Raw genomic sequence first — 46,780 nt, 5'->3', positions numbered from 1 at the left:
GCGGTGTGGGTGGGCAGGACCGTTGGCGCCATGGATGGCGCCATCGAGCCCCCAAGGACGGGTTTACGGCGTGTCCTGACCACCCACACCGCCCCGCCCAACCAACGGAAATCCAGAGCCGCTTTGGCTGTTGCTGTTGCTCTGGCTTGTAGCAGGTGCAGGGCGCAGCCCTGCCGAAAAACCTACTTCACCCGACGGCCAGAGCGGTCGATGCGGAACCGCTCTCCGCCTTCCATCGGCGTGTGGCCATCGGCATCCGGCGTGCCGCGCCGGCAGCCGTTGCAGACCTCGGCCACGCCATCCTGGAACGGCCACCCGAAATCGAAGGTGCCGGGTACCACCTGGCGGAACTTCAGGTTGAAGTAGCCGACGCGGTTGCCGACGCGGGCGCGCAGCAGGCCTTCCTGCGGCGTTTCCGGACCGTTGTCCCAGGTCAGCACCGGCAGGCTGCGGCCCTTGCGGTCGACGTAGTGGAAGCCCTGGTCGGCATACACCACGGCCAGGCCGTGGTCGTCGTAGTTCAGGTCCTTCAGCGTATCGGCGCTGATCTTCGGCCGGTGATCGACCACCTCGCAGTTGGGCAGCGGCCACAACCCGTGTTCGTCGGTCAGCAGCTTGCACGCCGGTGCCTGTGCCGCTGCATTGGCACTGACCAGCACGCCAAGCAGGGCCAGCGACCGCGCGAAGCGGCCGCTGGCGGGGGCAGGGCGGGCCTGCCGTGCGATCACTTGGCTTCGGCCTTGCGTTCGAAGGCCGTCGGTGCCGGCAGCTGCACCGGCACGCCCTTGTCATCGCAGGTGCCGGCCTGGCACAGGCGCTCGCGCAGGGCCGGGGTGGCCTGCACGATCATGTGGTAGATCGCGTTCTGTTCCAGCGTGCCGCGGATCGCCTTGCTGCCCGGGCCGCGTGCCCAGATACCGACGTCTTCGCCGCCATGCGACTCGGACTTCATCGGCACCAGTGCTTCCTGCATGTAGTCCGGATGCTCGGTGTCGACCTCGCGCAGGTTCGGGCGACCGTTGGCCGGTTCGAAGCTGCTCGGGTTGTGCGGATAGCGCTTGGCGCCGGCCGGCTGCTGGTTGGTGCTGCCGGTATGGCCCGGGCCATTGGCGTAGCTCAGCGTGGTGTACGGCTGGCCGCTGCCGTCCAGTGCATAGTCCAGCTTGCCGGCGCCGTCTTCGCCGCCCTTGTCCTTCACCTTGCCCAGGATCGGGTTGCCGCGTGCCGGGTAGCCGACGAAGTTCAGCGTGTGCGAGTGGTCGGCGGTGACGATGATCAGGGTGTCGTCGGCCGAGGTCAGTTCATTGGCCACGCGCACCGCGTCGGACAGGGCCACGGTCTCGGTCAGGGCACGGTAGGCGTTGCCGCTGTGGTTGGCGTGGTCGATGCGCGCGCCTTCGATCATCAGCACGTAGCCTTCCTGGTGCTTGGCCAGATTCTTGATGGCTGCCGCCGTCAGTTCGGCCAGGCTCGGCTCACCGCCCGGATCCTGCGGGCGCTCGTATTCGTAGCGCATGTGGTCCGGCTCGAACAGGCCGAGGATGGCCGGTGCATTCGCGGCCGCCGCCAGCTGCTTGCTGTTCCACACGTAGGCACCCTGCGGGTGCGCCTGCTGCCATTCCTGCACCAGGCTGCGGCCATCCAGGCGCTGGCCGACCTTGTCGTCGTATTCCGGATCGCGCTCTTCCACCGTGGTGAATTCGCCGCGGCCGCCACCGAGGGCGACCAGCGGGCCGCGGCCATAGCGCGAGGTCGACAGCAGCTGCTGGGCGATGTCCTTGCAGCCGGCCGCCTTGGCGGCTTCAGTCAGGTCGGTGTCGTTTTCCCAGTTGCGCTCGGGCGAGTGCGCGTAGGTGGCGGCCGGGGTGGCATGGGTCAGGCGTGCGGTGGACACCACACCGGTGGCCAGGCCGGCGCTGTCGGCCAGTTGCAGCCAGGTCAGCAGGCCCTTGGACAGGCTGTCGGCGCAGTCGGTGCGGCTGCCGGCGCTGACGCCGATCGCGCCCATGTGGGTCTTCACGCCGGTGGTGATGGCGGTCATGGTGCCGGCCGAATCCGGGGTCTGCGAATCGGTGTTGTAGGTCTTGCTGAACGCCGTGGCCGGGAAGCGCTCCCAGGACAGCAGGTTCTCTTCACCTGAGCCGCCCTTCTGCTGGCCTTCGTAGATGCGCGAGGCCGCCACGGTGGTCAGGCTCATGCCGTCGCCGAGGAACAGGATGACGTTCTTGGCCTTGCCGGACATCGCACCGTTGGCGGCGGCCTGGGCGGCGCCACTGCGGTACCACCACTGCGGGGTCTCGCCGGCCGGATGGGCGACGGGATCGACGGCGACCTTCAGGCCGGCCGGGGCGGATGCGGGGGCGGTGCTGGCGCAGGCGCCCAGCAGCAGAGTGGTGGCGCAGGCGGCCAACAGGGAGACGGAACGGCGCATGGACGCTGGGATCTCACAAACTGTAACGGGACGTTCATTATGCCCGGCCCCGCAAGGCACGCCGATGACACACTGATTTGCCGGCCGGGCGGTCGTTCTGCGGGCCGCCTTGGGCTATCGTGCCAGCATCCCTTCCTTCCCCTCTGGATTGCCTATGAAGCTGGTCTCTGCCTGGCTGCGGATTCCATTCTGGCAGCGCGTGGTCGGTGGCTTCGTGCTCGGCGCGCTGGCCGGCTGGGCGCTCGGCCCGGCCGCGGAAACGTGGTTCGGCCCGCTCGGTGAACTGTACGTCACCCTGATCAAGATGATCGCCGTGCCGCTGGTGTTCTTCGCGGTCATCAACGCGATCTCGTCGCTGCACGGCCAGAAGTCGGTCGCCGCGCTCAGTGGCCGCACCTTCCTGTGGTTCGTGATCACCGCCGCGCTGGCGGTGTGCGTCGGCCTGGGCGTGGGCACCGTGCTGCAGCCCGGCGCCGGTGGCCTGCAGCTGTCGATGGCCAGCAACTACGTGCCGCGCGAAGTGCCCAGCGTGGTGCAGGTGCTGCTGGACGTGGTGCCGGCCAATGTCTTCTATGCGCTGTCCGGCATCGGCACCAAGGTCAACGCAGCGGGTGAAACCGTGCTGGCCGCTGGACGTGGCTCGATCCTGCCGGTGATCTTCTTCGCCGGCCTGGTGGGCTTTGCCATCGTCAAGCTGGGCGAGAAGGTGACCGAGGCGCGCAAGCTGGTTGGCCAGATGAGCGACATCATGATCCAGGTGACCCGCTTCGTGCTGGAAGTCACCCCGATCGGCACCTTCGGCCTGATCGCCGGCCTGGTCGGCAGCTATGGCTTCGAGAAGCTGTTGCCGCTGGGCCATTTCGTACTTGCCCTGTACGTGGCCTGCGCCCTGCACATCGTAGTGGTCTATAGCGCGCTGCTGCTGGCACACGGCCTGAATCCGCTGAAGTTCTTCCGTGGCGCGGCGCCGGGCATGCAGGTCGCCTTCGTCAGCTCGTCGAGCTTCGCCGCGATGCCGGTGGCGCTGCGTTCGATCACCCACAACCTGGGCGTGAACAAGGACTACGGTTCGTTCGCGGTGCCGCTGGGCGCCAGCATCAAGATGGATGGTTGCGGTGCGATCTACCCGGCGCTGTGCGCGGTGTTCATCGCGCAGTACAGCGGCGTGCCGCTGACCCCGGAACAGTATGTGGTGGTGCTGATCGCCTCGGTGCTGGGCAGCTTCGGTACGGCCGGCGTGCCGGGTACCGCGGTGATCATGGCCACGGTGGTGCTGAGCGCGGCCAATCTGCCGCTGGAGACCATCGGCTACCTGTATGCCATCGACCGCATCCTGGACATGATGCGCACGATGACGAATGTGACCGGCCAGATGCTGGTGCCGGTGATCGTGGCCAAGGAAACCGGGCTGCTCGACCAAGCGGTGTATGACAACCCGTCCAGCAATGTGGGTGTGGACGATCCTGACCCGACACCGCCACGCGCCTGAGGTTGCGTGGAGATGAAAGGCCCGCCCTGACCGGCGGGCTTTTCTGTTTGGGAGCTGGCTGGTGCGGTGGCGGCCAAGGTGGGCCCTGGTAGATCCACGCCATGCGTGGATGGCGACAGTGCCGACCAAGGTCGGCCGCTACCCACCAGTTGCATGGGCCCAACAAAAAAGCCGCTGCAGGGCAGCGGCTTTTTGTCTTTCAGGCGGCGCCGTAGCGCCAGCGGGTCAGAGGTCGACCCGGCGGGCTTGCATGAACTTGTTGCCCCAGTAGCCACTGAGCAGGGTGTCCACGCGGACGTCCTTGCCCGAGCTCGGCGCATGCAGGAAGCGGCCGTCGCCGACATAGATGCCGACGTGGTCAACACGGCCCTTGCGGCCGAAGAACACCAGGTCACCTGCGGCCAGCGCGGTGCGGTCGTTGATCAGTTCGGCGTTGTCGTCGTGGGCCATCTCGCGCGAGACGCGCGGCAGCTCGATGCCCAGGGCCGAGCGGAACACGTAGCCGACCAGACCGCTGCAATCGAAGCCGCTGTCCGGGTTGCTGCCACCCCACCGGTACGGGGTACCCAGCAGGGTCATTGCGCGACGCAGCAGCGACTGCACCTTGCCGTTGTCGGCGGCGGTGCCGACAACGCTGCCATTGGCAGCGCTGCTGGTGTCGTAGTTGGCAAGCAGGCGGCTGAGGTCGCCGGCAACCACGGCCGAGCGGTCCATCAGCGGAATGGTGTCATTGGCGGCCAGGTGCGGCAGCAGGGCGGCCAGCGTGGCGCTGGCGGCGGCATCGACGCGGCTGCGCTGCGGGGCAGCAGCCTCGGCCTTGGTGGCCGGTCGGGCGGTGCTCTCGGCCACCGGGGCCGGGGTCACATCGGAACGGTTCGGAGCAGTCTGCGACCAGGCCGGAAGGCTGGTCAGACACAGTGCCAGGCCAAGCAACAGCGGGCGGGCACTGCGTGAAGATACGGAAGTCTGGCCTTCGCTTTTCAGGTCGTCAGTCGTCACGCGTCGGTCACAGGAAAAAAACGATGGGGCATCATGCCCTGTAAAAGCGGCAATAAGTTAAAAATTCCGTTAGTAAATCGTTAGCTTATGGGTGATGGGTGTCACAGTTTTGAACATATCGCCTGTTCATTTTAGCGAAGGACGCGTTTCGCCCCTGTGTAGTGGTCTTTCCAGTAGGGGCCGCTGAGCGAGTCGAGGCGTACCGTGCCGCCGGTGCTCGGCGCGTGCACGAAGCGCCCTTCACCTACATAGATACCGACATGGGTGACGCTGCCGCGGCTGCCGAAGAACACCAGGTCGCCGGTGGCCAGGCGCTGCGGATCGATCTTCGGGCCTTGTACCGCCGCGAGGTCGCGCGAGGTGCGCGGCAGTTTCAGGTCCAGCATCTCGCGATAGACATAGGCGACCAGGCCGCTGCAGTCGAAGCCAGAGTCCGGGGTGTTGCCGCCGTAGCGGTAGGGCGTGCCGACCAGGCTGATGGCACGCATCAGCACCGAGTTGGCCGCCTCGGGGTTGTCCGGCACGGTCTTCGGCCAGTTCGCCGTCGGCGGGGGCGGCGCGGGGCGGGTGGCCTTGCCGCCGCCGCAGGCGGTCATCAGCACGGGCAGGGCCAGCAGCAGGGCCGGGGCGAGGAGCCGGCGCAGGCCGGACGAAACTGGCGTGATGTGCATGATCTCCGGATAATGCGCCACCTTAGGATTGGCCGTCATGATGGCGGCGTCCCCGCCGGGCGACAACCCGCCCCAACCCGCCTGCCTTCGGCAGATCCAGACAGAGTTGCGCATGAAGATCGAAAAAGACCGCGTTGTCCGCTTCCACTACACCGTTTCCGAAGTCGGCCAGGAGCCGATCGAATCGTCCAAGGACCGCGGCGAGCCGCTGGCGATCCTGATCGGTCACGGCAACATCATCCCGGGCCTGGAAAACGCCATGATGGACAAGGAAGCCGGCGCGACCTTCAACGTCGACGTCAAGGCCGCCGATGCCTACGGCGAGCGCCGCGAGGGCCTGTCCCAGCGCGTGCCGAAGAAGCACTTCGGCAACACCAAGCTGGCCCCGGGCCAGCAGGTGGTGCTGCAGACCAACTTCGGCCCGCGTGCGGTGACCGTGCAGAAGGTCGGCATGAGCGTCGTCGACGTCGACCTGAACCATCCGATGGCTGGCAAGGACCTGCATTTCGACGTTGAAATCGTTGACGTGCGCGAAGCCGGCCAGGAAGAGATCGACCACGGCCACGTCCACGGCGACGGCGGCCACCACCACTGATTGCAGCGCGATCGTGATGGCAGCAACGGCCCGCTTTGGCGGGCCGTTGCGTTTCTGGAACACGACGCGGCCATCCATGGCGTGTGGGCCGGCGGCATAATGGCGGACCTGCCTGACGGACTCCCCGTGAACGCCGCTTCTCCTTCCCTGCAGCCGGTGGCTTCCGGCGAACGCATCGCCGTGTTGGACGTGCTGCGCGGTGCCGCGCTGCTGGGCATCCTGCTGATGAACATCGAGGCCTTCAGCGGACCGCTGGATCTGGCCTTCACCGGCATCGACGTGCACTGGCAGGGCATCGACTACTGGGCCGATGCCTTCGTCTACGTGTTCGTGCAGGGCAAGTTCTTCACCCTGTTCTCGCTGCTGTTCGGCGCCGGCTTTGCGGTGATGGCGCAACGCGCCGAAGTGGCCGGACGCGACTTCACCCCGTTCTACCTGCGTCGCAGCGCTGGCCTGCTGCTGATCGGCCTGTGCCACGCACTGCTGGTCTGGTCCGGTGACATCCTGGTGATGTATGCGCTGATCTCGCTTCCGTTGCTGGCCTGCCGAGAGGCACCACGCAGCTGGTTGCCATGGATGGGCGTGATCGTCTATCTGGGCGGCGTGGCCATGATGCTGCTGGTCGGCGCGATGGTGTCGATGGCTTCGGCGGAAGACGTGCAGAAGATGCTCACCGACGCGCAGCAGAGCATCGAGCTGCAGCGGCAGGTCTATGGGCAGGGCAGCTGGATGCAGGCCAATGTGCAGCGGCTGAGCGAGTTCGGCACGTCGATGGGCGCGCTGCTGATCACCGGCCCGGAAGTGTTGGGCATGTTCCTGATCGGCAGCTGGTTCGCCGGCAGTGGTGCGCTGGCGGCGCCGGAGCGCTTCCCGCGGCTGTATGCGTCGCTGCGCTGGATCGCGTTGCCGCTGGGCCTGCTGGTCACGTTGATCGGTGTTGCCTGGAAGCCCTACCTGGCACCGGGGGCCTACGACCTGCCGGTGACAGCCGCAATGGCACTGGTGACGATCGGCGGACTGCCGATGTGCCTGGGCTACCTGGCGTGGATCGTGCACTGGCGCACGCGACTCGCGTGGCTGGCCCCGGTGGGGCGCATGGCGCTGACCCATTACCTGGCGCAGTCGCTGGTCTGCACGCTGCTTTTCTATCACTACGGACTGGGTTGGTTCGAGGTGATGACGCGCAGCGTGCAGCTGCTGTTCGCACTGTTGTTGTTTGCCGTGCAGGTGGCCCTTTCGCACGTCTGGTTGCGCCGCTTCCGTTTCGGGCCCATGGAATGGTTGTGGCGTGCGATGACCTACCGGCAGTGGCCGCCGATGCGGCGTGGGGCCGGGCAGGGCTGATCGATGCAGGGCGCGCGCGAGGATGTGATCGTGGTCGGCGCCGGTGCCATTGGACTGGCCGCCGCGCTGGCGCTGCGCGCGCAGGGCCGGCAGGTGCGGGTGATCGACCGAGGGCGCATCGGCGGCGCGACCTCGCATGGCAACTGCGGCACCATCACCCCCAGCCATGCGCCACCGCTGGCAGCGCCTGGTGTGCCGTTGCGGGCGCTGCGCTGGATGCTCGATCCGCGTGCGCCGCTGTACGTGCGTACGCGCCTGGACCCTGCATTGTGGCGTTGGCTGCTGCAGTTCGGGGCGCGCTGCAACGCGCGTGATTGGCTGCACTCCACGCGGGCACGCGGCGCACTGTTGAATGATTCACGGCTGCGCCTGGCGCAGTGGGTGCAGACGCATGCGCTGGACTGCGAATTCGAGGCGCGCGGTCTGGACTATGTGTTCGGTGACGCCCGCAATTTCGATCACCACGCTGCCGAGTGTGAGGCGCTGAACGCGCAGGGCATTGCCACGGCATGCATCGATGGCGCCGACTACGCGCGCGACAATCCAGCGTTCCATGATCGCCTTGCCGGTGCGATCCACTTCCCGGGAGATGCGCAGCTGCGTCCGGACCGCTACACCGCCGAACTGGCGCGCGTGCTGCGCGCACAGGGCGTGGTGATCGAAGAGCACTCGGACGTGCAGGATTTCAGCGCCGACGCGCAGGGTGTGCGCGTGCACATCGGCGAACGCACGCTGCACGCACGCGAGCTGGTGCTGGCGACCGGGCCGTGGTCGCCGCGCTGGGCGCGGCAACTGGACCTGCGCGTGCCGATCCAGCCCGGCAAGGGTTATTCGCTGACCTGGTCGCGACCGTCTCAGGTGCCGAAGCGCCCGGTGGTCCTGAAGGACCATTCCGTGTTCGTGATTGCCTGGCGCGAGGCGTTGCGACTGGGCGGCACCATGGAATTCGCCGGTGCCGATCCGCAGCTGCGCACGACCCGCCTGCAGGCCCTGCAGCAGGCTGCCGATCATTACCTGCGTGCGCCGCGCGGTGCGCAGCTGCAGGAACAGTGGTGCGGTTGGCGCCCCATGAGCGTGGACGACGTGCCGTTGATCGGCCGCGCGCCTGCGCATCCTCACGTCTGGCTTGCAGCGGGGCATGGCATGCTCGGCATCAGCATGAGCGCCGGCACCGGCCAGCTGATCGCCGATCTCGTCTGCGGCCGCACGCCAGCGATCGATCCTGCCCCTTACCGACCCGAGCGATTCCGATGAGCACAGCACCCTATGATTACGACCTGATCGTCCTTGGCGGCGGCTCCGCCGGCCTGGCCGGCGCGATCCGCGCCGCGCAGCACGGCAAGCGCGTGGCGATGCTGGAGCCTGGTGAACTGGGCGGGACCTGCGTCAATGTCGGCTGCGTGCCGAAGAAGGCCATGTGGCTGGCGGCAGACCTGCACGAGCGCATCGGCCTGGCCAGTGCGATGGGCTTCGACGTCCAAGCGCGCCCGGCGCTGTCGTGGAAGGAACTGGTGATCCACCGCCAGGCCTACATCAGCAACATCCACACCAGCTATCACAAGCGCCTGGATGAAACCGGCGTGGTGCGCATTCCGGCGCGCGGTCATCTGCTCGATGCGCATACCGTGGCCTGCAGCGATGGCGTGCGTTACAGCGCCGAGCACATCCTGATCGCCACCGGCGCACACCCGCTGCGGCCCGACATTCCCGGCGCGGAACTGGGCCTGGTTTCCGATGATTTCTTCGATCTGCGCGCGGCACCGGCCGAGGTGGCGATCATCGGTGGCGGTTACATCGCGGTGGAGCTGGCCGGTCTGCTGCAGGCACTGGGCAGCAAGGTCAGCCTGCTGGTGCGCGGCAAGCGCCTGTTGGAGCGCTTCGACTACGAGCTGACCGATCAGTTGGCCGAGAACCTGAAGCAACAGGGCGTGCGCATCCATTTCGACTATCGCCTGCGCGAACTGCAGCGCGATGGCGAACGCGTGCGTGCGTTCGGTCATGACGGCCCGCTCGACAGCGTATTCGACGCGGTGTTCTTCGCCACCGGCCGCCGCGGCAACAGCCGTGACCTCGGTCTGGAAGCGCTCGGCATCGGCATCGGTGAGCACCAGCAGGTGCAGGTGGACGAATGGCAGACCACCAGCGTGCCGAGCGTGCATGCGGTGGGGGACATCGCCGGCAAGGTTGGCCTGACCCCGGTGGCGGTGGCGGCATCGCGGCGCCTGATGGACCGCCTGTTCGGTGGCCGCCCGCAGTCGAAGATGGATTACGAGAACGTGGCCAGCGTGGTGTTCTCGCATCCGCCGCTGGGCGCGGTGGGCATGAGCGAAGAGGAAGCGCGCGCGCGCTTCGACCAGGTGAGCGTCTACCACAGCCGTTTCCGTCCGATGCTGCAGGCCCTGGCCAACGGTACCCAGCGTAGCCTGTTCAAAATGGTCTGTGCCGGTCCGGAAGAACGGGTGGTGGGCATTCACCTGCTGGGTGAAGCGGCCGACGAGATCCTGCAGGGCTTCGCGGTGGCGGTGAAGATGGGCGCGACCAAGGCCCAGTTCGACGACACCGTGGCGATCCACCCGACCTCGGCCGAGGAAGTGGTGCTGATGCGCTGAGCCGGGCCGTTGTAGAGCCGAGCCATGCTCGGCTGCTTTTCGCCAGACATGGTGCAGCCGAGCGCGGGCTCGGCTCTACAGGGGATCGGACGCCTCCATGCGACAATGGCCGCCCCAAGCTTTCCCCAGCCGCCCCGCGCGGCCCGCCGTCGTCCTGATGTCCAGCCCCACTTCCCGTATCGCCACCGCTTCCCCACGCATCGCGCTGGGTGGCATCGGCCTGGCCGCGATCGGCGCCATTGCCGCCTCCGGCAAAGCGATCATCGTCAAGCTCGGCCTGCGTCATGGCGTGGATGCCACCACGCTGCTCGCGCTGCGCATGCTGATGGCGCTGCCGCTGTTCGTACTGATGGCACTGTGGGCTGCACGCAGGGCCGAGCCGCTGTCCTGGGCCGACCGTGCCCGCGTGCTGTGGCTGGGTTTCACCGGCTACTACCTGTCCAGCCTGCTCGACTTCCAGGGGCTGCAGTACATCAGCGTGACCCTGGAACGGCTGATCCTGTACTTGAACCCGACCCTGGTGCTGCTGATCAACGTGCTGCTGGCGCGCCAGCGGCCGGGCCGGTGGCAGATCGGCGCGCTGGTGCTGAGCTATCTGGGCGTGTTGCTGGCGTTCGGTCATGACCTGCAGCGTGAGGGCGGGCAGATCATCGTTGGCAGCCTGCTGGTGCTGGGCAGTGCACTCAGCTATGCGCTGTACTTGTTCGGCAGCGGCCAGGTGGTCGCGCGCATCGGTGCGGTGCGGCTGACCGCCTATGCCAGCTGCGTGGCCAGCGTGCTGGTGCTGCTGCATTTCGCGGTGACCCATCCGCTGCCACTGCTGTGGCAGGCACCGGCGCCGGTGCAGTGGTTGTCGCTGGTCAATGCCACCGTGTGCACGGTGCTGCCGGTGCTGGCGATCATGCTGGCGGTGCAGCGCGTGGGTTCGTCGCTGGCCGCGCAGGTCGGTATGCTGGGCCCTGTTTCCACGATCGTGATGAGCCTATGGCTGCTCGACGAACCGATGGGGCCGGCGCAGATCGCCGGCACCGTGCTGGTGCTGATCGGCGTTCTGCTGGTGACCCGCCTGCGGCGCTGACGCCGGAGCAGGCGCGTGCGCGCATCCTGGCGGTGATCCGCGCGATCCCGGCGGGGCAGGTGATGGGCTATGGGCAGGTGGCGATGCGCGCAGGCCTGCCCGGGCGTGCGCGGCTGACCGCGCGCATCCTGGGCCAGAACGACGACCCGGACCTGCCCTGGCACCGCGTGCTGCGCTCGGATGGGCGCATCGCCATGGAGGAAGGGTCGGCGGGCTGGCGCGAGCAGTCACAGCGGTTGCGCGCGGAGGGCGTGGTGGTGGAGAACGGCCGGGTGCGGATGCCCGCGACTGATCCGGCGGCGGCATTGGATGCCGCCGTGTGGGGCCCGGGCTGAGCACCGCTGGCGACTGAACAGGCTGCGCCTGCCGGTCGCCAACAAGACACGGTGCTGCGGCTATGATGGAGGCCGTTCCATGCCGGTGCTCCCATGTTCCCGCGACTGCCAACCGTCACCAAGGCCCTGCTGATCGCCAACGCGATCCTGTTCCTGCTGCAGCAGCCGTTCCTGCTCGGCATGCAGACCTTCGAGCCGTTCATGCTGCAGCCGTTGCAGCAGGGCTTCGACGCATTCTCGCCGGGCGGCAACTTCCAGCCCTGGCAGCTGCTGACCTACGGCTTCCTGCATGGCAGCTTCGGCCATCTGTTCTTCAACATGCTGGCGGTCTTCATGTTCGGCGCGCCGCTGGAGCAGACCTGGGGCGAAAAGCGCTTCCTGCTGTACTACCTGGTGTGCGTGGCCGGTGCCGGCGTCTGCCAGCTGCTGGTGGGTACGCTGCTGGAAAACCCCGCCACGGTGCTGGGCGCTTCCGGCGGCGTGTTCGGCCTGCTGCTGGCCTACGGCATGCTGTTCCCCAACCAGCGGGTGATGCTGCTGTTCCCCCCGATTCCGATGAAGGCACGCACCTTCGTGATCCTGTTCGGCGTGGGCGAGCTGGTGCTGGGCATGACCGGCTGGCAGCCGGGCGTGGCCCACTTCGCGCACCTCGGCGGCATGCTGTTCGGCTGGTTGCTGATCCGCTACTGGCGTGGGCAGCCGCCGTTCAACAAGCGCCGCCCGCCAGGCCCGCCGAAGCGCCCGAACCATCTGCGCAGCGTCAAATGATCCGAAGGATCATTTGACGCTGTAGGTGCCGACCGTTGGTCGGCACACCTTCTCCCACGCGGGTAGGTGCCAACCTTGGTTGGCACGCTTTGAATGGGATCATTTGACGCGGTAGGTGCCGACCGTTGGTCGGCACACCTTGCCCGGTAGTTCCCAACCTTGGTTGGCACGCCTTCAGAGATCCCGTAACACCACCTGCGCGGCATTGTGCCCGGGCGCACCGGTCACACCGCCACCGGGATGGGTGCCCGAGCCGCACAGGTACAGGCCGGGCAGGGCGCCGCGGTAGCCAGCCTGGCCGACCATCGGCCGCGCCGAGAACAACTGGTTGGCACTCAGCGCGCCGTGGAAGATGTCGCCACCGACCAGTCCGAAGGTGCGTTCCAGATCGAGCGGGGACAGCACCTGCCGACCGAGAACACTGTCGGCGAAGCCGGGCGCATACCGTTCGACGGTGGCGATCATCAGGTCGGCCACGGTTTCGCGGTGATCATCCCAATGGCGGCCTTCAGGCAACACCGGTGCCACGTGCTGGCAGAACAGGCTGGCTACATGCTGCCCGCGCGGTGCCAGCGAATCGTCCAGCGTACTGGGAATGAGCATTTCCACGATCGGTTCGCGCGACCAGCCGTCGCGGCGCGCATCCAGCCAGGCCCGGTCCATGTACTCCAGGCTGGGCGCCATGATGATGCCGGCGCTGAGATGATCGCCGGGGCCGGGCAGGGCGCGGAACTCCGGCAGCCGCGACAGCGCCACGTTCATCCGGAAGGTGCCCGAACCGCAGCGCCAGTTCGCCATGCGTTCGCGTGTTGCGTTGGGTACCTGTGCCGGTTCCAGCAATTGTTCGTACAGCAGTTTCGGATTGACGTTGGCGACCACCGCGCGTGCGCGCAGGATCTCGCCGTTGACCAGTTCCACACCCACCGCGCGGCCCTGTTCAATCCGCACGCGCTGCACACCGGCCTCCACGCGCAGTTCCGCACCGGCCTCGCGCGCCGAGGTGGCGATGGCTTGGCTGATCGCGCCCATGCCACCAATCGCATGGCCCCACGCACCTTTCACGCCATTGCACTGGCCGAACACATGGTGCAGCAGTACGTAGGCACTGCCTGGTGTATACGGGCTTGCGTAGTTGCCGACGATGCCATCGAAGCCGAACAAGGCCTTGATGGGTTCGCTCTCGAACCAGCGGTCCAGGTACTCCGCCGCCGACAGCGTGAACAGGTCCAGCAGTTCCTGCCGCAGCGAGGCATCCAGCGTGGCCAGTTCACGACCGAGACGGCCCATCTGCCACAGGGCGGGCAGGGCACGCCAACCGCCCGCTGCACCCAGGTCCGGCGGCGTGCGCAGGGCCCATGCACGCAGTACGTCGGCGAAAATCTCCAGGCGTGCCTCGTACGCGGGCAAGCGCTGTGCATCCCGCTCGGAGAATTTGGCGACTTCGGCTTGAGTGCGGCCAGGTGCCGACAACAGATAGCGGCCGTCCGGCAATGGCAGGAAGTTGTTGGCCGGACGCGCGACGATGCGCAGCCCATGCGCATGCAGCTGCAGGTCGTCAATCACCTGCGGTTGCAGCAGCGAGACCGTGTACGACGCCACCGAATTGCGGAAGCCGGGATGGAATTCCTCGGTGACTGCCGCGCCGCCGAGAACGCCACGACGTTCCAGCACCAGCACCTTCTTTCCGCCGCGCGCCAGATAGGCCGCGCAGACCAGGCCGTTGTGGCCACCGCCAATGATGATCGCATCCCAGGTCATCAGCACCTCGGAAAAGGGGACGGAGGGAACTAAGTCGCAATCTGCATCTGAGCACTGGGCATGGGGAGAAACGACTTAATGCCCTCCGTCCCCTTTTTTGATTGCCGCTTCGATGGTGGCGATGTCGATCTTCTTCATCGGCATCATCGCGTTGAAGGCGCGCTTGGCCAGTGCCTTGTCCTTGCTGGTCACCGCTTCGATCAGCATGCGCGGGCTGATCTGCCAGGAGATGCCCCAGCGGTCCTTGCACCAGCCGCATTGGCTCTCCTGTCCGCCGTTGCCGACGATCGCATTCCACAGGCGGTCGGTCTCGGCCTGGTCCTCGGTCTGGATCTGGAAGGAGAACGCTTCGCTGTGCTTGAACGCGGTGCCGCCGTTGAGGCCGACACAGGGAACACCACAGACCGTGAACTCGACCGTCAGCACATTGCCCTCCTTGCCGTCGGGATAGTCACCGGGGGCGTGATGCACGGCGGTCACCGCGCTGTCGGGCAGGAGGCTGGCGTAGAAGGTGGCGGCCTCGAGCGCGCCGTTGTCGTACCAGACACAGATCGTGTTCTTGTGTGCCATGTCGGGGCTCCGCGGTGGACGAAGCCGCAGCGATAGCACGCCCGGTGTTAACCCGGGATCGTGCTGCACTGCGGGACCACGCTACCATGCGGCTGCAGCCCAGTTGCCATCCATGACAGCACAACAGGGACGACGCGTGAAGATCGTGATCCTGAGCGGATACGGGGTTTTTGGAGGACGATTGGTACGGTTGCTGGCGACCTGCCACAACTGGAACTGCCGGCGCCGGTTCTGCAGGCCGAGCGGCCGGCGCTGGTGGTTGATGTCTCCGGTTCCTTCCAGGACTACGGCCGCCAGCGCTCCGGTGCTGACCGCCGCACTGCTGAGGACGATGGCTATGCGCATGGACATCATCAGCGCGTAAGGTCGCATCTTGCCATCGCCCTACGCAGGTGTCGGCCTGAACGTGATGCGGGCGGTGGTCGGCGATGCCGGCGAGCCGCTGAAGCCGCGTCGCGGTGGGGGAGATCGTGCCTGGCCGAAAGCCGACGCTTCATCGTGACGGTGCCGGGCCGGATACCGCTGAGTAGCTTGCATTTTTTGTTGTTGGATGTGGCCGACCTTGCCGTCGCTGGAGCTGTTGTCGCCGTGGTTCTGCACGGTGCTGAACCTGGTGAAATTTGGCGAGCACCACCTCGGCATGATCGTGCATGCGGTCGGCAGGGGCGATGGCGCGTCGATACTGCAGAGCTGGCATTTGCTGGCCGAGGCCGATGACGGTGTTTACATTCCGACGATGGTCATCGAAGCGCTGATCCGCAAACAGTTGAGGTGCGAGCGGCCGGCGCCGGCGGCGGCGCGATGTTGGCAGGGCAGGGCGGAGGTGCGGCGGGGCGGCGGCCTGCCGCCGCTGATACCGCGCTGCTGATCGATACCGGGCACCCCGTTGCCACGCGCGTTGCTATCCGGCGAGAACAGCTTCAGGCACGTGGTGTGCAGGTGGTTCGTAGTCGATGTTGAGATCGGCGCGTCACAGGTCGGCCGCAACGTGCATTCCCGGGAGGGACTGGAGCCAGCGCATCGAGTACTGGAACGTGCGCGCATAAAAATTGAGTGTCGGAATCGGAACTAATTTCCGGAATGCCAAGCAGACACGACGACGTATTACTCGCCGTCGCGTGTCGGATACAGTCTGATCTGCGGCGTCACGATGATGGGCGCAACGGATGCCATTCGCGGCCTGATCAGTAGTTTTTTCAATGACATGACGCATGTCTGCGATGGCCCCATGTCTGCTGATCTGATGCTTTCGGCATGATTCGTTGGAAGTCGATGCACTGCCCTTCACGACACACACGTGCCTATAACTCTCCGGCAGTTCCATCACCGGAGAGAGCTTCATGGCAGTTGCATCCACACATCGTGTGCTGAAGCGCAGTGCGCTTTCGGCACTATTGTTTTCCATCGTCGGAAGCGTTGCTGCGCAGAGCACCACCGGCACTCTGTACGGCACCGCGGCGAGTTCCGAAGGCGCAATCGTCGTTGCCCAGAGCGACAGTGGCCTCAAGCGTACAGCCGCCATTGATGCGCAGGGGCGATACAGCTTTGGCGCGTTACCGATAGGCCGCTACAGCATCAGCCTGCAGCGCGATGGGCGCATCATCGAACAGCAGGACAACGTGCAGCTGCGGGTGGGCAGCGGCACCGAAGTGAGCTTCGCCGCGCATGGCCCGGCCACGACGCTGGATGCGGTCAATGTCACCGCGGCCAACATTCCGAAGATCGATATCACCCACACCGTCTCCAAGTCCGTCATCACCTCCGAGCAGCTGGACGTGCTGCCGTTGGGGCGCAGCGCTGAATCGATCGCGCTGCTCGCCCCCGGTGTGGTGGCCGGCAGCGGTGCGTTCCTGAATGGATCGCGCTCGGTGCTGTCGTTCGGTGGCTCCAGCGTCACCGAGAATGCCTATTATCTCAATGGTTTCAACGTCACCAACCCGCTCAACAACCTCGGTGGTATCAGTCTGCCGTATGGCTCCATCGACCAGCAGGAGACATTTACAGGTGGTTACGGTGCAGGCTACGGACGCTCCACCGGTGGCGTGATCAATCAGCTGGGCAAGCGCGGCACCAACGCGTGGCGCTTCGGTGCGCAGGTCACCTGGGCACCGGCCGGGCTCGCCGAGTCTCCGGCATCGGTGAAGTACCCGGACATGGGCCTACCGGAAGGATATGCCTACGAGAACGAGGCCAAACCTGGCACGCTTTATCGCTACCGGCGTGGCGATAAGGAAACCACCACCACCTACAGCGGCTATGTCAGTGGGCCGTTGATCGAGGACCGGTTGTTCATCCATCTGGCCGCGGAGTCCAATCGGCGCGAAGGGGTGTCAACCGCCAGTGAAGCCGCCGCGCAGCAGGCGCGAAACCACTACCGTGTAGACACCCCGAAGTTCTACGGCAAGCTGGACTGGAACATCAACGACAGCAATACCCTTGAGTACACCCGCTTCCAGGATACCGACCGTTCTGGCGGCTACTACACGGCCTTCGATTACACCACGCTGCAGGAGGGGGATCGCACCAGCACGTTCCCCAATACGACCAAGGCCACCACCGATGTCGATATCTTCAAGTACACCGGCTATCTCAATGATGCGCTGACCTTCAGCACTGTGTGGGGTCGCACCCGCACCGCCAATCTGGAGTTCAATCCGCTGGCATCGGGCAATCCCTACATCAGCGGCGCCGGCAACCAGGATCCGTCGTTGAACGGCGGCACCCCGGTCCGCAACGACCAGCCCGACCTGTACACCAAGGCGTCCGATGCAGGAAGCACCACACAGGGCCTGCGCATGGACCTGCAGTACCGCATCGGCACCCACGAGCTGACCGCCGGTATCGACAACATGACCTACCGGGCACACAACGAAGGTCAATCGATGACCGGCCCCGGCCATGCCTGGATCTATTCCCGCGGCAATCCCGGTGCGTCGCCCAGTCCCGGTTTCGGTATCACGCCCCCCGGTGGCGATGGCTACTTCGTGCAGAAGTACATTTTCTCCACCACGACCAGCATGTCGGTGAAGCAGAAGGCCTACTACCTGGAGGACCGCTGGCAGCTGACGCCCGACTGGCTGCTTACGCTCGGCCTGCGCAATGATCGCTTCACCAACTACAACAGCGACGGCAAGGCCTACGTGGAGAGCGGCGACCAATTGGCGCCACGGCTGGGTGCCAGCTGGGATGTCTTCGGCGATGCGTCGTTGAAGGTCTTCGCCAACCTCGGCCGCTACTACCTGGCGCTGCCCAACAGCGTGGCCATCCGCGGCGCATCCGCCTCGACCTATACGCGTGAGTACTTCACCTATACCGGCATCGATGCCAACGGCAACCCGACCGGCCTCACGCCGCTGGGGCCGGGGCCGGTGTCGACCAATGGCGAGTATGGGCAGGCCCCTGATCCGCGCTCGGTAGCGCCGACCGACCTGCGTTCGCAGTACCAGGACGAACTGATCCTCGGTTTCGAAAAGACCTTGGGAACTGCATGGAACAGCGGTGCAAAGCTAAGCTTCCGCCGTCTGCAGTCGGCCATTGACGATATCTGCGACTCCGATCGCTTTGCCGAGAGGCTGGCTGGGATGGGCCTGGATCCTGACGGGTACGAACTGCCTGGATGTGTGATCTTCAACCCTGGCCGCACCAACACTTTCCAAGTCAGACACCGAGACGGCTCCGGCTACACGCCGGTCAGCATGAGTTCGTCGGATTGGGGCTATGACGGCAAGAAGGCGAAGCGTCAGTACGTTGCCATCGACCTGTTCATCGAGCACCCCATGTCCGACCGCTGGTACGGACGCGTTGACTACACCTGGTCGCGCAGCTTCGGCAATACCGAAGGCCAGGTGAAGTCGGATATCGGCCAGGATGATGTCTCCAAGACGCAGGACTGGGATGCGGTGTCGCTGATGGAGTACGCCGGTGGCTACCTCGCCAATGATCGTCGGCACCAGTTGAAGGCATTCGGCGCCTATCAGGTCAATGACGAATGGACGGCCTCGGCGACAATGCGGGTGATGTCGGGGATGCCCAAGAGCTGCCTGGGCTTCTACGGTGCGGATCAGAGCGACCCTGCCGGTGGCTACGGTTCCTCCTACCACTACTGCAACGGCCAGCCTTCGCGGCCCGGCGATGCGGGCCGACAGCCGTGGACGGCACAACTGGACATGGGCCTGATGTATCGGCCGGCGTTCGCCGAGAACCGACTCGGTCTTGGCTTGGACGTATTCAACGTGCTTAACCAACGGCGCCAGCGCCAGTCGACCGCGAAGTACCAGACTGGGCCGGGAACGGTCTCCAACCTGTACGGCATGGGCACTTACTTCACGCCACCGCGAACGGTACGCCTGAGCGCGTCGTACGACTTTTGACCTGCGCGTATAGAGGCTCTCTCTCCACGCGGGGTGGTTTGGCCCTGATCCGTCAGGGCCCATTTTTAAACCTTTTCTACAAAAGAAAGGGCGCCGGAGGCGCCCTTTCTTCGTCACCAAACCGTCAAACCTCAGCGCCAGACCTTGATCTGGTCGGCTTCGCTGCGCTGCATCGGCTGGCCGGCCTTGCAGCTGAAGGTGGCGCCGAAGGCCGGCAGGTTGGCCAGCGCACCGTTGCTGCGCCACACGCCCGGTGCACGGATGTCGGCGGTCAGGCGGCGCACGGCCTCGTTCGGCGCCAGCTGCTGCGCCCACAGTGCAGACCAGGCGCGGAAGAAGCCCTGCTGCTGGGCCTGCTTGGCCTTCGGTTCCTGTGCGGTGTAGGCCGCCCAGGCCAGTTCCAGACCGGCGATGTCGGCCAGATTCTCTTCCTGGGTGAGCGTACCGTTGACCTTGGCACCCTTCACGCCCGGGAAGTCGTAGGCGCCGTACTGCGCGGCCACGCGGTTGCCCAGCAGGGTCCAGGCGGTCTTGTCGGCCGGAGTCCACCAGCTGCGCAGTTCACCCTTGGCGTCGACCAGAGCGCCCTTTGCATCGATCGCACGGGTCAGTTCGTGGCCGACCAGGCCACCGAAGCTGCCGAACTTGTCGGCGGCGTCGGCCTTGGCGTTGAACACCGGGCCCTGCAGGATCGCGGCGGTGACGATCAGGCGGTTCTGTGCCAGGTCGTAGGCCAGCGACGGCTGCTGCGGCAGCACATCCCAGCGGCGGTCGGCGTTGCCCTTGCCGATGCGCTTCATTTCCTCGCGATGGCGCCAGGTCGAAGCGATCAGCATGTTGCCGCCGAACGAGCCACGGCCCATCGGCTGTACGCTGTAGTCGAGGTCGCGCAGCGGGGTGCCGATCTCGATCTTCAGCGCGGCCAGCTTGGCCTGCGCTTCGGTCTTGGCCTCGGCACTCATCCAGCTGCTGTTCTTGACCGCTTCGATCTGCACTTCGCGCACCTTGTCGACGATCCACGCCGCTTGGCGACGGTCTTCGGCCGACAGGTAACGGGCGGCGTATTCGCGACCGACCATCGGGCCAGCGGCCACGTTGATCGCATCGAGCACGTCTTCCCAACGCTGCGGCGGCAGGGTCTCGCCACGCAGCACGCGACCACGGAATTCAAACTCGGCGTCGCGATAGGCCTTGGACAGGTACGGTGCCATCGAATCGCCCACGCGCCAGCGCAGGTAGGCCTTCCACTGGTCCGGCTTGAGCTTGGTGACCATGCCATCGAGCTGCTTGAACAGGCCCGGGTCGGCCAGCGAGACCAGGTCGTCATCCACGCCCTGTGCCTTCAGGAACGCGTCCAGCTGCAGATTGCGGTAACGGCTGTTGAGCTCCTTGGTGGAGATCGGCGCGTAGTTGTTGAACGGGTTGTTGATGCCGGCCAGCGACTGCGCATTGCGTGCCAGCTCGGTCTCCAGCGCGATTACCGCCTGCGACTCGGCATCCAGCTTGGCTGCCGGGGTGCCGGTCAGCGCCAGGATCTGCTTGACGTAGTTGCGATAGCGCCCCATCAGGGCCACGGTGTCAGCGTCGGTACGGGTATAGAACGCCGGATCCGGCAGGCCCATGCCGCCCTGCATGAAGTAGCCGATGTGGCGGTCCAGTGCCTTCAGGTCGACGTCCGGGCCGAAGTTGAAGGCCACCGGGATGCCGACCTGGTGCAGTGCCGCGATCGAGGCCGGTACATCCTTGGCCTTCTTGATCGCGTTGATGCGGGTCAGCAGCGGCGCGATCGGGTTGGAACCGTCCGCTTCCACGGCCGCTTCGTCCAGGCCACTGGCCCAGAAATCACCCAGCAGCTTCTGCACGTTGCCCTGCGGCGACTTCATCGCCGCGTCGAGCAGTTCGCGCTGCTGCTGGCGGCTGCGGTCGACCAGCTGGCCCAGTGCGGTGATGGCACCGGTCTGCGGTACCGGGTTGGCCTTCAGCCAGCCTGCATTGGTGGCGTCGTAGAAGTCGCTGCACTGGGCGCTGACAGCCGGGGCGCGCGCGGCCTTTTTCTTGGCGGCGGCGAACGCATCGTGGGTCGGGACCAGGGTCGCCAGGCTGATGCCCAGGGCGATGGCAAGCGGACGGAAATTGGGCATGTGGAACGAATCCGTGATGGATTGAGGGCGCGCGCACTATAGCAAGCCGCGCATCGACGCGGCATGCACGCATCACGCTGCTTTCGCCGACCAGGGTCGGCCGCTACCGGGGAGTGCCGAGATCAGTAGATCCACGCCATGCGTGGATGAAAAACACCCCGGAAAAACAAAGGCCCGGAAACCCCCGGGCCTTTGCAGGTCTGCCGCAGCGTCAGCCGTGGCTTACCAGATCACCACCTGCTGCTCGCCGGTGCGGGCCATCGGCGAACCGGCCTTGCACTGGAAGGCCGCGGCAAAGGTCGGCAGGTTCGACGGGGCACCCATGGCACGGAACTGCGCCGGGGCGTGCGGGTCGGTGGCCAGGCGGACCTTGGCGTTCTCCGGGGTGTACTTGGTGCGCCACACGGTGGCCCAGTTGAAGAAGAAGCGCTGGTCGCGGGTGAAGCCATCGACCTTTGCATCTTCCTTGCCGGCGGTGGCCTTCTGCAGGGCATCGTAGGCGGTGGCCAGGCCACCCAGGTCGGCGATGTTCTCGCCCAGGGTCAGGTGGCCGTTCACTGCCTGGCCGTCGACCTTGTACTGGTCGAACTGCTTGACCAGCTTGCCGGTCAGGCCTTCGAAGTTCTTCTTGTCGGCAGGGGTCCACCAGTCTTCCATGTTGCCGGTCGGCCCGAAGCGCGCACCCTGGTCGTCGTAGCCGTGGGTCATCTCATGACCGATCACCGCACCGATGCCGCCGTAGTTCAGCGCGTCGTCGGCCTTCGGATCGAAGAACGGCGGCTGCAGGATGGCGGCCGGGAACACGATCTCGTTCTGCAGCGGGTTGTAGTAGGCATTGACCGTCTGCGGGGTCATGCCCCACTCGGTCTTGTCCACCGGCTTGCCGATCTTGGACAGGTTGAACTTGTAGTTGAATTCGCTGGCGGCGCGCACGTTGCCCAGGTAGCTGTCACGCTGGGTCTGCAGGCCCGCCCAGTCACGCCACTTGTCCGGGTAACCGATCTTCGGGGTGAAGGTTTCCCACTTGGCGATGGCCTTGGCCTTGGTTTCCTCGCTCATCCAGCTCAGGCCCTGGATGCGTTCCTTCAGCGACGCGGCCAGGTTCTTCACCAGCTCTTCCATCTTCGCCTTGGCTTCCGGCGAGAAGGCCACCTTCACGTACAGCTGGCCGAAGGCTTCACCGGCATCGTTCTCGATGGTGCCCAGCACGCGCTTCCAGCGCGGCTTCTGTTCCTTCTGACCGTTGAGGGTCTTGCCGTAGAACTCGTAGTTCTCCTGCACGAAGGCATCAGCCAGGTACGGCGAGGCGCTGTCCACGGTGTGGAAGCGCAGGTAGGCGCGCCACACCGACGGATCGGTGTCGCCCAGTGCCTTGCTCACTTCCTCATGGAAAGCCGGCATGGCCAGCGAGAACTTCTCCGGTGCGGCCACGCCCTGCGACTTGAAGAACTCGGTCCAGCTGAAGTTCGGGGTCAGCTTGTCGGCGTCGGCCAGGGTGACCGGGTTGTAGAACAGCTCGACGTTGCGCGACAGCTCCACGCGCGACTTTGAGGCCTTGGCCAGGCGGGTCTCGAACTTGACGACTTCCTCGGCCTGCTTGGCCGCATCGGTGGCGGCGACACCGGACAGTTCCAGCACCTTGGCGACGTGCGCCTGGTAGGCCTTCAGCTTGTCGGCGTTCTTGGCATCGGTGTAATAGGTGGTGTCCGGCAGGCCCAGGCCGCCCTGGCTGGCGTAGGCCATGTTCACCGCCGAGTTCTTGAAGTCGGCTTCGGCGCCGAAGCCGAACAGGACGTTGTCGCCCTTGGCGGCGCTGCTGCGCAGGTAGTTGGCGATGGCCGCCTTGTCCTGCAGGCCGTCGATCGCGGTCAGGTCGGCCTTCAACGGCTCGATGCCCTGGGCGTTGATCTTGGCCTCGTCCATGCCGGTGGCCCACAGGTCACCGACAATCTTCTCGATGTGGTTCGGGTTCTTCACCTGTGCGACCTGCTCGGCCAGCTGGTGCTGTACGGCCACCGAGCGCTCGTCGAGGATGGTGAAGGCGCCCCAGCTGGTGCGGTCGCCCGGAATTTCATTGGCGGCCAGCCACTTGCTGTTGACGTAGTCGCCGAAGGCACCGCAGGCGTCCTTGCTGGTATCCAGATCGCTGGGCTGGAAGGCGTTGTAGGCCGGCAGCTTGCTCTCGTCCAGGGTGTAGTGGGTGGCTTCGGTCGCAGCCGGCGTGGAGGCGGTGGCGTCCTTGGCCGGGGCTTCAGTCTTGCCGCAGCCAACCAATGCGGCCGAAACGGCCAGGGTCAGCAGCACGATCTTGGGAGTACGGGTCACTTGAATGGCCTCCAGGCCGAGTGAGTCAGGGAAGGGCCGCGGGACGGCCGTGGGCCGAACGATACGCCGCCGGCCTGCCCTGCAAGGGTGTCGAAGGTCATGGCCGGGCGCAAGGGGGGCTTTACGGGCACAAAAAAGCAGACCCGGCAAAAGCCGGGTCTGCGGGTTGCATCAAGTCCGGAAGAATCAGAACTTGTAGTTGACGCCCATATACATGAAGCGACCAACGTTGTCGTAGTAGGCCGAGCCGAGGTCCGCACCGAAGTAGTTGACCGGCGGATCCTTGTCGAACACGTTGTCCACGCCCAGGTACACCTCGACACCGGAATCAGCCATTTTGTAGCCGATCTGCATGTTGTGGTAGGTGTACGACGGGTTCCAGATCGGGCTCTGCGAACCCGGGTTGCTGTTGTAGCTCTCCGGGAACACGCGCAGGTTGCGATGGATGTACACCATGTCCCAGCTGGCGCGGAAGTTGCCCAGCGTGTACTTGGCGGTGAACTGACCGCGCCAGCGCGGATTGGTCACGTAGTTCGAGCGTTCCTTGTAGTCGCTCGGGAAGTCCTGGAACTCCCATTCACGCGATTCCAGCAGGCGGGTACCGACCAGGCGCAGGTTGGTGTGGCCACCGAACATGCCGAAGTCGTAGTTCATTTCCAGGTCAATACCGGTACGACGGCTCTTGGCCAGGTTCTCGGCCAGTGCGGTCCAGTCGTAGATGCTGTACGCCGGGAACTCGGCGCCGTTGGCCCCGGTTGCGCCGCCGATCGGTGCGCGCTTGATCTTGTCGCAGAAGGAGTTGTTGATGCCCCCCGGCGAGTCGACGCAGCGCGTGGCCAGCGTCTGCGCGGTGACCGAGCCGATCGCATCCTTCAGGGTGATGCGCCAGTAGTCGACCGACATGCCGAAGCCTTCGAAGAACTCCGGCTGCCAGACGAAGCCGATCGAGGTGGACTCGGCGCGTTCCGGCTTCAGGTCCGGGTTGCCGCCGCTCAGGCCAGGACGGTTGGCACTGTAGGAGTCAACCCAGTTGGCCGGAATGCCCAGCGCAGCGCAATTGGCGGCGCGCAGTGCCGGATCGCCAGCGGTGGCCGGACGGTTCGAGTTGGTGGCGTTGGTGTTGCAGGGATCGTTGATGGTGGCGAAGTTCTGCGACTGCTCGTCGTACAGTTCACCGATGTTGGGAGCACGGATGGCCTTGGCCAGGGTACCGCGGACGCGCAGGGACGGGATCACTTCCCAATCCAGGCCGACGTTCCAGGTCTTGGTCGAACCGATGGTGTTGTAGTCCGAATAGCGGCCAGCCAGGTCCAGCGACAGGCGGCGGATGCCCGGGATGTCGGCCAGCAGCGGGATGTTGGTTTCGGCGAACACTTCCTTGACGTTGTACGAGCCGCCGCCGCCGTTGATGGCATTGAGGAAGGTGGCACCGGAAGCCGCCAGCGGATCGGTGCGCTCCAGGCTCTTTTCCTTGCGGTATTCCACGCCGGCCGCGATACCGACGTCACCGGCCGGCAGCGAGAACAGCGAGCTGTTGTTCACCGATGCGCTGAACACGGTCTGCTGAAGCTTACCGAAGTAGTGCGAACGGGTGTTGAACCAGTCGGCCGCTTCCTGCGACACGGCACCGTTGCCCAGAACGCTGAACGGAATGCAGCCCGAGCCGATCAGGTCGCGGTTGTACTTGCGGCCACCTGCATTGATGTTGGTGGCATTCGGGTCGAGGTCGACACGACAGACGATCTTGCCGCTCGGATCGCGGACGGCATCCAGGCCGGCCTGCCAGCGCTCGTTGATGCGGTTGTTGACGTTGACGCGGTTGATCTCGGTCTCGCCATAGTTGCCCGAAGCCTCGTAGCTCCAGTTGTCGCCGAACATGCCTTCGATGCCCAGGACGAAGCGCTTGGTCTCACGCTTGACCTCTTCACCACGGCGGCCGGCATCGACGTTGAAGCGGGCCATCTGCAACTGGTTGACGCCGTTGGCGTCCATCAGCGCGCCCAGCTCCGGACTGATGAAGGCGTTGTCACGACGGATACGCAGGGTGCTGTCGAAAGCGGGCTGGCCGAAGAAGGTCGATTCGGTCTTGGTGTACTTGCCTTCGAAGAACAGGCGGTGCTTGTCGGTCAGGTCGAAGTGGGCGACGGTGTTGACGCTGACGCGGTCGAACTTCGGCTGCAGGTCGGCAACGGCGTTCAGATCGGCGAAATCACAGTTGACGCAGGTGCTCGGGCTGACCACCGGGCCATCGAAGCGGTTGCGGCTGAAACTGCCGTCCGGATTGAAGTGGTAGCGGTACTGGTAGGTGCCCGGCTTGGTGAAATCAAACTTGCCGCCCAGGTCGAAGGTGCCGCCGTAGGAGGTGGAGTAGTTGCCACCCGGACGTGCCAGGACGGTCTGCGGGTTGCTCTCGCTCGGCGGCTTGGTGCTGTCGAAGTTCGGATTGGGCACGGTCACGTCGTAGCGCTGACCGATCGAACGGTCGCCACGGCCGAAACGACCCTGCTCGCTGTACTCGACGGCGACGGCCACATTGCCGCGGCCGTCGGCGAAGTTGGTGCCCGCCGTGGCCGACACGAAGCCGCGGTTGAAGCCGCCTTCACCCGCGATGCCCTTCTGGGCGCGGGCTTCGAAACCTTCGTAGTTCTTCTTCATGATGAAGTTGACCACACCGGCCACGGCGTCCGCGCCGTAGATGGCCGAGGCGCCACCGGTGATCACTTCAACGCGTTCGATCCACTCCACTGGAATGGTGTTGACGTCGACAGAGGTGCTGCCCGGGTTGGCGCCGACATGGCGGCGGCCGTTGACCAGCACCAGGGTGCGGTCGTAGCCCATGCCACGCAGGTCCATCAGGCCCAGGCCGGCGGTACCGATGTAGCGGGTGGAGTTGCCGAGGGTGAACGACGGTGCCAGCTGCGGCATCTTGTTCATCAGGTCGCTGATGGTCAGCGCGCCGGTCTGGCGGATTTCTTCAGCGGTAATGGCGGTAACCGGTGAAGAGGTCACGAAGCCCGTACGCGCAATGCGCGAGCCGGTCACGCTGACGCGGTCCAGATCGACCGGGTTGGAGCCGGAGCTGGCTTCCTGGGCCAGGGCCGGGCCTGCGGCAGTCATCATCAGACCGATCAGTAGAGCGTTGGTCAGCGGCTGGCGGCCGGGAGTGCGGTGGTACGTCATCGAGTGAATCCCCCTAGTGGACAAAATTCTTTCGCTTCCATGCGATTGTTATGTTGATGTTCAGATGTCGTCCTGACTTGACGCGAACCTAACATGCCCTTAACGCAAAGTGGCCATTTACGGCATGCATTGACACATTTCGCATCAGCTAGCTACATAAAATTGCAACAAATACAGTCACTTGGTATCAGTTGTAATCACGCCATCGAGATCGGAAAGGGGATGCTGAATGGGCTGTTAAGACTGACTTTGCGCAAAGCGGCGGTTGGCTTTGCGTGGGAAAGGTCCGCAGACGGGAACCCAAGGGGCTGTTTTGCCCTACATGCCTGCGTTGAGCGTTCAGCTGCAGGAGGGAGGCGGTCAGGGTTTGGCCGGACTGGCTTGCAAGGTGGGACATCTCACCACCTGCTGCCGGTCCGGGCAGGCCGCCTTGCGGTGTCACCTCGAGAATGCACGAGGCGGCAGCGTCTTTTGCCAGTGGTTCGACGCCGCCGACGTAGCGTAGCGACCGGTCAAGTTGGCCTTCGGGTAGTTATGACTTGGTCCAGCTTGGGAGCGTGGTGGCCAGCGGCCTTTCCCTGGCCGCTTCCGTAACGAGCGAAGGCGGACGCAGTGGCCGAGGCATCCAGAATTGAGGCCAGTGCGGAGCTCAGTGGATTGAGGTCGAGGTGCTTCCAATGCGTCGAGTGGAATCTCTTGAATTCATTCCGTTCACATCTAACGGCCTTGGGAGTGGTGCCCGGTCGGCATGGTTTGATTCCGGGACTCTTCAGAAAGCTATTGCAAGCAAGTAAATACTTAAGTTCTATTCAGCGTATTGGTCGGAAGGGGCGCCGAAGCAGGGTCCTGGTGCGCTGCAGGAACGCCCCGCGAGGGCGGGGCGTTCAACAGGGAATGGGCTTACTTCCTGCCGAAGTCGTACTGCGCCTGCACATAGATCGCCCGTCCGTAGGCGTTGTACAGGGAGTTGTTGTAGGGCACGTCGATGTTGCCGGCGTAGGAGTGCTGCTGGTTGTCCGGCACCTTGTTGAACAGGTTGTTGACCATCAGCGAGAACGTCAGGTTGTCCATCGCGCGATAGCTTACGCTCAGGTTGTAGGTGGTGTACGAGCCCCACTTGCCGGCCTTGTAGCCGGACGTCGGGTCGACAAAGTCGTAGCCGCGCCCCAGGTAGGACATGTAGTTCGGCGTGCGACCGATGTAGTTGAAGTACAGGGTGGTGGTGAACTTGTCCAACGCCCAGCCGATCGAACCGTCGGCGCGGACCTTGGCGTAGGAGTCATATACCCACATTGCGTACGGGTTGCCGAGCAGATCCAGGAACGGATCATTGAGCTGCGGCTGCAGTTCGCGCTTGAGCATGTTGGTGTAGTTGCTGGCGAACTGCAGGGAGCCGAAGCGGCCGATGTCCTGCACGTACTTGAAGCTCGCGGTGAGCGCCTCGAGGTTCTGGCGCGCCACGTTCAGCTTCGGTGTGTAGATCTCCTCCAGGGCGCCGGTGGCGTCACGGGTGACCCAGTTGGCCACCTCGTCACAGGTGGCGCCCGCGGTGTTGGTCAGGCCGTTGCGGCAGTAGTACTCGGCCAGCAGCAATTGGTCGGAACTGAGGGTATTGACCTCGTTCTTGATCTTCCAGTTGTAGTAGTCCAGCGACACCGACAGATTGTTGATCGGCGCCCACACCAGCCCGGCGTTCCACACATCGGCAGTGATCGGCTTCAGTGCCGGATTGCCCGACTGCGTGCCGAACACCGACACGCTGCCATAGCGGCAGTCCACCGTGTTGGACGGATCGAAACCGAGCTGGCCGCAGCGGTAATAGTCCTTGGAGCCATTGGCGTAGTAGCCGCTCTTGCCCTGGAAAGCATCGGGCAGGGAGGGTGCTCGGAACGCGGTGCCGTACTTGCCGCGGACCAGCAGGCTTTCGAAGGGCCGGAACTCGACGCCGATACTGTAGGTTGGCTTGTCGACGGTATGGCCGGCGATCTTGAAGTTGTCATACCGACCCGAGGCCGTCACCGTCAGCATGTCGTGCAGTGGCAGTCGAAGTTCGCCGGTCACCGCATAGTTGCTGCGGTGGCCATTGCCGGCCACGGAGGTGGTTCCGAACACGGTGCCGTCGGTCAGGCGCACATCCGGGGTGTAGTCCCAGCCTTCACTGCCGCCCTCGACCACTGCCGCAAAGCCGGCATCACCACCGGGCAGCTTGAACAACGAACTGTTGGTGAGCTGGGCCCGGGTCTGGGTCTGCCAGGTGCGGCTGCGGCTGGTGGTGAAACCGGTGAAGCTCTGGAACGCCCCGTCTGGCAGTTTGGAATAGAAGGCGTTCCAATTCGGGTTGTAGATGCTGTAGCCATCATCGGTTTCGCCCAGCACCGGACCCAGCACGTTGTCGGCGAACCAGTTGTTGATCGGATCGTTCCAGCGCGCATAGCCGCGCTCATTGAGCTTGTACTCGCCGCGGGTGATGCTGGCCTCGTAATCCCAGTTGCTGCCGATCGAACCGCGCGCGCCGAACGTGACCTGATAGGACTTGCTGCGGTCGGTATTCATGATGTCGCGGTAGCCACCGCCGCCGATGTCTTCGGGGGCGAACACGCGCTGCAGGCCCAGATATCGACCGCTGGACTGATCGAAGAACGGACCCATGCTGATATCCGTGCCCCAGTAGTTGTAGCCGGCACCGGTGTTGTACTTGACGGTTTCGTAGCTGTAGAGGACGTCGCCGAACAGCTGCAGGTTGTCATTCACATCGTAGGTCAGCGACGAATAGAACTGGCTGCTTTCCTTGCTGTTCTTGATCGTCTTGTAACCCGCGCCAAACGCGGAGCCGCATGATTGTCCAGCGCGGCGTGTACCGAGGATGGTGGTGCCGTCGAACTGGCCGGCAACGCCGGCGCAGTTGTTCGGGTCCATCATCAGGAAGTCGTCGGTTTCCGCATCGAAGACCAGGAAGTCGTTCGAGGGGAGCTGGCGGGTGTAGCCCCGGGGATTGTTCTGCGTGGTGATGTCGCGCTGGTAGCCCCAGATCGGGTTGGTTTTTTCGTACTGCACGTTGACCAGTGCGCGGAAGCGGTCGTCGCGGCTGTTGAAGCCGTTGGCCGCGCTCACGCGGAAGCTGGCGCCGCCGCCATCCGAGTACGCGCCGCCACGCACGTTCAGGGTGCCGCCGTCCATGCGTTCCTTGAGGATGATGTTGACCACGCCGGCGATCGCGTCCGAACCGTAGAGCGACGACTGACCGCCTGGCAGGACTTCAATGCGGTCGACGATGTCGATCGGAATGCCACTGATGTTGTTGAACGCGTCGCTGCCGTTGTACAGCGCCGGGTAGGAGAGCATCGGGCGGCCGTTGATCAGGTACTTGGTGTAGCCCGGATTCAGGCCGAACATGCCGGCCGCTTCGGCGCCCTGGGTGAACGACGCGGAGGTCTGGCCGCCCTGCAGGCCGCCGGTGGTCAGCGAGGACTGCTGCAGCACTTCAGCGACGCTGGAGAAGCCGCGCGCCTGGATCGCTTCGGCGCTGATTGTCAGCACCGGCGTCTGGTTTTCGATCTGCGTCTGCGGAATCAGCGACCCGGTGACCGTGACGCGGTCAAGGTTGGTGGCCGCGCTCTTGCTTTCCTGAGCGAGCGCGACAGTGCTGGCGCTGGCAAGGAACAAGCCGCTGAGCACGGCACTGGTGAGCGGGTGGCGTGAGAACAAGAAGCGACTGCGAGACATGCGATTACTCCGTGTGATCGTAAGAACGCGTTTTCCCTTCCAAGGGCTCGGTTTCTGTTCGCCCGCGTCAGCGGATCATGCCGCGCGCGGTGGCTGAAACCTAACATGCACTTAATTTGAAATGCGCCGATTTGTCACCGAGGTTGACGGGTGCCGTCACAATTCCGCTTCCTTGTTTTTTAAAACAATAACTTACGAATATTGTCTGGTTTTGCTGAGTATGGCGGAATGAATTTCGATCAAATGAGGGTGATTAATAATCGAGACACTCATTCGATTATTTTCCGGTTTGTTCAGTGCCAAAAAAAGGCCCCGCCGAAGCGGGGCCTGGTCCAGACACGAAGTCCGGAAAACGACGGGATTACTTGCCGAAGTCGTACTTCATCTGAGCCTGGATGGAACGGCCGTAGATGCTGTAGAAGGCGCTGTTGTACGGGGAGCCGTCGGTACCCTCGTAGCTGTAGCGCTGGCCGGTCGGCATCTTGTTGAAGACGTTGTTGACCATCAGCGACAGGGTCAGGTCTTCCTGTGCGCGGTAGGCGAAGCTCATGTTGTACGTGGTGTACGAGCCCCACTTGCCGGCCTTGGCGCCGTAGCGGTTGGTGTAGTCGTAGCTACGGCCCAGGTAGGCGACGTAGTTCGGCGTGCTGCCGACGTAGTTCGCGTACACGGTGGTGGTGAACTTGTCGATGTTCCATGCCACCGACAGGTCGCCACGCACCTTGGCGTAGTTGTCGTAGTAGTACATGTTGTACGGGTCGCTCAGCAGGTCGATCTTCTGGGCACCCGGCAGCGGCTGCAGCTCACGCTTCAGCATGTTGGTGTAGTTGCCGGAGAAGTTCAGCGAGCCGAAACGGCCGATGTCCTGCTGGTACTTCGCGCTGACGGCGACGGCTTCCAGGTTCTGGCTGGCCACGTTCAGCTTCGGAGTGTAGACCCGGGTGATCGCACCGGCGTTGTCACGAGTGATCCAGTTGGCAACATCCTGGCAGCTGGCCGAGGTGTTGTTCACCGCACCGGTGGCGCAGGCGTACTCGGCCAGCAGCAGCTGGTCGCTGCTCAGGGTCTTGACCTCGTTCTTGATCTTCCAGTTGTAGTAGTCAACCGACAGCGAGAAGTTGCTGACCGGTGCCCACACAACGCCCGCGCTCCACACGTCGGCGGTGATCGGCTTCAGGTCCGGATTGCCGGACTTTTCGCTGTAGACCGAGGTGTTCTTGTAGTACGGGCACAGGTCGTCGTTCAGCCCGAAGCCCGCCTGGTTGCAGCGGTAGTAGTCGTTCTGGCTGGACGAGTACGAACCGCTCATGCCCTGGAACGCATCGGACAGGGTCGGCGCGCGGAAGGCGGTGCCGTACTTGCCGCGGAACAGCAGGCTTTCCAGCGGACGGAACTCGACACCGATGCTGTAGGTGGCCTTGTCGACAGTGCTGTCGGCGATCTTGAAGGCGTCATAGCGGCCCGAGGCGCTGACCGTCACCATGTCGTGCAGCGGCATGCGCAGTTCGGACGTCACCGCATAGTTGCTGCGGTGGCCGGCGCCGGCCACGGCGGTGGTGCCCCAGACGTTGCCGTCGATGAACGACTGGTTCGGGGAGTAGTTCCAGCCTTCGCTGCCACCCTCCAGGACCACGGCGAGGCCGGCGTCACCGCCCGGCAGGCTGAACAGCGAGCCGTTGGTCAGCTGCACGCGCCCCAGATTCTGCCAGGTCTTGCTGTGATGGGTGCCGTAGCCGGTGAAGCTACCGAACTCTTCCGGGGTGATTGGCGAGTAGAACGCCGCATAGTTCGGATTGTAGATGCCGAACTTGCCACCGGTAGTCGGGTCGATGTAGGTGCCCAGTTCCTGGCCGAGGACGCGATCGGCGAAGAAGCCGTTGATCTTGTCCTTCCAGCGCACGAAGCGGTCCTGGTCCAGGCGGTACTCGCCACGGGTGAAGCTGGCGCTGTAGTCCCAGTCACCGAACATGCCCTTCGCACCCAGGGTGACCTGGTAGGAACGGCTGCGGTCGGCATTGAGGATGTTGTTGTAGTCGCCGACGCCGATTTCTTCCGGCGCGAAGGCGCGCTGCAGGTTCACGACCTTGCCCAGGCCCTGGTCGTAGAAGCCGCCCATGCCCGACTGCGTGCCCCACCACAGGGCGCTGGAGCCGGAGGTGAACTCGGTCTTCTCCTTGCTGTACAGCACGTCGGCGAACAGCTGCAGGTTGTCGTTCACATCAAAGGTCATGGTCGAGTAGAACTGACCGCTGTCCTTGGAATTCTTCAGCGTCTTGTAACCCGCGCTGTAGATCGAGCCGCAGGATTCACCCTTGCCTTCGCGGAAGCCGACGGTGGTGGTGCCGTCGTACAGGCCGGCGACGTTGGCGCAACGGCTCGGGTCCATCATGTAGTACTTGCCGCCGCCGGTGACCAGGAAGTCATTCGACGGAGCCTGCGGGCTGAAGCCGACCGGGTTGTTCTGGCGGGTGATATCGCGCTGGTAACCCCAGATCGGGTTGCCCTTTTCGTACTGGACGTTGACCAGTGCGTTGAAGCGGCCGTCGACGGCGGTGAAGCCATGCGCGCCGCTGATGCGCAGGTTGCTGCCGCCACCTTCAGTATAGGTGCCGCCACGGACGGTCATCGTGCCGCCGTCCATGCGCTCCTTCAGGATGATGTTGACGACGCCGGCGATGGCATCCGAACCGTACAGGGAGGACTGGCCACCCGGCAGCACTTCGATGCGCTCGACGATGTCGACCGGGATGCCGCTGAGGTTGTTGAACGACTCGCTGCCGTTGTACAGCGCCGGATACGAAAGCATCGGGCGGCCGTTGATCAGGTACTTGGTGTAGCCCGGGTTCAGGCCGAACATGCCGGAGGCTTCGGCGCCCTGGGTGAAGGCACCCGAGGTCTGGCCGCCCTGCAGGCCGCCGGTGGTCAGCGAGGACTGCTGCAGGACTTCGGCAACGCTGGTGAAGCCGCGTGCCTGGATGTCTTCGGAGGTGATGGACATCACCGGGGTCTGGGTTTCAACCTGGGTCTGCGGGATCAGCGAACCGGTGACGGTGATCTTGTCCAGGTTGGTCGCCTTGTCCTGGGCCATTGCCGGGGCGGCGGCCATCAGAGCGGTGATCAGGGCGACGGAGAGCGTACTGCGACGTGCGGTGTTGCTTACGTAGTTCATGTAGTTCCAATAAAGAGCAAATAACAAAAACGGCACTGCGCATGCGCCATCGTGCGCGCTGGAAAGCCAGCCCTGCAGCCAAAAACAGTGCTTTGCGAACGTAACATGAACTTAACAATCTGTGCACGAATCTGTAGCAATCCTGAATTTCAGTCAGGCTACGTCCAGCTTGTATGATGCTGGGTTATCCCCCTGACCCCGCCGGTGCTCGTTGTGAACAGTTCTCCCCGCCGTCCCCATGCCAGCCAGGTCCAGAAGGGACTCACGCCACATGCGCGCATCCGCAACGTGATCGCGGTGGGATCGGGCAAGGGCGGTGTCGGCAAGTCCACCACGTCGGTGAACCTGGCAGTGGCGCTGCAGCAGCTTGGTGCACGCGTAGGCGTACTCGATGCGGACATCTACGGCCCAAGCGTGCCGGCCATGCTTGGCCTGTCTGGCCGCCCGGAAAGCCCCGACAACAAGAGCATTGAGCCGCTGCGTGCGTTCGGTGTGGATACGATGTCGATCGGCTACCTGATTGAAGAAGACACGCCGATGATCTGGCGTGGGCCGATGGCCACGTCGGCGATGACCCAGCTGTTCAACGACACCCTGTGGGACGACCTGGACTTTCTGCTGATCGACCTGCCGCCGGGTACCGGTGACATCCAGCTGACCCTGACCCAGAAGATTCCGCTGGCCGGTGCAGTGATCGTCACCACGCCGCAGGACATTGCCACGCTGGATGCGAAGAAGGCGCTGAAGATGTTCGAGAAGGTCGAAGTGCCGGTGCTGGGCATCGTCGAGAACATGGCGGTGCACACCTGCAGCAACTGTGGGCACGTCGAGCATCTGTTCGGCGAGGGCGGTGGCGAGCGCATGGCAGCGCAGTACGGTGTGCCGCTGCTGGGTTCGCTGCCGCTGCAGATCGGCATCCGTGAGCAGGGCGACGCTGGTACGCCGATCACCGTGGCGCAGCCCGATTCGGTCCCGGCCCAGGCCTACCGCCATGCCGCGCAGCGCCTGATCGAAGAGGTAGGCAAGCGCCCGCGTGCTTCGATTCCAATCCTGTCGTCGCTGCTCTGATCACAGCTGCAAAGAAAAAGCCGCCGGCGCAAGGCCGGCGGCAAGTTGGAGCTTTCCTGGAGAGTTGTCCGATTACCAGTCGTACTGGACCTGGAAGCGGACGTAGCGCGGCGTGGTGTAGTACTTGCCTACGCCGTAGTCGTTGTAGACGCGGCCGTAATCCACATTCTCGGTGACTTCGTAGACCTGCACCGGCTTGATGTTGTTGAAGGCATTGAGCACCGATGCCTGGATGCTCAGGCCGGACAGCCAGTTCGGGCGGTAGGTCAGGCTCGGGCTGACATTGACCGTCCACGGCGTACGCCCGGACTTCCCTTGCGGTGACAGTTCGCCGTTGCAGTAGTGGAAAGCAGCACCATAGCCGTACTCCGTGCCGAAGGTACCTTCGTCGCCGTCGAAGCCGCCGCCGAAGCAGCTGATCGGGGAGCCCGACTGTGCCTGGATGTTCAGGCCCAGCTGCCATTCCGGGGTGAAGTCGTACGAGCCGAACAGTTTGATCGAATGGCGGTGGTCATTGAACAGGTAGCCATTGGCGCCATACATGATCTCCGGGAAGTCGAAGTCGGAGGTGGTGCCGGTATCATCCTGGCCGTTGCTGCTCTTCACCAGGCCTTCGTAGTTGCCGTCCAGCTTCGACCAGGTGTAGGACAGGCTGGCGTACCAGCGGTCGGTGCGCTTGTCGGCGCTCAGGGTGAGCGCCTTGTAGGTGCGCTCGGCCTTGGGGCCCAGCTGGCTGCCTGGAACGCTGATCGAATCCGGCTTGCCATCCCCATCCACATCCAGCGACAGGTTCAGATCTTTGCCCGGGTTGAACAGATAGCAGCCCGGCAGGTTGCCCGGCACGGCCCATTCGCTGTCCCACCCGGAAAGGTCGTAACCGGCGGCCTTTGCTGCGTTGTAGATCGAACGCGAATCGCAGGTGTCGTCGATGACGTTGTGCAGCTTGCGATAGGTTGCCTTGATGCCGACAGTCCAGTCATTGAGGAAATCGTTGGCACTCGACAGCTGGTACTGGTAGCCGAGAATGGCTTCGTCCTGGGTGAACGGCTTCAGGCCGCGGCTGGCAACGGCATGCGGATCCGGGAGGGTGCCGTTCTCGCCGTTGTAGACCTCACTGCGGTAGGGCGTCGGCGCGACATTCGGCTTGCCCGACACCGGATCATAGGAGCCCAGATAGGTGTAGTAGTCGGCGGTGTAGTAGGAGGCACTGGCGGCGCGCAGCGCGACGTTGGCTGCGATCGGCAGCGAGTAGCGGCCCAGCGAACCGAACAGCTTGCTGCGACCGTCGCCGGTGGTATCCCAGGAGAAGCCCAGGCGCGGCTGCCAGATGTTGTCCTGCTTGACGAAGGTGATGTTGTCGGAGTTCTTGTTCTTGAACGAATCGTTGCGGACACCGAGGTACAGCATGAAGTTGTCGGTGACCTGCCAGTTGTCCTGCAGGTACCAGGAGTTCTGCTCGATGCGGACGCTGCCACCCGTGCGGTAGTTGGTGCGGACCGCGGTCTTGCTGGCGGAATTGATGCTCCAGTAGGCACCGGCGGAGTAGGCGGTACCCTGGCGGGAATCCCACTTTTCGTTGCCATAGCCGAAGGCCACGCGGTGGTCGCCCAGTTGCCATTCGAAATCGAGCTTGCCGCCCTTGCGCTCGTTCTTGCCGCCCATCAGGTCGACCTGACTGGCCACCGAGCATCCGATCACGGTGCCGTTGTAGACGACGTACGGGCAGGCGCCATCGGGTGAATGCACGTCACCGTTGTACGAACTCATCACGCCCTTCGGGTCGATGGTGAATTCCGATGCCTGGTTGCGCATCTGCCCATACTGCAGCGATGCGGTCAGGTTGTCGGTCAGGTAGCTGGTCCACTTGAAGATGTCGGTCTGGCCACCGCGCTTGCCAACCAGCTGACCCTTGTAGGTGGTCCGGTTGGAACGTTCGTCCGCGACGTTGTAGACGTTGTTGTAGTAGTCGTAGGTGTAGCGGTTGCTGTTGTCGAAGCCGGTGTACTCGAGGTGGTTGTTCTCGTTGAGATACCAGTCGACCTTCAACAGCCAGTACGGAGTCTTTACTTCATAGTCGTAGGAGGTGCCGCCGACGCTGGCATTGCTGTACTCGGAGCGGCTGCCATAGGTGGTGCTCTTGGAGTTGCTGAACTGCCCCATTGCGAAGACGAACAGCTTGTCTTCGATCAGCGGGCCACCGGCCCAGGCCGAGTAGACATTGGATGAACTGGCCGAGCTGCTGTAGTCACGGAAGATCTGGCCGTCATTGCGGTGCGAGTTCGGAATCTTCGAACGGCCCCAGTCCGGCGCGCCTGTCCAGGAGAAGCCCCCCTTCCATTCGTTGGTGCCGCGCTTCACGTTGACGCTGGTCACACCGCCGGTGGACAGGCCGTATTTGGCGCCGTAACCGCCGGTCTGCACATCCAGCTGGTCGATCGCCTGATACGGAATCTCCGAGAACGACAGGCTGTCGTACAGATTTGTGACGTTGAAGCCGTTGACGTAATAGCTGTTTTCCGCAGCCGACGCGCCGCCGAAGGACGCCGGGCCAAAGTAGCCACTGGAGGCGACCGTGCCGGGAGTCAATAGCGAAACGCTGGTGACGTCGCGACCTACCGGCAGGGAGTTGAGCTGCTCGGCGGTGAATGTGGTGCGGGTTTCAACACTGCTCAGGTCGATCGGTGCGGTGCCGGTGGCGCGCACGTTGACTGTTTCCAGCGACGTGGCGTTGCCGGCGGCAAAGGTCGCCGTGGTGGTCTGCCCGGCGACGACGTTCACGCGGGTGCTGCCTACCTGGGTGCCACCGCTGTAGCTGATGACCTCGTAAGTGCCGGTTGGCAGCTGTGACAGGCGGAATCGACCGTCACTGCTGACAGTGGTTTCGCGGGTCGCACCCGAGGCCAGGCTCTTCACCTGGATCTTGTCGGCGGACGAAGCCGTGCCGATGATGTCGCCCGCAGTGCTCTGGGCATAGCTGGTGCCAGCCATTGCGGCCAGGACGACCGCGAGTGCGGTGCGCTTCAGGACGCGTCCATTGACGTTCAGATTCATCGTGTTCCTTTGCGGTTGCAGAGGGAAGTCGGTTCGTTTCAGGGTTACCTGAACGAATCGTTCAGGATGAATGAAACCGTAACGATGAATTCTTGTTCCTGCAATATTCATCTGGCGCTCATGTCCAGGGCGAGCGTCGAATATTGAGTTATGTTGTTGAAATAAATGAGAAATATTTTTTTATTTCAGTTTGTTTCAGATGAAAGGCTGCGATGGAAATGGACACGGATATGTGGTAAGTGAAATTCATGGGCGGCGTTAGTCTCATTTGTTATTCGGCATCGACTGCGGCTCCCCGGGGCCTGGCGGTGCGCCACCGTTCCTGTGCGCCGTGAGCGACGGCATGGCCGGTCTACGGAGCTGGCCTGTAGAATCGCCGCCTCGGGCGCAGCCCGGATTCCCCCTCGTTCAACAGGACAGAGCATGAGCATCAAGAGTGACCGTTGGATCCGCCGCATGTCCGAGCAGCACGGCATGATCGAGCCGTTCGAGGCAGGGCAGGTCAAGCAGGCCAACGGCGAGCGCATCGTCAGCTATGGCACGTCCAGCTATGGCTATGACGTGCGCTGCTCGCGCGAGTTCAAGGTGTTCACCAACATCAACTCGACCATCGTCGATCCCAAGCACTTCGACTCGGGCAGCTTCGTCGACATCACCGCCGACGAGTGCATCATTCCGCCGAACAGCTTCGCGCTGGCGCGTACCGTTGAGTACTTCCGCATTCCGCGCGACACCCTGGTGGTGTGCCTGGGCAAGAGCACCTACGCGCGCTGCGGCATCATCGTCAACGTGACCCCGCTGGAGCCGGAGTGGGAGGGCCACGTGACCCTTGAGTTCAGCAACACCACGCCGCTGCCGGCGCGCATCTATGCCAATGAAGGCGTCGCGCAGATGCTGTTCTTCCAGGCAGCGGCCGATGACGTCTGCGAGACGTCGTATCGTGATCGTGGTGGCAAGTACCAGGGCCAGACCGGCGTGACCCTGCCGCGGACCTGACTGCCTGCGTCAGCGCGTATCGGTAGCGCCGGGCCATGCCCGGCGTTTCCGTTTGTGGGGCCGCGCGCTGCGCTCGCCGGGCATGGCCCGGCGCTACCTCATTTCCCGCGACCGAACAGCATCGCGATGCCGACGCCCACCAGTGCCACCGGCCACCAGGTCAGCAGCAGCTTGGACAGGTTCAGGTGCGTCCAGCCGAGGTTGCTGGCGAGCATGAACAGGCCGATCAGGATCAGCAGGACGGCGGCAACGAGGTTGAATCGCATCGGTCGGCAACGGCTCAGGACTGGGCCGGATATCCTAGCCGTTCCTTCCAGTAGGCGACATGCTGGTCCAGCGCCGCCGGCTCGTAGCGGTGCGCCGGGCCGCTGCCCCAGACCGGTCCCGGCCACGCAGGGTCGCCGTCATGGCGGCCGATCACATGGAAATGCAGCTGGCGCACGATGTTGCCCAGCGCTCCGATATTGATCTTCTCCACCCCGTCGGCGCCCTTCAGGGCTTTGCAGGCGCGGTTGAGCTCGGTGCGCAGCTTGTCCTGCTGCTCGCCGTCCAGCTCGATCCACTCGGTCACCCCGGCCAGGCGCGGTACCAGCACCAGCCAGGGAAATCGTTCGTCGTTCATCAGCCGCACTTGCGACAACGGTCCTTCGGCCACCAGCACGCTATCGGTGGCCAGGCGTGAATCGAGTTCGAATTCGCTCATCCAAGATGCTCCGAGAAGAAGTCCAGGGTGCGTTGCAGCGCCAGGGCGGCGCTGTCTGGATCATACGCATGTCCGACCTCCCGGTTGAAGGCGTGATCGGCCGGATAGACGTAGGTGGCCATCTGCGGCAGCTTCTCGCGGTGGGCCTGCACAGCCTCCGGCGGGATGCTGCGGTCCTGGGCGCCGAAGTGGAAGATCACCGGGGCCTTGGGCGTCTCATCCAGAAACTGGACGTTGCGCGCACCGTAGTAGCTGACCGAGGGCAGGCCCAGGCGCAGCGCGGACAGCAGGGCGACGCTGCCGCCCCAGCAGTAGCCGACGGTGCCGACCTTGCCGTAGGGGGCCAGCCGGGTTGCCGCAGCACGGACCACCTCCAGCGCCTTTTCCATGCCCAGCGCACTGACCCGTTCCAGCCCCTGCTTCACGCCGTCGGCGTCGTAGGGCAGGGCATCCGGATCAGCCTCGGCACCATCGATGAGGTCGAAGAACGAAGGCGCCAGCACCGCATAGCCTTCGGCCGCGAAGCGCTCGGCCACGCCGCGGATGTGCGGGTTGGCGCCGAAGATTTCCTGCACCACCACCAGGCCGCCACGCGCGGTGCCTTCCGGCAGGGCCTGCCAGGCCCGTACCGGGCCGTGATGCGTATCCAGGGTGATCCACTCGGCCATCGCTTCTACCTCATTGCAGGGAACAGACCAGCATTGTCGGTGCTGCGTGGGTTAGCGCGATGTCAGCGGCTGTGCGTGATCGGGCGGCTGGTCATTCAGAGCGAGGCCGCCAACCCCGGTATACTGGCGCCCTTTCAGGCCCCGGCCCCCAGGAACCCCTGCCACGACGGCAGGGGCCCAGGCCCCCAGAGTCCCGCAATTCCATGTCCCAGCTGAACCCCAAAGTCGGCTTCGTCAGTCTTGGCTGCCCGAAGGCCCTTGTCGATTCCGAGCGCATCCTTACCCAGCTCCGCTCGGAAGGCTACGACATCGTCCCGTCCTACGATTCGGCCGATGTGGTGGTGGTCAACACCTGTGGCTTCATCGATTCGGCGGTGACCGAGTCGCTGGACGCGATCGGCGAGGCGATGAACCAGAACGGCAAGGTGATCGTCACCGGCTGCCTGGGCAAGCGCCCGGAACAGATCCGCGAGGCCTACCCGAACGTGCTGGCGGTGTCCGGCCCGCAGGACTACCAGAGCGTGATGGAGGCCGTGCACGAAGCGCTGCCGCCCAAGCACGACCCGTTCGTGGATCTGGTGCCTGACTACGGCATCAAGCTGACCCCGCGGCATTACGCGTACCTGAAGATTTCCGAAGGCTGCAACCACAAGTGCAGCTTCTGCATCATTCCGTCGATGCGCGGCAAGCTGGTCTCGCGCCCGGTGGATGAGGTGCTGCGCGAAGCCGAGCGCCTGGTGCGTGGCGGCGTGCGCGAGCTGCTGGTGGTTTCGCAGGACACCTCGGCCTACGGCGTGGACGTGAAGTACGCCGAGAAGATGTGGCGCGACAAGGCCTACCAGACCCGCCTGAAGGCACTGTGCGAAGGCCTGTCCGAGCTGGATGCGTGGGTGCGCATGCACTACGTCTACCCGTACCCGCACGTGGACGAGGTGGTGCCGCTGATGGCCGAGAACCGCATCCTGCCGTACCTGGACATTCCGTTCCAGCACGCCAGCCCGCGCATCCTGCGCCTGATGAAGCGTCCGGGCGCGGTTGAGAAGACCCTGGAGCGTGTGCAGAACTGGCGCCGCATCGCGCCGGACATCACCGTGCGTTCGACCTTCATCGTCGGCTTCCCGGGCGAGACCGAGGCCGAGTTCGAAGAGCTGTTGTCGTTCCTCGACGAAGCGCAGCTGGACCGCGTCGGCGCGTTCGCCTATTCGCCGGTCGAGGGTGCCACCGCCAACGACCTGCCCGACGCCGTGCCGGAGGAAGTGAAGCAGGAACGCCTGGCCCGCTTCATGGAGAAGCAGGCGCAGATTTCCGCTGCGCGCCTGGAAGCCAAGATCGGCACCGTGCAGCAGTGCCTGGTCGACGCCATCGAAGGCGATATCGCCGTGGCCCGTTCCAAGGCCGATGCCCCGGAGATCGATGGTCTGGTGCATATCCAGAACGCCGACCAGGTGCCGCTGCGCGTGGGCGAGTTCGTCGACGTGGAGATCACCGAGAGCGACGAGCACGACCTGTACGGTGATGCGCTGCCGGTCGCCACCCGTCCGGCATTCGATCTCAAGATGCTGTGACCGCAGCGACGACCGCCGCCGGTGACGGCAGCGGTGTTCGCCGCTTCGTGCCGCCGCCGCGTGCGGCGGTCGATCCGCAGGTGTTCGCGCACCCTGTATTTACCGGATTGCGCGATGTTCGTGATCTGTTGGAAGGCCCGGAGTGGCCGTCCATTGCAGCGATCGAGGCACGCCTCGCACTGCCCGGCAAGCAGCTGGTCGAGCAGGATGCCACGCTGCTGGCAGACGGCCTGCACTATGAAGCCCGCATCGCGCAGGGCTGTATTGCCACCCGCGCCGACAACTGGCATGACCTGTTTAATGCACTGGTGTGGGCCCGCTACCCGCAGCTCAAGCTGGCGCTCAATGCGCAGCAATGCCGGCATATCGAGGCCATGCCGCCGGGCCAGCGCAATCGCGCGCAGGCGGCACTGACCCAGTTCGACGAAACCGGTGTGATCGTGCGCGTGCGCAATCACACGCTGCTGGCTGCCTGGAATGTGCACGACTGGTGTGCGCTGTTCGAATCGAGACACTGGCTGAGCGGCGACATCGCCATCGCTGCGGTATTCGGGCACGCGCTGATGGAACAGGCACTGCTGCCGGGGCGATTGCTGGTTGGCAAGTGCGTGGTGGTGCAGGGCGAAGTCGATGATGCCTGCGTTGACGCAGTGACCGCGGCCATCGCTGAGGGCAGGGCAGTGACCGATCCCTTGCAACTGCGGCCCCTGCCGCTGGCTGGCATTCCTGGCTGGCACCAGGTGCAGGACGCTGCCTTCTATGCAGATACCAGCTATTTCCGCCCGCTGCGTGCTGGCCGCCAGTACCCGCCGCCGCTGGCGCTGTTGCCGTTGTAGAGCTGAGCCATGCTCGGCTGCGTTTGCCCATCAGCCGAGCATGGGCTCGGCTCTACAACGGCGGGTACTCCACCCCGATCACTGCAAAGGTGAACTGGCCACCGGGCAGTTCCACCGAAAATTCATCATCCAGCCGTTTCTTCAGCAGCGCACGCGCCAGCGGCGAATCGATGCTGATCCAACCCAATCCCGCATCGGTCTCATCCGGGCCGACAATGCGATAGCGGCTGGTGTCGCCACTGTCCACGTTCTCCAGTTCTACCCACGCACCGAAGAACACCGCCTGCGGATCGGTCGGTGTGGTGTCGACCACGCGCAGCGATTCCAACCGCTTGGTCAGGTAGCGCACGCGACGATCGATCTCGCCCAGCTGCTTCTTGCGGTAGGTGTACTCGGCGTTTTCCGAACGGTCGCCTTCTGCAGCGGCGGCGGCCAGTGCCTTCACCACCTCGGGGCGCCGCACACGCCACAGGTCATCCAGTTCGGCCTTCAATCGAGCGTGGCCGGAGGCGGTGATCAGGGCGGTGCTTTTTTCTGCGGGGGGACGCCAACGGGACATGCAGTACGACTTCTTTTCTGGATGACGAAGGGGAGAGGGGGCGGATCCCTTTCCAGCGGAAAGGGCTCTGACCCCGGCAGCGACAGATCAGCGCTTGCCGCCGAAGATGCCACCCAGCAGGCCGCGCACGATCTGGTTGCCCAGCTTGGTGCCGACGGTACGCGTGGTCTGCTTGGCCATGGTCTCGATCATGCCCTGGCGGCGCTTGGTGCCGAAAATCGCATCCTTGATCGCCTGGCCGAAACCGCCTTCCTGCGCTTCGTCCTGCTCGCGGCTGCGCGCGGCGGGAGCCTGCGCCTGCTCGACCGTCTTCTGCGCGCGCTGGGCCAGCAGTTCGGCGGCCGATTCGCGGTTGAACGCGGTGTCGTAGCGGCTGCCGACCGGACTGCCGGCGCGCACCTGGGCACGCTCGGCCTCGGTGATCGGTCCCATCCGGCAACGCGGCGGCGCGATCATCGTCTGCTGCACCGGCATCGGCACACCCTTGTCCTGCAGCGTGGAGACCAGTGCTTCGCCGGTACCGAGCTGACTGAGCACCTTGGCCACGTCCAGCTTCGGGTTCGGCACGAAGGTTTCGGCAGCGGTCTTCACCGCCTTCTGGTCGCGCGGGGTGAATGCACGCAGCGCATGCTGCACGCGGTTGCCGAGCTGGCCGAGGATGTTGCCCGGCACGTCGTCAGGGAACTGCGAGCAGAAATATACGCCCACGCCCTTGGAGCGGATCAGGCGGACCACCTGCTCGATGCGCTGCACCAGCGAGGCCGGTGCGTCGTCGAACAGCAGGTGCGCCTCGTCGAAGATGAAGACCAGCTTCGGCTTGTCCAGGTCGCCCACCTCCGGCAGCTGCTCGAACAACTCCGATAGCAGCCACAACAGGAAGGTCGAATACAGCTTGGGCTTGAGCACCAGCTGGTCGGCGGCGAGGATGCCGATCATGCCGCGGCCGTCGTGATTGACCCGCATGATGTCGGCCAGTTCCAGGGCTGGCTCACCGAAGAAGTTCTCGCCGCCATCCTGCGCCAGGCGCAGCACCGAACGCTGGATCGCAGCGATGGACTGCGCGCTGACCAGGCCGTATTCGGTGGAAATGTCCTTGCGCTCCTCGGCCACCAGGCCAAGCAGGGCGCGCAGATCGTCCATGTCCAGCAGCAGCAGGCCACGGTCGTCGGCCAGCTTGAACACGATGTCGAGCACGCCGGACTGGGTGTCGTTCAACTCGAGGATGCGTGCCAGCAGGGTCGGGCCCATCTCGCTGACCGTGGTGCGCACCGGGTGACCCAGCTTGCCGTACAGGTCCCAGAAAATGGTCGGGCTGGCGGCCGGTGCATAGTCGGCCACGCCGATTTCGGCAGCACGTGCCAGCAGGTTCTCGGCGCCGGTGCCGGGTACGGCCAGGCCGGACACATCGCCCTTCACATCGGCCAGGAACACCGGCACGCCCAGCCGCGAGAAGCCCTCGGCCAGGGTCATCAGGGTCACCGTCTTGCCGGTGCCAGTGGCGCCGGCCACAAGACCGTGACGGTTGCCCAGTTTCGGCAGCAGGGTGACGGCAACATCGTCGGTGATGCCTTTGCCGAGCAGAATCGGATCCATGGTCCAGCCCTTGTGGTGAATAGCCCAATGTTAACCGCCGGCGGTGACGGTCCGAAGGTCGGCTTGCCCGGACCTTGGCGGCGCCGCTACTCTGCCTGCCTGTTTCGCACACAGTGCCATCAATGCCCGTTCCTGTCCTGATTTCCCGCGGTTGGCCGCTGCTGGCCCTGGCCGGCCTGGTTTCCCTGGCGCCCGACGCCCATGCACAGCGGGTTTCGGCCCGGGACAAGGTGAAGGTGGATGCGCTGCAGCAGCGCATGACCGCCGCCGAGAAGCGTTACAGCGACGCCCTGCTGCTGGTCGCCAACGCCGACCCCAAGGGCAGCAACGAGGCCGACGCGGCGTTGGAGGACATGGAAGATGTCCTCAACGACTGCGTGAAGCAGAAGGGCTGCCAGATGGGCACCCTGCTGGCCAGCTACAAGCGCCTGCTCAAGCACGACGCCGATGCGGCCGCCAGCGATGACGTGGCCGACGAGGGCGGTGACCGCCTGGAAGCCGACCCCGACCATATCGGCCCGCTTACCGCCGACGTGCCGGAGGCCGCGCGCGCTGCTGCACTGCTGAACGACAAACGGCACGCCTTCGACAGCATGGTCGAATACAACCCGGCAGTGCAGGCCGGCATCCGCCGCTGGCTGACCGACATGCGCCCGGCGCTGCTGACCAGTTACGAGAACTACCAGAACCTGCGCGCGGTGATGTGGCCGGAGTGGGAGAAGCGTGGCCTGCCCGAGGCACTGCTGTTCGGCATCATGGCCAAGGAATCCAACGGTCGCGTGCATGCGTCCTCGCGTGCCGGTGCCGCCGGCCTGATGCAGTTCATGCCGGCCACCGGACGCCGCTTCGGCCTCGGCCCGGACGGCACCGGCTTCGATACCCGCTTCGACGCGCGCAGTGCGGCCGAGGCCAGCGCCAGCTACCTCAATGAGCGCCTGCGCGAACTGAACAACAACGTGGAAATGTCGGTGGCCGCCTACAACGGTGGCGAAGGCCGTGCCGCGCGCGTGTTCAAGCAGAGCGCTGGCCAGAGCTTCTGGACCGACAGCGTCTACAACCAGTTCCCGGGCGAGACCAAGGACTATGTGCCGATGGTGATCGCCGCCGCCTGGATCTTCCTGCACCCGCAGCAGTACGGTGTGGAGTTCCCGAAGATCAGCGCCCAGCCGGCCACGCTGCGCCTGGCCAAGTCCACCACCATCTACGAACTGACCATCTGCCTGGGCAGCCACGGCACCCGTGATGGCTACATGCGCGCGCTGCGCAACCTCAATCCGCGCTATGAAGCCGATGGCTGGATTCCGGCCGGCACGCTGATCAACGCCACCACCCGCATCGCGGGCCTGTACCAGCGCAACTGCGTCAGTGGCCCGCGTGCCGACCTGGCTCGCACCCTGATCACCGCCGATCTGAATGCGGCGATCAAGCGCCCGACCGCGGCCAGCTATACCGGCAGCGTGGCGGTGGGTGGTGTCGTGCCGGTGGCCGACGCAGCCGCATCCACCAGCGTGCCGACCGCGCCGGTGGCCGCAGTGGCGACGCCGCGCCCGGCGCCGGCCACCCGGCCGAAGCCGGTACGCAGCCACAAGGTGGGCAAGGGCGAGACCCTGGGCGCCATTGCCGCGAAGTTCCAGTGCGACGTGCCCACCCTTGCCCGTGCCAACGGCCTGAAGGCCCCGGCCTACAGCCTGCGCCACGGCCAGACGCTGAAGCTGCAGGGCTGCGACAAGTAACCCCCCACGACCCTGGAACCCGCATGGACCTCGAAGACACCCGCAACCTGTTCGCCAACCTCCGCGAAAACACCGACTGGGACATCAACGGCCCGTTGCTGTGGGGGTACTTCTTCGTGCACTCCACTGCCGAGCCGTTGCAGGCACTGGCAGAGCACCTGCAGGCGCAGGGCTACAGCTTCGTCGAACTGTTCGAGCAGGAGCCGGAAGAGGGTGACGCGCCGTTCCACGTGCTGCATGTAGAGCGCGTGGAAATCCACGACGAAGCCTCGCTGGACCGCCGCAACCAGGAATTCGCTGCCTTGGCCGCGGAAAAGGGCGTGGAAGACTACGACGGCATGGACGTCGGCCCGGCACCGGCCTTGCAGTAACGCGCGTACCGGTAGTGGCGGGCCCGGGGCCGCCCCGCACGGCCCGGGGGGTGGAAAGGAGAGGCCGCCCCCCCCCCGCCCC

The 46,780-nt window shown here is 64.6% G+C and carries 34 protein-coding genes; 16 read left to right on the top strand and 18 right to left on the bottom strand.

The window, feature by feature from the left end; all coding sequences use genetic code 11:
- Positions 1–182 precede the first annotated feature (182 nt).
- Together ACJ7C5_RS03225 and ACJ7C5_RS03220 are read right to left on the bottom strand one after the other, a co-directional pair.
- Positions 183–728 (bottom strand): WG repeat-containing protein, encoded by a 546-nt coding sequence (locus tag ACJ7C5_RS03225; protein ID WP_125427046.1) that lies wholly within the window; start codon positions 726–728, stop codon positions 183–185.
- Positions 725–2,431, bottom strand: a complete 1,707-nt coding sequence (locus ACJ7C5_RS03220) for an alkaline phosphatase (protein WP_412703028.1) — start codon at positions 2,429–2,431, stop codon at positions 725–727. Before ACJ7C5_RS03220 ends, ACJ7C5_RS03225 begins: the two co-directional genes overlap by 4 nt.
- 154 nt (positions 2,432–2,585) lie before the next feature.
- Between ACJ7C5_RS03220 and ACJ7C5_RS03215 the strand changes: the two genes are divergently transcribed.
- Positions 2,586–3,920, top strand: a complete 1,335-nt coding sequence (locus ACJ7C5_RS03215) for a dicarboxylate/amino acid:cation symporter (protein WP_006381938.1) — start codon at positions 2,586–2,588, stop codon at positions 3,918–3,920.
- A 225-nt stretch (positions 3,921–4,145) separates the two neighbouring features.
- Here ACJ7C5_RS03215 and ACJ7C5_RS03210 read toward each other — a convergent pair whose 3' ends face one another.
- Together ACJ7C5_RS03210 and ACJ7C5_RS03205 are read right to left on the bottom strand one after the other, a co-directional pair.
- Entirely contained in the window at positions 4,146–4,919 is a 774-nt protein-coding gene (locus ACJ7C5_RS03210) for a C40 family peptidase (protein WP_010482985.1), read from the bottom strand.
- 131 nt (positions 4,920–5,050) lie between these two features.
- Positions 5,051–5,629 carry a C40 family peptidase gene (locus ACJ7C5_RS03205; RefSeq protein ID WP_065428014.1) on the bottom strand — a complete coding sequence of 193 codons (579 nt, stop codon included), beginning with the start codon at positions 5,627–5,629 and terminating at the stop codon, positions 5,051–5,053.
- Between the two features lie 73 nt (positions 5,630–5,702).
- Between ACJ7C5_RS03205 and ACJ7C5_RS03200 the strand changes: the two genes are divergently transcribed.
- The 7 genes from ACJ7C5_RS03200 (at position 5,703) to ACJ7C5_RS03170 (ending at position 12,319) form a co-directional block, all read left to right on the top strand.
- Complete coding sequence (locus ACJ7C5_RS03200; RefSeq protein ID WP_088026695.1) at positions 5,703–6,185, top strand: FKBP-type peptidyl-prolyl cis-trans isomerase; 483 nt, start codon at positions 5,703–5,705, stop codon at positions 6,183–6,185.
- 126 nt (positions 6,186–6,311) lie between these two features.
- A complete protein-coding gene (locus ACJ7C5_RS03195) occupies positions 6,312–7,529 on the top strand; it encodes a DUF418 domain-containing protein (RefSeq protein WP_412703027.1) in 1,218 nt (405 codons plus the stop codon).
- A 3-nt stretch (positions 7,530–7,532) separates the two neighbouring features.
- Complete coding sequence (locus tag ACJ7C5_RS03190) at positions 7,533–8,783, top strand: NAD(P)/FAD-dependent oxidoreductase (RefSeq protein WP_097048941.1); 1,251 nt, start codon at positions 7,533–7,535, stop codon at positions 8,781–8,783.
- Positions 8,780–10,138, top strand: coding sequence for a glutathione-disulfide reductase (gorA, locus tag ACJ7C5_RS03185; protein WP_412703026.1), 1,359 nt, complete (start codon positions 8,780–8,782; stop codon positions 10,136–10,138). The genes ACJ7C5_RS03190 and gorA overlap by 4 nt, the downstream gene beginning before the upstream one ends.
- Positions 10,139–10,295: 157 nt before the next feature.
- The gene (locus ACJ7C5_RS03180) at positions 10,296–11,216 is read left to right on the top strand and encodes a DMT family transporter (protein ID WP_093999804.1); all 921 of its coding nucleotides are present in this window, start codon (positions 10,296–10,298) and stop codon (positions 11,214–11,216) included.
- Positions 11,123–11,551 (top strand): MGMT family protein, encoded by a 429-nt coding sequence (locus ACJ7C5_RS03175; RefSeq protein WP_406753028.1) that lies wholly within the window; start codon positions 11,123–11,125, stop codon positions 11,549–11,551. Before ACJ7C5_RS03180 ends, ACJ7C5_RS03175 begins: the two co-directional genes overlap by 94 nt.
- Positions 11,552–11,644: 93 nt before the next feature.
- Positions 11,645–12,319, top strand: a complete 675-nt coding sequence (locus ACJ7C5_RS03170; RefSeq protein WP_005410509.1) for a rhomboid family intramembrane serine protease — start codon at positions 11,645–11,647, stop codon at positions 12,317–12,319.
- Positions 12,320–12,493: 174 nt separating this feature from the next.
- On the opposite strand, the gene ACJ7C5_RS03165 is transcribed toward ACJ7C5_RS03170, so the two are convergent.
- The 3 genes from ACJ7C5_RS03165 to ACJ7C5_RS03155 form a co-directional block, all read right to left on the bottom strand.
- Positions 12,494–14,077, bottom strand: a complete 1,584-nt coding sequence (locus ACJ7C5_RS03165) for a phytoene desaturase family protein (protein WP_412703025.1) — start codon at positions 14,075–14,077, stop codon at positions 12,494–12,496.
- Between the two features lie 75 nt (positions 14,078–14,152).
- On the bottom strand, positions 14,153–14,647 hold the full coding sequence (locus ACJ7C5_RS03160) for a VOC family protein (protein ID WP_412703024.1): 495 nt from the start codon (positions 14,645–14,647) through the stop codon (positions 14,153–14,155).
- Positions 14,648–14,728: 81 nt separating this feature from the next.
- Positions 14,729–14,992 carry a hypothetical protein gene (locus ACJ7C5_RS03155; protein WP_412703023.1) on the bottom strand — a complete coding sequence of 88 codons (264 nt, stop codon included), beginning with the start codon at positions 14,990–14,992 and terminating at the stop codon, positions 14,729–14,731.
- A gap of 217 nt (positions 14,993–15,209) precedes the next feature.
- On the opposite strand from ACJ7C5_RS03155, the gene ACJ7C5_RS03150 reads away from it, so the two are divergent.
- Both ACJ7C5_RS03150 and ACJ7C5_RS03145 read left to right on the top strand, forming a co-directional pair.
- A complete protein-coding gene (locus tag ACJ7C5_RS03150; protein WP_412703022.1) occupies positions 15,210–15,515 on the top strand; it encodes a hypothetical protein in 306 nt (101 codons plus the stop codon).
- Between the two features lie 472 nt (positions 15,516–15,987).
- A complete protein-coding gene (locus tag ACJ7C5_RS03145) occupies positions 15,988–19,017 on the top strand; it encodes a TonB-dependent receptor (RefSeq protein WP_412703021.1) in 3,030 nt (1,009 codons plus the stop codon).
- A 131-nt stretch (positions 19,018–19,148) separates the two neighbouring features.
- Here ACJ7C5_RS03145 and ACJ7C5_RS03140 read toward each other — a convergent pair whose 3' ends face one another.
- The 5 genes from ACJ7C5_RS03140 to ACJ7C5_RS03120 all read right to left on the bottom strand — a co-directional run bounded on the left by ACJ7C5_RS03140 (position 19,149) and on the right by ACJ7C5_RS03120 (position 33,555).
- Positions 19,149–21,158, bottom strand: a complete 2,010-nt coding sequence (locus ACJ7C5_RS03140; RefSeq protein ID WP_412703020.1) for a M13 family metallopeptidase — start codon at positions 21,156–21,158, stop codon at positions 19,149–19,151.
- A gap of 222 nt (positions 21,159–21,380) precedes the next feature.
- Positions 21,381–23,483, bottom strand: a complete 2,103-nt coding sequence (locus ACJ7C5_RS03135) for a M13 family metallopeptidase (RefSeq protein ID WP_412703019.1) — start codon at positions 23,481–23,483, stop codon at positions 21,381–21,383.
- Between the two features lie 186 nt (positions 23,484–23,669).
- Positions 23,670–26,663, bottom strand: a complete 2,994-nt coding sequence (locus ACJ7C5_RS03130; protein WP_412703018.1) for a TonB-dependent receptor domain-containing protein — start codon at positions 26,661–26,663, stop codon at positions 23,670–23,672.
- A gap of 900 nt (positions 26,664–27,563) precedes the next feature.
- Positions 27,564–30,386, bottom strand: coding sequence for a TonB-dependent receptor domain-containing protein (locus ACJ7C5_RS03125; RefSeq protein ID WP_088026682.1), 2,823 nt, complete (start codon positions 30,384–30,386; stop codon positions 27,564–27,566).
- 361 nt (positions 30,387–30,747) lie between these two features.
- Complete coding sequence (locus tag ACJ7C5_RS03120) at positions 30,748–33,555, bottom strand: TonB-dependent receptor domain-containing protein (protein ID WP_412703017.1); 2,808 nt, start codon at positions 33,553–33,555, stop codon at positions 30,748–30,750.
- Positions 33,556–33,768: 213 nt separating this feature from the next.
- Between ACJ7C5_RS03120 and apbC the strand changes: the two genes are divergently transcribed.
- Positions 33,769–34,623: an iron-sulfur cluster carrier protein ApbC gene (gene apbC / locus ACJ7C5_RS03115; protein WP_049447715.1), complete on the top strand. Its 855-nt coding sequence runs from the start codon at positions 33,769–33,771 to the stop codon at positions 34,621–34,623.
- Positions 34,624–34,695: 72 nt separating this feature from the next.
- On the opposite strand, the gene ACJ7C5_RS03110 is transcribed toward apbC, so the two are convergent.
- The gene (locus ACJ7C5_RS03110) at positions 34,696–37,674 is read right to left on the bottom strand and encodes a TonB-dependent receptor (protein WP_412703016.1); all 2,979 of its coding nucleotides are present in this window, start codon (positions 37,672–37,674) and stop codon (positions 34,696–34,698) included.
- Positions 37,675–38,097: 423 nt separating this feature from the next.
- Between ACJ7C5_RS03110 and dcd the strand changes: the two genes are divergently transcribed.
- On the top strand, positions 38,098–38,670 hold the full coding sequence (gene dcd / locus ACJ7C5_RS03105; protein ID WP_093999811.1) for a dCTP deaminase: 573 nt from the start codon (positions 38,098–38,100) through the stop codon (positions 38,668–38,670).
- A 98-nt stretch (positions 38,671–38,768) separates the two neighbouring features.
- On the opposite strand, the gene ACJ7C5_RS03100 is transcribed toward dcd, so the two are convergent.
- From ACJ7C5_RS03100 to ACJ7C5_RS03090, 3 genes are read right to left on the bottom strand one after another with little or no spacing between them, the layout of a single operon-like run.
- Positions 38,769–38,936, bottom strand: coding sequence for a LiaI-LiaF-like domain-containing protein (locus tag ACJ7C5_RS03100; protein WP_005418011.1), 168 nt, complete (start codon positions 38,934–38,936; stop codon positions 38,769–38,771).
- A 14-nt stretch (positions 38,937–38,950) separates the two neighbouring features.
- Entirely contained in the window at positions 38,951–39,373 is a 423-nt protein-coding gene (locus tag ACJ7C5_RS03095) for an HIT domain-containing protein (protein WP_014647910.1), read from the bottom strand.
- Positions 39,370–40,041, bottom strand: a complete 672-nt coding sequence (locus ACJ7C5_RS03090) for a dienelactone hydrolase family protein (protein ID WP_412703015.1) — start codon at positions 40,039–40,041, stop codon at positions 39,370–39,372. The genes ACJ7C5_RS03095 and ACJ7C5_RS03090 overlap by 4 nt, the downstream gene beginning before the upstream one ends.
- 203 nt (positions 40,042–40,244) lie before the next feature.
- Here ACJ7C5_RS03090 and rimO point away from each other — a divergent pair, with 203 nt between their 5' ends.
- Together rimO and ACJ7C5_RS03080 are read left to right on the top strand one after the other, a co-directional pair.
- Positions 40,245–41,606: a 30S ribosomal protein S12 methylthiotransferase RimO gene (gene rimO, locus ACJ7C5_RS03085; protein WP_093999814.1), complete on the top strand. Its 1,362-nt coding sequence runs from the start codon at positions 40,245–40,247 to the stop codon at positions 41,604–41,606.
- A complete protein-coding gene (locus ACJ7C5_RS03080) occupies positions 41,603–42,442 on the top strand; it encodes a DUF3025 domain-containing protein (RefSeq protein ID WP_412703014.1) in 840 nt (279 codons plus the stop codon). The genes rimO and ACJ7C5_RS03080 overlap by 4 nt, the downstream gene beginning before the upstream one ends.
- 52 nt (positions 42,443–42,494) lie before the next feature.
- Here ACJ7C5_RS03080 and greB read toward each other — a convergent pair whose 3' ends face one another.
- The gene (gene greB / locus ACJ7C5_RS03075) at positions 42,495–43,001 is read right to left on the bottom strand and encodes a transcription elongation factor GreB (protein ID WP_097048951.1); all 507 of its coding nucleotides are present in this window, start codon (positions 42,999–43,001) and stop codon (positions 42,495–42,497) included.
- Between the two features lie 87 nt (positions 43,002–43,088).
- Positions 43,089–44,594: a helicase HerA-like domain-containing protein gene (locus ACJ7C5_RS03070; protein ID WP_412703013.1), complete on the bottom strand. Its 1,506-nt coding sequence runs from the start codon at positions 44,592–44,594 to the stop codon at positions 43,089–43,091.
- Between the two features lie 122 nt (positions 44,595–44,716).
- Here ACJ7C5_RS03070 and ACJ7C5_RS03065 point away from each other — a divergent pair, with 122 nt between their 5' ends.
- Together ACJ7C5_RS03065 and ACJ7C5_RS03060 are read left to right on the top strand one after the other, a co-directional pair.
- A complete protein-coding gene (locus ACJ7C5_RS03065; protein WP_093999818.1) occupies positions 44,717–46,327 on the top strand; it encodes a transglycosylase SLT domain-containing protein in 1,611 nt (536 codons plus the stop codon).
- A 23-nt stretch (positions 46,328–46,350) separates the two neighbouring features.
- Entirely contained in the window at positions 46,351–46,698 is a 348-nt protein-coding gene (locus ACJ7C5_RS03060) for a ribonuclease E inhibitor RraB (RefSeq protein WP_088026674.1), read from the top strand.
- The last annotated feature ends 82 nt before the right edge of the window (positions 46,699–46,780 follow it).

Origin of the sequence: Nocardiopsis yanglingensis (genome assembly GCF_045809185.1) — a bacterium.
Lineage (GTDB): Bacteria > Pseudomonadota > Gammaproteobacteria > Xanthomonadales > Xanthomonadaceae > Stenotrophomonas > Stenotrophomonas yanglingensis.
Note: the sequence above shows the minus strand (reverse complement) of the source record. Positions and strands in the feature narration are given on the sequence as shown.

What these genes read in the sequence shown, in the direction of transcription:
- ACJ7C5_RS03130 (WP_412703018.1), bottom strand. Translation starts at nt 26,663, where the DNA reads ATGACGTACCACCGCACTCCCGGCCGCCAGCCGCTGACCAACGCTCTA.
- ACJ7C5_RS03090 (WP_412703015.1), bottom strand. Translation starts at nt 40,041, where the DNA reads ATGGCCGAGTGGATCACCCTGGATACGCATCACGGCCCGGTACGGGCC.
- ACJ7C5_RS03100 (WP_005418011.1), bottom strand. Translation starts at nt 38,936, where the DNA reads ATGCGATTCAACCTCGTTGCCGCCGTCCTGCTGATCCTGATCGGCCTG.
- ACJ7C5_RS03215 (WP_006381938.1), top strand. Translation starts at nt 2,586, where the DNA reads ATGAAGCTGGTCTCTGCCTGGCTGCGGATTCCATTCTGGCAGCGCGTG.
- ACJ7C5_RS03180 (WP_093999804.1), top strand. Translation starts at nt 10,296, where the DNA reads ATGTCCAGCCCCACTTCCCGTATCGCCACCGCTTCCCCACGCATCGCG.
- ACJ7C5_RS03170 (WP_005410509.1), top strand. Translation starts at nt 11,645, where the DNA reads ATGTTCCCGCGACTGCCAACCGTCACCAAGGCCCTGCTGATCGCCAAC.
- ACJ7C5_RS03205 (WP_065428014.1), bottom strand. Translation starts at nt 5,629, where the DNA reads ATGACGGCCAATCCTAAGGTGGCGCATTATCCGGAGATCATGCACATC.
- ACJ7C5_RS03065 (WP_093999818.1), top strand. Translation starts at nt 44,717, where the DNA reads ATGCCCGTTCCTGTCCTGATTTCCCGCGGTTGGCCGCTGCTGGCCCTG.
- ACJ7C5_RS03095 (WP_014647910.1), bottom strand. Translation starts at nt 39,373, where the DNA reads ATGAGCGAATTCGAACTCGATTCACGCCTGGCCACCGATAGCGTGCTG.
- ACJ7C5_RS03140 (WP_412703020.1), bottom strand. Translation starts at nt 21,158, where the DNA reads ATGCCCAATTTCCGTCCGCTTGCCATCGCCCTGGGCATCAGCCTGGCG.
- gorA (WP_412703026.1), top strand. Translation starts at nt 8,780, where the DNA reads ATGAGCACAGCACCCTATGATTACGACCTGATCGTCCTTGGCGGCGGC.
- ACJ7C5_RS03110 (WP_412703016.1), bottom strand. Translation starts at nt 37,674, where the DNA reads ATGAATCTGAACGTCAATGGACGCGTCCTGAAGCGCACCGCACTCGCG.
- ACJ7C5_RS03155 (WP_412703023.1), bottom strand. Translation starts at nt 14,992, where the DNA reads ATGCGCATAGCCATCGTCCTCAGCAGTGCGGCGGTCAGCACCGGAGCG.
- ACJ7C5_RS03160 (WP_412703024.1), bottom strand. Translation starts at nt 14,647, where the DNA reads ATGGCACACAAGAACACGATCTGTGTCTGGTACGACAACGGCGCGCTC.
- ACJ7C5_RS03220 (WP_412703028.1), bottom strand. Translation starts at nt 2,431, where the DNA reads ATGCGCCGTTCCGTCTCCCTGTTGGCCGCCTGCGCCACCACTCTGCTG.
- ACJ7C5_RS03060 (WP_088026674.1), top strand. Translation starts at nt 46,351, where the DNA reads ATGGACCTCGAAGACACCCGCAACCTGTTCGCCAACCTCCGCGAAAAC.
- ACJ7C5_RS03120 (WP_412703017.1), bottom strand. Translation starts at nt 33,555, where the DNA reads ATGAACTACGTAAGCAACACCGCACGTCGCAGTACGCTCTCCGTCGCC.
- ACJ7C5_RS03190 (WP_097048941.1), top strand. Translation starts at nt 7,533, where the DNA reads ATGCAGGGCGCGCGCGAGGATGTGATCGTGGTCGGCGCCGGTGCCATT.
- ACJ7C5_RS03125 (WP_088026682.1), bottom strand. Translation starts at nt 30,386, where the DNA reads ATGTCTCGCAGTCGCTTCTTGTTCTCACGCCACCCGCTCACCAGTGCC.
- dcd (WP_093999811.1), top strand. Translation starts at nt 38,098, where the DNA reads ATGAGCATCAAGAGTGACCGTTGGATCCGCCGCATGTCCGAGCAGCAC.
- ACJ7C5_RS03145 (WP_412703021.1), top strand. Translation starts at nt 15,988, where the DNA reads ATGGCAGTTGCATCCACACATCGTGTGCTGAAGCGCAGTGCGCTTTCG.
- greB (WP_097048951.1), bottom strand. Translation starts at nt 43,001, where the DNA reads ATGTCCCGTTGGCGTCCCCCCGCAGAAAAAAGCACCGCCCTGATCACC.
- rimO (WP_093999814.1), top strand. Translation starts at nt 40,245, where the DNA reads ATGTCCCAGCTGAACCCCAAAGTCGGCTTCGTCAGTCTTGGCTGCCCG.
- ACJ7C5_RS03175 (WP_406753028.1), top strand. Translation starts at nt 11,123, where the DNA reads ATGGCTGCTCGACGAACCGATGGGGCCGGCGCAGATCGCCGGCACCGT.
- ACJ7C5_RS03165 (WP_412703025.1), bottom strand. Translation starts at nt 14,077, where the DNA reads ATGACCTGGGATGCGATCATCATTGGCGGTGGCCACAACGGCCTGGTC.
- ACJ7C5_RS03070 (WP_412703013.1), bottom strand. Translation starts at nt 44,594, where the DNA reads ATGGATCCGATTCTGCTCGGCAAAGGCATCACCGACGATGTTGCCGTC.
- ACJ7C5_RS03200 (WP_088026695.1), top strand. Translation starts at nt 5,703, where the DNA reads ATGAAGATCGAAAAAGACCGCGTTGTCCGCTTCCACTACACCGTTTCC.